Below are 57671 nucleotides of genomic sequence, written 5' to 3' on the forward strand. Positions count from 1 at the left end.
TGCCCAAGGACCGTGTCGAGACTCATCGCTACGGGAGCCTTCCCGATGGTGCGTATTGGACGTCGAAAATACGTGTCTAAACAGGTCGTTTTGGACTGGGTTGAGGCCCAAACAAGATATTATTCAGGGTGCGTGGAGTCGGTGCTATCTCAATCAGGAGACAGCCTATGCGACTCTATAAACGTAACGGCGTCTACCACGTTACCTACCAATCAAGAGGTGGAAAACAGGTTAGACGCTCTCTTAAAACCCGTGAAAAGAGAATAGCCGAGCAAAGGGCAGCCAAGCTCGAACTGACAATCCATGAGGTGCATCTTTTCGGCAAGGAACCTGCCCGGAGTTTCAAAGAGTTGATGCTCAACTATCTACAAGCCAAGCAAACAAGCAAAGGATTTGCGCGTCTACAGTATGCGTGTAGGCCTCTGATTGAATACTTCGCTGACAACGATGTGACTCAGCTCAATGAAACCCATGTGGAGCAGTACATTACTTGGCGTTCCCAGTCGGTTACCGATGGGACCATCAAGCGTGAAGTGGGTGCCTTATCTGCTGCTTTCAATCATGCCATAAGGAAACAGAAATGGCGGATTGAGAACCCCTGTCGTCTAGCGGAAAGACCTAAAGAGCCCAAGGGCAGGGTGCGGTATCTGACCCATGCTGAGGCCCAGAGACTGTTGCAGGCCGCTGAATCACCTGTGAACGCCGAAGGGATGGCCCTTACCAGTCAGTACAAATCCCCTGTCTTAAGTGACTTTATTGAACTGGCTCTGAATACCGGTTGTCGTAAAGGAGAGCTGCTCAACCTTAAGTGGGAAAACATCGATTTCTCGACTCGTCTTCTCCATCTGGAGGTAACCAAGAGTGGGGAATGGCAGACAGTTCCCATCAATGAGGCTGCAAGGCAGGTTCTGGTACGACGAATGCGGTTGAGGGATGAAATCTGCCCTGATACACAGTGGGTCTTCTTTCATGTTGTACCGGCTCTTAATACAAAGGTAGGGGATAGGGTCAAGAATGTGAGAAAAGCCTTCTCTACGGCCTGTAGGCGCGCAGGGATAGGCAACTTCCATATCCATGACCTACGCCACACCTTTGCCAGTTGGCTTGTGATGGAAGGTGTGCCGCTCTTTGAGGTGAGCAAACTGCTCCGTCATGCCAGTATCCAGATGACAGAACGGTATGCCCATTTGGCCCCGGATTACCTGCATGATGCAGTGGCTAGTCTCGGATTTTCAGCACGTTTTCAGCACACTGAAAAACCAAGGAGACAGTGCTCTACCAGAATGACTTAAATACAAGTGCTAAATGGTCGGGGTGAGAGGATTTGAACCTCCGGCCCCTGCCTCCCGAAGGCAGTGCTCTACCAGGCTGAGCTACACCCCGACGATGAGATTGAATGATAGGCCGCCGCTATCCTTGTTTAGCAGGTTCTTCAGTAGGTTCGGGATACCGAGAACTCTGCCAACTTCGATAGGGCATTTCTATAGTCAGATGGAGGCAGGAGTTCCAGAGCCTGTTGCGCCTGTGCAGCATACTCTCCTGCGATACGGGAAGTGTACGCAAGGGAGTCAGTGGATTCAATGATGGCGACAATGGTATCAAACTGAGATCGGTCTCCCGTTGATATGGCAGCCTGGATGAGTCTGTTGTCGCTCGGTGTGCACACACGCAGCGCATGGATCAGGGGCAGAGTCACCTTGCCGTCGGCAAGATCATCGCCAGTGTTCTTGCCGATATCTTCTGTTTCAGAGCGATAGTCCAGTGCATCGTCAATAATTTGGAATGAGATGCCGATGTTGAGTCCAAATTCAGCAAGCGCTGACTCCGTGGCTGGTGCCGCGTTGGCTAGCAGGGCGCCAATCTGGGCCGCTGATTCAAACAGTTTGGCCGTTTTACGGGTGATCGTCTCGAGGTAGTCAGCCTCGCTCACGTTTGGTGAGTTTGCATTCAGCAATTGAAGCACCTCACCTTCAGAGATTCGATTAGTCGTTGCTGCCATGATCCGCATGACTGACATTCGATCTACAGCGACCATCATTTCGAAGGCTCTGGAATAGAGAAAGTCACCGACTAATACGCTTGCGGGGTTGCCCCAGACCGCATTCGTGGTTTTACGCCCACGTCGTAGATCTGACTTGTCGACGACATCATCGTGTAGGAGCGTGGCCGTATGGATGAATTCAATCACTGCACCAAGGTCGATGTGCGCGGTGCCCTGGTAGCCGAGCGACCGAGCCGCCAGCAACAGGGTTATTGGCCGTAACCGCTTGCCGCCAGCATCAACGATGTAGCGACCGATTTCCCGTATAAGCGGAACATCAGACTCAATTTGATTTTCAATGTGTCGATTGATCGCAGAAAGGTCATCTGAGACAAGTGACATGATCTCGTCAAGCAATGTGGTTGGATGCGTTGCTGCTGGGCGCAACTGTCTCTTGTTTGGCTGCAACCTAGATGGTGTTGGCATGGGTCGACTGCTCTTTTTGCTGTAGTTGCCAGTTGAACACCAATTGACGGTGGTCGACTGATGAAATAAAATTCGGCGCCGATTTAAAGCTATTTGCGTCTAGATCACCCCAATACTGCCGGAATATCAGCGGAGACACAATAATGTATGCGGTTGTTAGAACAGGCGGCAAGCAGTACCGGCTTGGAGTTGGAGACAGTGTCAAAGTCGAAAAACTACCCGATGAGGTCGGCAATATTGTTGAATTATCACAGATACTGATGGTCTCGGATGGGAGTGAGGTAAAAGTGGGTACGCCACTTGTGGCAGGCGCATCGGTCAAGGCAGAAATTGTAGGGCACGGTCGCGACAAAAAAATAAGAGTGTTTAAAATGAAACGCCGGAAACAGTATCGCCGTACCCAAGGTCATCGACAAGCGTTTACTCAGTTGAAAATTACCGAGATAAACGCCTAAGGTCAGTCTCAGAGGAATAGATTCATGGCACACAAGAAAGCAGGAGGGAGTTCCAGGAACGGCCGAGACTCTGAATCAAAGAGGCTTGGCGTTAAGCGATATGCCGGTGAGGCCGTGCGCGCAGGTAATATCATAATACGCCAGCGTGGCAGTTCATTTCATCCGGGTGTGAACGTCGGCATGGGTAAAGACTTCACTTTGTTTGCTCTTGCAGAAGGTAAAGTCAAGTTCGAGGTTAAAGGTCCTAAGAGTCGAAAAACCGTGAGCGTGCTTGCAGAAAGCTGAGCGATTGTTACAGAGGTTCCGTGAAACGCCCCGCTAAATGAGCGGGGTTTTTTGTAACGGGTTGACACCTGATGAAATTCGTAGACGAAGCTACTATTGAAGTTCTTGCCGGCAAAGGCGGAGACGGATGCCTGAGTTTCAGGCGTGAAAAATTTGTGCCGCGCGGTGGACCTGATGGTGGTGATGGTGGTCGAGGGGGTGATGTTGTGCTTGTGGCCGATGGCGGGATCAATTCGTTGGCGCAGTTCCGGTATAAACGAAAGTTTTCAGCTGTTGACGGCAAAGGAGGAGCAGGCCGAAATCGGACAGGTGCTGGCGGTGAAGACTGTCGCATCCGCGTTCCGGCAGGAACGTTGGTATATGACGCGGATACCAAAGAAAGAATCACGGATATTAATCGATCGGACACAACATTTGTGGTAGCGCAAGGTGGCCGTGGTGGGGTCGGCAACATCCGCTTTAAGTCCAGCACCAATCGGGCGCCAAGGCGGACTGTGCCGGGGACACCGGGTGATGCACGCACACTTCGTCTCGAACTACAGGTTTTGGCAGATGTAGGCCTGCTGGGGCTTCCTAATGCGGGTAAGTCGACATTTCTGCGTGCTGTGTCGCAAGCAAGACCCAAAGTCGCTGACTATCCATTTACAACATTACACCCTCAACTCGGCGTTGTTGATATTGATGTGGACAGCAGTTTCGTGATTGCAGACATACCTGGGCTTATCGACGGTGCCGCAGCAGGTGCCGGCTTAGGGGTCCGCTTCCTCAATCACCTGAGGCGGACCCGGCTTCTCCTGCATATGGTGGATGTCGGGCCTGAGATATCGAACGACCCGGTGGCGGATATTAAGACGGTTGAAAACGAGCTTGCCGCATTTGACCCCGACCTTGCGAGCCGACCACGCTGGCTCGTGTTGAATAAGGTAGATCTGATGTCGGATGAGGAAGCTGACCAAATTCTCCAGACTCTGGTTGAATCGCTGAGTTGGACATCACCCAGCTTTGTTGTTTCCGGTTTAACGGGCAAAGGGTGTCGCGAGTTAGTGTTTGGGGTTCAAGGCTGGCTTACAAAACAGGATCAATCGACCCGACAATGAAAACAACGGATAGGCGTTGGGTTGTAAAGATTGGCAGTGCCCTGTTGACCGACCTGACGTCAGGTCTGAATCAACAGATGATCACGCGGCTGGTCGGTGAGATAGTCGAGCTGCGGGAGCAGGGCGTGGACGTCGTACTGGTATCTTCGGGGTCTATTGTTGAAGGGATGCAGCGTCTCGGATGGAAGGAACGACCCAGAGAGTTGCACAAGCTGCAGGCCGCTGCCGCGGTTGGTCAAATGGGTCTGGTTGAGACTTACCAGAGAGCATTTAGTGAGTACGGTGTACAAGCAGCCCAGGTTTTACTGACCGATGCTGATCTCACGAATCGAGGCCGATACCTGAATGCCCGAAGTGCATTACGGACACTGCTTCAGCTTGGCACGGTGCCAGTTGTGAATGAAAACGACAGCGTGGTGACACAGGAGATCAGGTTCGGTGACAACGACACACTGGCCGCCCTGGTGACCAACCTGATTGAGGCGGAGTATTTGCTGATCTTGACCGATCAGGAAGGTCTGTATAACCGGGATCCCAGCTCAGCAGAACCTGCCCAGTTGATACGAGAAGGCGTGGCGGGTGATCCGCTGTTGGAACAGTATGCCGGCCCGGGCAGTGAACTGGGTCGCGGCGGCATGTTGACAAAGCTCCAGGCGGCGGGGAAAGCGGCCCGGTCAGGTGCATCGACCATCATTCTGTCAGGCCGCCATGCCGGACGTTTGACTGAAGTACTTGATGGTCGGGTCAATGGTACTTTGCTGAGGGCGGGATCTGGTCGGCTGACGGCTCGAAAACAATGGCTTGCCGGTCGCCTGCGGGCAAGTGGTCGATTGTTGCTGGATTCTGGTGCGGTTAAGGTGCTGACCCAGTCAGGACGCAGCTTATTGCCTGTGGGTGTCCGTGCCGTTGAAGGCGCCTTCGATAGAGGGGAACTGGTCGATTGTGTCGATGAGACCACAGGCGCGGTTGTCGCGCGTGGATTGGTTAATTACAGTTCAGTTGAGGCTGGCCAGATTATCGGACAGCCCAGCGCTAAGATCGAACAGATTTTGGGTTATGTTGACGAACCCGAACTGATACACCGTGACAATATCGTGATTCAGTGACGATGAGTGTCAAGAGATAAGGCTGAGTGTGATTAGCTTGCGTGGGCTTTCAGGCGGGCATTCAGGCGGCTTTTCAATCGGGCAGCCTTGTTTCGGTGTTCAAGGCCTTTGCGGGCAGATTGATCAATTTTTGACGCGGCTTCCCGATAGGCTTTTGTGGCCGCTTCTTTATCCTCGTTTTCGAGCGATTTAAGGAATGTTTTGATGCTCGTGCGCATCGATGAGCGTTGCGAAATGTTTCGAGCCCGATGCACAGTAGCCTGACGTGCCCGTTTTCGTGCCTGGAGAGTATTTGCCAAACCGTGTTCTCTTGTAGATATTACTGAAAAAATGAGGCGCAAGTATCTTCATCCGATGCCTCTTTGTCAATCGCCAATTCGAGTGTTATACCCCGGACTGAGGTTAGTCAGTCGGTCTCCTTGTAGATGCTAATGGACCGATAGAACCATGGTTTTGCACAAGATGTTCAGATCGACCCTGACGGTGAGCCTGATGACGTTGTTGTCACGGATAACCGGACTTATCCGTGACATCGCATTTGCGCAGATCCTGGGCAGTGGACTGGTCGCAGATGCTTTCTTCGTTGCGTTCAGGATCCCTAATTTTTTCAGACGAATTTTTGCCGAAGGTGCTTTTACGGCAGGCTTTGTACCGGTCTATGCAGAATACGAATCTCGGTATCCTGCCCCCCAGGTGAGGCTCTTCTTGGATCTAATGCTGGGTCGACTGGCGCTGATTCTACTGCTATTTACCCTGCTGGGGGTTCTGGGTGCGCCATGGCTGGTGGCGATGATAGCGCCTGGTTTTGTTGAGCAAGCCGATAAGTACGCAGCGACCGTGTCAGCTCTGCGGTTTACCTTTCCGTATCTTTTCTTTGTCTCCTTGGTTGCCATGGCGGGCGGCATACTCAATGCCCGTGATCGATTTGCAGTTCCGGCTGTTACGCCGGTTCTTTTGAATTTGTGTTTGATTGGTGCTGTGATTTGGGCAGTCCCGTTTGCCACCAATAAAGCCCTCACACTGGGCATTGGTGTTTTTGTCGCCGGGATGGTTCAACTCGGGTTCCAATTGCCTTTTTTGGCCTTTGAGAAACGACTGCCAGTTCCAAAAATAAGACCAGGAAAAGACACGCAGGCTATTGCGGCCGATGGTGTACGTCGCGTTTTCTCGTTGATGTTGCCGGCGGCGTTTGGCGTATCAGTTGCGCAGATCAACCTGCTTATCAATACGGTGTTGGCTTCGTTTCTGGTAACGGGAAGCGTTTCCTGGCTGTATTATTCCGATCGACTGATGGAGTTTCCCGTGGGTGTTTTCGGGATCGCCCTGGCAACAGTGATTTTGCCAAAACTTGCCACACAGATTTCCGAACATGCTGTAGAGGAATACTTTCAGACCATCGATTGGGCACTGCGTTTGGTGTTGCTGGTGGTGTTTCCCGCTGCAGTTGCATTGGTCGCTCTGGCCTACCCGCTTATGGTGACGTTGTTTCAGTACGGTGAATTTTCTGTCGAAGATGCGCGCATGGCAGCCAGAAGCCTGGTCGCCTTCTCGCCGGGGCTTATCGGTTTTGTCCTGGTGAAGGTTCTGGCACCTGGGTTTTATGCCAGAAAGGATACTAAAACCCCGGTCCGAGCAGGAGTTATTGCGATGGTTGTCAACGCGCTGTGCGCAGTGATACTGACGAAGGCGCTGTTGTTCGGTCATGTGGGCCTGGCAGCAGCGGTGTCGATATCGGGCATTGTTAATGCCGGGCTGCTTTATCGCTATATGGTTCGGGATTCGGGGTATACGTCGGGGCCGGGCATGGGTGGTTTTGTGGTTAAAACAGCTGCCGCGGCCATCGTGATGGGGGTCGTACTGTGGTTCGGCGTGCCGGACCGGCAGTTCTGGACTGTTGCATCGCTCGGTGGTCGATTGTGGCAGCTGGTGATATGGGTACCGGCAGGAACAGTAGTATATTTCGGTTGCCTATATCTGGTCGGTCTAAAACCACACCGCTTATTTCAACCTCAGGCTTAGATAACAATCTGTGAAGAACATTGAGCAATCAGAACCAGCGGTTATCGTGCAGATTGGCAGTCCTGTCGAGTCGAAACTGTATGTGCTTGCAGAGGCTTCGGAGTTGTTGCCGGTTGTCAGAAAGATCACCGAGAACGCTTACGAGCGGTTGTCCAGGCTCGATGAACGGCTCGATCTGATGCTGCTGTGTGACCCTCGACGAACTGCGATCGCTGATGAATACGAGAAAATTGTCCGCAAGTGGATCGCCAGTATCACCAGACTCGGTGCTATACCAAACGGTCTGTGGCGGGTGGATTTCGATACTGGTGAAGGTTATCTCTGTTGGCGGTTTCCGGAATTGAGAATAGGATTTTTTCGCAAATACGACAGCGAGTTCGATGACCGGAAGCCCGTGAACTTACTGATTGAAGAGACAGCGCCAGTCTGGGCCTGAATGGCACGGGTGCACAATTTCTGCTGACATACCGGAAAGCAAACTGCTATGGAACTGATCAGAGGGCGCCAAAACATCTCCAGCAGTACAAAACCGAGTGTCGTGTCGATTGGTAATTTTGATGGCGTTCATCTGGGACATCTACAGCTGATAGAAATGCTGCACAAAGAGGCCCATCGTGCCGGTGTTCCGGCAACGGTGCTGACGTTTGACCCACATCCTCACGAATTCTTCAGTGCCGCAACGGCACCCCCGAGACTGTCGACTTTTCGGGAAAAGCTCGAACAGTTGAGTAAAGCCGGAGTCGACAAGGTTGTGTGTCTCCGATTTAATGCGTTATTGGCAAGAACGTCGGCCGAAGATTTTGTCAGGGAATACTTGATCAACGGACTGGGCGTACGAGCCCTGATTGTCGGTGATGATTTCAGATTTGGCCGTAATCGGAATGGAGATTTCACCCTGCTGCAAGAAATGGGTCGGCAAGCTGGTTTCGCGGTCAGTTCAGTTGAAACTTTTATTGTTGACGGTCATCGGGTGAGCAGTTCACGAATTCGCCAAATCCTGCAGGATGCTGACTTTCGATTGGCAGAGCGCTTGCTGGGCAGGCCATTTGCTATCAGTGGTCGAGTTGCGCATGGTGATAAGCGCGGCCACACTTGGGGATTTCCAACCGCAAATCTGATGCTTCGACACAGTAACTTGCCGGTCGGGGGTGTCTATGCGGCGACTGTAAGTCGACGCGAAGGTGAAAAGCTTCATGGCGTCGTCAATGTGGGTTTTCGACCGACTGTCGGGGGCAAGCGATTTCTGGTCGAAGTGCATCTTCTGGATCATGATGAGAATATTTATGGTCAGCGGCTGACGGTCGAGTTCAGGCACAAGATGCGACCGGAAAAACATTTTGAGTCTTTCGATCACCTTAAAGTGCAGATCGGTCGGGACATTGAACAGGCGCGCAAATTTTTGAGAGAGATGTACCCTCTATGAGGTCTTGCGATGCGTCTAAAATGTGATATCGGAGGATTGTTATACCTGGCCGGTGCGGGAGCCGTGGTGGCACTCGATCGGCTGACAAAACTATTTGCGGTCGATAGACTAGATCTGGGTGAGGTGTACACTGTGGTGCCTGGGTTTAATCTGGCACTGGTATTGAATCGGGGTGCAGCATTCGGTTTTCTGGCTGATTCAGGTGGTTGGCAGCGGTGGTTTTTTGTTATGGTGGGACTCGCTATTAGTGTTCTGATTATGGTGACTCTTCTTCGACAGGGTCAGGCCAGTAAGCTACTCAGACTGGGACTTACACTTATTCTGGGCGGTGCGCTGGGAAACATCATAGACCGCGTTAGCCAGGGCTATGTCATCGATTTCGTCGATCTGCATTGGCAAGTGTGGCACTGGCCGGCATTCAATGTGGCGGATGTGGGGATAACTATGGGCGCATTGATTGTGCTGCTAGACGTATTCGGGTCAATGCGCGCGACACCAGGGGGGCGCTGATTTGCGCGGGTTGAACATGGTTGTCACCGGCAATGAAACAGTGTTGTTTCACTACCGCGTGCTGCTTGCCGACGGACGTGTCGTCGAATCCTCCGGAGCAAATCCAGAGCGTGTATGTCTGGGGGAGGGCGCTGTGCCTGCGAATTTGGAGGATTCTTTCACTGGCCGTCATCCGGGGGAGGCTTATCATATTGATATCGATGCTGGAGAACAGGTTTTCGGGGTTGCAGACGTCGACAATTCGGTCATTTTCCCGCTCAGTGACTTTCCAGCTGACATCGAACCGGTTGTCGGGGTCTTGGTAGAGTTTGACCTCCCTCATGGCGGTGTGTCAGCAGGTCGTGTGGTTCGGGTTGAAGATCAAGAGGTGTTGGTGGACTTCAATCATCCACTTATGGGAAAGAACGTGTGCTACGAGATCAAGATTGTGAAGGTTCAGCCAGGTTCGGCGGGGTCGTAATGACTGTGGCCAAATCAGATTTAATACAGACCAGAGTTCAGTTGTCACTGGCCAGCCCACGTGGTTTTTGTGCCGGCGTGGACCGTGCGATTGAGATCGTTAGAACAGCTTTAGCGCACTACGGCCCGCCTATCTATGTTCGGCATGAAGTGGTCCACAATCGGAGCGTGGTCGATCAACTCCGCTCTGATGGTGCGGTATTTGTGGATGAGTTGTCCGAGGTGCCGGACGAATCAATCGTCATTTTCAGTGCGCATGGGGTATCTCGAGAAGTTCAGCAGGAAGCATTGGATCGAAATCTGAAGGTGTTTGATGCAACATGCCCCCTGGTCACCAAGGTGCATTCAGAGGTTTCACGCTATGGACGGGAAGGCAAGGCTGTTATTCTGGTCGGGCACGCTGGCCATCCGGAAGTTGAAGGGACGCTCGGTCGGGCGATGGGCGAGATTTATCTGGTCGAATCCATCGAAGACGTTGTTTCCCTAACGGTTTCAACGCCTCAGTCGGTTGCCTATGTCACGCAAACTACGCTGTCGGTCGATGATACAAAGGAGATTGTTGATGGCCTCAAATTGCGGTTCCCGGCAATTGAAGGCCCGCGTCGAGACGATATCTGCTATGCCACACAAAATCGGCAAGATGCTGTAAAAAAGCTGGCCGAAAGGTGTGAGCTGATATTGGTCGTTGGTTCTGAGAACAGTTCGAACTCAAACCGTCTGCGCGAGATTGCCGAACGGCAGGGGCGTACAGCTTATCTGATCGATGGCGCTCAGGACATCCGATCAGAATGGCTAAGCACAGTCTCAACGATTGGCGTAACAGCTGGGGCGTCTGCCCCTGAAGCGTTGGTTGCGAATGTTATCCATGAACTAGAGGCAAGAGGCGGAAAGCTCATAAGCGGGCAGTCTACCGTTGACGAAGGTGTGTCTTTTGCGCTGCCACACGAATTGAAAGGTCTGGAAACGTAACAATGTCATTAGCCAGGTTGGTAGGGTAAAGAATATAATAAACACGCTTGTAGATCGTTCAAGCGCATCTGAACCTAAACCGATTGTGCCGGTGTAGCTCAGTTGGCAGAGCAGGGCATTCGTAATGCTCAGGTCGGAGGTTCAAATCCTCTCGCCGGCACCAGTTTCGCGATCATCAGCATATCTTCAAATGAGGTTTTCCAATTAACACGAAAGAAAAAGACGTGACCCACTCGGGGCATCGACACAAACAGGTCTTGGTAACGGGTGGGGCTGGTTTCCTGGGTTCTCACCTGTGTGAGGTTTTGGTCGAGGAAGGGGCAGATGTATTGTGTCTGGACAATTTCTACACCGGGTCAAGAGTCAACATACAGCACCTGCTGGGGAAGCCGAACTTCGAATTGCTTCGCCACGATGTTACTTTTCCGATATATATCGAGGTTGATGAGATCTACAATCTGGCCTGCCCAGCTTCGCCGATTCATTATCAACACGATCCTGTGCAGACTACAAAAACCAGCGTTCACGGTGCAATCAACATGCTGGGACTGGCCAAAAGGACCGGTGCCCAAATTCTTCAAGCGTCGACCAGCGAAGTGTACGGTGACCCCGAAGTACATCCGCAGCCCGAAGACTACTGGGGGCATGTCAATCCGATTGGTCCGCGCTCTTGTTACGACGAGGGCAAACGATGTGCAGAAACCCTATTTTTTGATTACCACAGACAGCACAATCTTCCGATCAAGGTTGCCCGCATCTTTAATACTTATGGCCCGAGGATGCATCCCGATGATGGTCGGGTGGTGTCTAATTTCATTGTGCAGGCACTGAAAGGAGAATCCTTGACGATTTACGGGGATGGTTCACAGACACGCTCATTTTGTTACGTCGATGATCTTGTGGATGGGTTGGTACGCCTAATGCGGACGGATGACCATTGCACCGGTCCGGTAAATCTCGGCAATCCAGATGAGTTTCAGATTCAGCAGCTGGCAGACAGGGTATTGGCCCTGGTCGGTTCGAAATCGAACATTGTCTACAAGGAGCTGCCGCAAGATGATCCACAGCAGAGACGCCCTGATATCACACTGGCAAAGGCGCAGCTGAACTGGCAGCCGAGTATTGCGCTGGACGAGGGATTGCGCAGAACCGTTGAATATTTCAGGTCACTGCTGGCGCAATGAGGTCCCAAAGCAGGACGACTCTGGCAGCTCTCTGACGACTAGAGTTTCTAGCTCAGGAGGTGACGTAAGCTCATCTGGTGAGCTACCCGCTGACGCAGACTGACGGCTCCTCAATTTCAGGAGCACGTTATGCATAATCTGCAGGAGTATGGTCTCTGGCTGGTGCTGGTGACCATCAATGCTGTTATCGTCAGCCAATGGGTGGATCAGCTGATCGCCATGTCAGGTGAGGCAGCGGGTCTTGCTGCCGGCCTTTTTCTAAGTATCTTTCTCGCCAGTCTGATGTTTTTACTGATTGGTGGGGTGATCTCGCGGTTGGATCGACGGCGGAACGAAGAGAAGCTTCGAGCAATTAGAGCCTTAAAAGCTGTGGCCGTGATCTGAGTCCGTTTGAACGCCCTGCCGGACTGGTTGGTTTGTGTGAGATTTTGGGATCGGATCAAACGAACCGCTAACGCTGACCCTGGCCATCGTTAGAATGACTATACCGTGATGTCCGATCGAGATGCCTCTGCTGCGTTTGTGAATCGTTGTTATCGTCGATACTATGTCGATCACTGTCCATTGAGATCAGGAAGTCTGGAATGCGTACAATCCGGCAATATCATCGTGCGTGATCTGGCGCACAAGGGCTAGGGCACCAAGTGTTATTTGATACTTTCCTCCGCAACGACTCGCTTAACTTGACCCGTTCGATATCCGTCAAGAGGTTCTGAAGTGATGAACAACTATCGAGTTGCACTTATCCCTGGTGATGGCATCGGCCGTGAAGTGCTCGATGAAGGCGTCAAGGTGATGGAGGCAGCAGCGAGGCGTTATGATTTTCAGTTCAACTGGTCCGAATTTGACTGGAGTTGTGAGCGTTTTCACAGTGTCGGTGAAATTATGCCTGCTGATGGGCTGGAACAACTGCGTGATTTTGATGCCATCTATTTTGGTGCTGTGGGTTTTCCCGGTGTGCCCGATCATGTGTCACTCTGGAATCTGCTGATCCCTATGCGCCGTGGTTTGAAGCTGTACGTTAATTTGCGTCCAGTCCGCCTGCTGCCGGGCATGGTCTCACCGTTAAGAGACCGTGACCCCGGTGACATTGATTACCTCATTGTCAGAGAGAACAATGAAGGGGAGTATTCTGACGTGGGCGGCCGGGTATATACCGGGACAGAACAGGAGGCTGCCATTCAGCAGTCTATTTTTACCAGGATCGGCACCGACCGAATTCAACGTTTTGCGTTTGAACTGGCCGCAGCCCGACGTGGCCACCTGACGTCAGCGACCAAGTCAAACGGAATAATTCATTCAATGCCCTACTGGGACGAACGGTTTGAGGTCAATGGCAAAGACTTTCCCGGGATAACGACTGACCAATACCACATAGATATTCTTTCTGCCCGCCTGGTGCTTAGCCCCGACTGGTTCGACGTGATCGTCGCCAGTAATCTTTTTGGCGACATTCTTTCGGATCTGGGCCCCGCCACCACGGGAACGATAGCTATTGCGCCTTCGGCGAACCTTAATCCTGAGCGGGAGTTCCCATCGCTTTTTGAACCTGTGCACGGCTCCGCACCGGATATTGCCGGTAAAGGCATCGCAAATCCAATTGGTCAGATATGGTCTGGTGTGATGATGCTTGATCATCTCGGAGAGCAAGCAGCGGCCAATGCCGTGATGGCGGCGATAGAGGAATTATTAGCATCACCAGGGGGTGTTAGAACCCCTGATATAGGCGGTAACGGATTGTGCCGGGATGTCGGAGACGGCATTGCCCAGATTGTGGCTGGCACCTAGAGGTAATCGCGACGGATCAGTAAATGGCTGGAGCCCCCGGAGGCCTGGTCTTGAATCGTTTGTGGACCCAGAAATACTGGTCCGGTAGCCGACGAACACATTGTTCGATAGCCCGATTCATAATTTCGCTGTCCAATTGTTCGTCGCCAGTTGGAAAATCTTCCAGCGGGGGGTCCAGAATGACCTCAAACCCTCTTCCGCCCTCGAGAATGCGTGTGGAGCACGGCAACACGACTGCACGGGTCATCCGCGCCATTCGGCCCAACACCGGCCATGTGGCGGTGGGCACATTGAAGAACGGCGCGAAAACTGCACGTCGAGGTCCGGGATCCTGATCAGGCAGGTAGTAACAAACCATTCCGTCGCGAATAGATCGAATCAAACCTTTGAGGTCACTTTTCCGTTCAAACATCTGTCCACCAAATCGGCTCCTGGCCTGTAGCATGAGCTTGTCGAGCACTTTGTTCCGGTTGTTCTGATAAATACTGACACTGGGATAGCGGGAAGAAACGAACATGCCAGCGACCTCCATCGCAACAAAATGGGGTGCGAGCAAAATTACCCCACATCCTTCGTTGTTAGCATTGGTTAAATAATGTTCGTTTTTGAGTGTGATTCTTTGGTCGAAAGCCTTCTTTGTCCCCCACCAGACAAATCCGGACAGAAGAAACATTCGGGCCGTATTTCTGAAATTTCGGCGCAAAAGCCGTTTATGTTCAAGCGCCGACTGGTCGGGAAAACACAACTGTAGGTTCCGGGAAGCAATATGCCGCCGGGAGGGTACACACACCCGAAGAACGTCACCAAACAGTCCGCCCACATAATACAGAAACGGCAGGGGCGCCATACTCAGGATACGCAGAAAAAATACCCCTGCCCACGTCGGCCAGTACTGCAATCCATACAATTTTTCGTTGGTGTTGTAGATGGCTGGTGCTCCAGAGGCTATCCTTAGTGCATGACTGGCCTTAACCAAGGCATCGCGGACAAATCACCGACGGCCATCACTTGTGAAAGGGTCTTCCGTGGACAGCGTAAAATGCTTGACTGGGTGATGTGATTTGTGTGGGTTAGACTGAATAGCCATCCATTATAAAACAGGGTTTTCGTATGACTGAAGAGTTGTTTCGCTCTGATGCCTATCTTCGCGAGTGCACAGCTGTGGTTACCGCTGTTAACGAAAATCGAGTACAACTGGATAAGACTGTTTTTTACCCGGAAGGTGGAGGCCAGCCCGGGGATACCGGCTGGATGATTTCTGCTGGCGGATCGGAGATCCAGATCGTTGATACGCAACATCATTCCAGCGAAGGGCTGGTTCACGTTATCGGAGTAGATGGATCTCTGCCTGCCATCGGGCAGGACGTCCGGCTGCGTATTGACTGGGATAGACGGTATCGCCTGATGCGTATGCACAGTTGTATGCATATGTTGTGCAGTGTAGTCCCCGCACCTGTCACTGGTGGCTCGATACGGGACGGGCAGGGGCGGTTGGATTTTGATCTACCAGAAACGATAAATAGGGCGGAACTGTCAGAGCGTCTGAATGAAGTCATTCGATTGAACCGTTCAATGACGCTCCAATGGATTACCGACGAGTCACTTGCAGCACAACCTGAATTGGTCAGAACGATGTCTGTTAAACCGCCTGCAGGGACCGGCACCATCAGGTTGGTTAAGTTTTCGGGAATAGATCTACAACCCTGCGGTGGGACGCACGTGGCAGCAACGGGCGAGATCGGCCGGGTGAGGATAAAAAAAATCGAAAAAAAGGGTCGTCAAAACCGTCGTGTTATTGTCGTATTCGACGATGATAGTGATCTCAGTAGTTGACGTCAGGCATTTCAGACTTGCGTCTTTTAACAAAATCTTTAAGGGCTTCATCAATTCCGGGATCGATGGGTGGCGGCTCATATTCAGCCAGGGTGGTTTTCCATATCTGGTTTGCCCGTTTGGCCGCGTCTAATGCACCTTCCGATTCCCATTGTTCAAAGCTGTTATTGTCAGCGGTGGTGGATCGATAGAAAGCTGTTTCGAAATTAGATTGCGTATGGTCACAGCCCAGAAAGTGATTGCCCGGCCCAACCTCGCGTATTGCATCCATGGCCTGCCCGTTTTCAGAATCATCAACACCGGACAGGAAAACTTCAATCATTGCTGCCTGATCGGCATCTAGAATAAACTTTTCGTAGCCCATGGAGAGTCCCCCCTCCAGCCAGCCGGCGGTGTGAAGCATAAAGTTAACCCCCGCAAACATCGCGGTCTGCAGCGTGTTAGCAGACTCATAGGCTGCCTGGGCATCTGGTAGTTTGGAAGCGCACAAGCCACCGCCACTCCGATAAGGCACACCCAGGCGTCGTGACAGAGCCGCCGTAATTAGAAGAACCATAGACGGTTCTGGCGTGCCGAATGTCGGCGCCCCCGATTGCATGGATATAGCGCTGCTGAATGTGCCGAAAATCACAGGTGCCCCAGGTCTGATTAACTGGGTAAAGGCGAGGCCGGCCAGCGCTTCGGCGAGGATCTGAGTACAGGTACCGACAACTGTGACAGGCGACATGGCGCCGGAAAGTATGAAAGGGGAAATGACGGTGGCCTGATTGTTTTCAGCGTAGACGCGTGCCGCCCCCAGCATGGTCGCATCATAAGTCATCGGAGAGTTTGCATTAATGAGACTTGTGATAACGCAGTTTTTATCGACGAAGTCTTCTCCAAAAACAAGTTTTGCCATGTCCACAGAATCTTGCGCTCTTTCCGGAGCCGTAACCGAGCCCATAAAAGGCTTGTCGGTCCAACGTAGATGGCTGTAGATCATATCCAGATGCCGCTTATTCACCGGTATGTCTACGGGCTCACACAAAGTTCCACCGGAATGGTGCATCGCGGGTGTGCTGTAGGCCAGTTTGGTAAAGTTCTCAAAGTCCTCAAGTGTTGCGTAGCGACGCCCCTTATCCAGATCGTGCACAAAAGGTGGCCCGTAAGCTGGCACCAGGACGCAATGGTCGCCGCCAATCTTGACGCTGCGTTGTGAGTTCCGGGCATGTTGAACATACATCCCCGGGGCAGACGCCTGGATGATCTCTCTGCACATGTTTTTTGGGAAACGAACACGCGTACCATCGATCTTTGCACCGGCTTTTTCGAAAAGAGATAAAGTGGGTTGGTCGTCTTTGAATTCAATGCCGATTTCCTCGAGGAGGATTTCGGCATTGGTTTCGATTGTGATCAGCAATTCTTCGCTGGCCATTTCATAGACCGGCACCTTGCGTGTGATATAGGGCACACTCCGAGCGGATGTAGTGGCCCGTTTTGCCCGTTTGGCCTCTCTTGCGCTTCCGCGTTTTTTCCGGCGCGTGTTCATATTCCGGTAGAATCAAATGGCTCAAGCTTCATTTTCGGTAGAACATTGTGTGATTTCTGCTCGACGAGCGACTAAGGCGTAACGTTCAGCGTCACTTGGGCTTGATGGTGCGACCCAAAATGACGCAAATCAGATAGACGTCGTCGTTCAACAGTTTGGCCGGGTGATCTCTAACGTGGACGCATGCGTGATTGGGCCAATACAATACGCGGTCCAAGTTTCAGCTCGGATTCGTCTGCTGAATAAGGGTCGGTAGAAGGCCTTGCTTAACCAACGCTGCGCGATTCGGATAATTCGATGAGAGACCAAGCCAGGGGTGTCTTGACAGGTGGGAGTGTCGTTACCTTGCAGGAGCTGGAAAGACGTCGTGCTTTTTGAAAGAAAGGAGTTCACTTCCGGGTCGACGTGGCACGTGGCAGGGTTGCTACTGCTTTTCAATCAGTTGCGACGCTAGGGAACAAACATTTGTTGTCGACCATATGGTCTCAAGTGTATAGGGGATAAACAACAATGAAAGTACTGGTACCCGTCAAACGGGTCATCGATGCAAATATCAAGGTTCGTGTGAAATCGGATCAGTCAGGCGTTGAGCTGAACAACGTGAAAATGGCAATGAATCCTTTTTGCGAAATAGCAGTTGAACAGGCGATCCGCCTGAAGGAGTCGGGCTCGGTCGAGGAGATCATCGTTGTTACGGCCGGTGCTGCCCAAGGTCAGGAAACGCTGAAAACAGGGCTTGCCATGGGTGCTGATCGTGCGATATTGATTGAGACTGAAGAAGCTCCTGAGCCATTGGCGGTCGCAAAGTTGCTAAAAGCTGTTGTGGATCGCGAGGGGCCTGGTCTCGTTATATTGGGGAAACAGGCAATCGACGGTGATAACAACCAGACAGGTCAGATGCTGGCGGCGTTGTTAGGCTGGTCCATCGGTACGTTTATTTCCAATCTGGTCGTCGAGGAGGGCGTGGTCAAGGTAACGAGAGAGGTAGACGGTGGCCTGGAGAAGCTCGAGCTTGTGCCCCCCGCAGTGGTAACCGTGGACCTTCGGTTGAATGAGCCACGGTATGCTTCTCTGCCCAATATCATGAAGGCGAAGAAAAAGCCACTGGATACTTTCAGCCCATCCGATCTTGATGTCGATGTCACGCCTCGTACCGAGTTGATCAGCGTAGTCGAACCTCCCGCGAGAGAAGCTGGTGTCAGAGTGGGGAGCGCGGAAGAACTTGTCGAAAAACTAAAGAACGAAGCCAAGGTGATCTGAAGATGGGTATTCTTGTTATAGGTGAGCACGACAACGATGAACTTAAGCCATCGACACTAAATACTGTGACAGCGGCACAGGAACTGGGCGATGAAATTGATTTATTGATTGCTGGTACCAACTGTGGCGTCGCAGCGGAGCATGCTGCACGGGTGACCGGCGTAAAGCGCGTACTCAAGGTGGATGACCCGTCGCTTGCAAATTCGTTGGCGGAAAATCTATCACCCTTGATTGCTGAGTTGGCGGGCGGGTATACGCATGTCCTTGTGCCGGCATCGACCTACGGCAAGAACATCATGCCCCGCGCTGCAGCGTTGCTCGATGTTCAGCAGATCTCAGACATCAGCGGGATTGAGAGTGAAGATACATTTGTACGGCCGATATATGCGGGAAATGCCATGGCGACCGTTCGTTCAAAAGACACCATAAAAATGATTTCTGTACGGACCACGGCATTCGAGTCGGCTACCGAAGAGGGAGAGGCGGCTATTGAAGAGATTTCAGGCGCTCAGGAATCAGGATTGTCAAAGTTTGCTGGTGAGGAACTTACCCGATCTGAAAGACCTGAATTGACGACAGCGGATATCATAATTTCTGGTGGCCGCGGAATGCAGAGTGGAGAAAATTTCGCAATGCTAGAACGCATAGCGGACAGATTGAACGCAGCGGTTGGGGCTTCCAGGGCTGCTGTTGATGCAGGCTATGTTCCCAATGATTACCAGGTCGGACAAACCGGAAAGGTGGTCGCGCCAAATCTATATATTGCGGTGGGTATTTCAGGTGCGATTCAGCATTTAGCAGGCATGAAGGACTCAAAAGTTATTGTTGCAATAAACAAAGACGAAGAGGCCCCGATTTTTCAGGTCGCGGACTACGGCTGGGTCGTAGATCTTTTCGAAGCAATACCGCAACTTGAAGCAGCGCTTGGCGATGGCGGCTAAGGACGGTCTGGTGCCGCTGCACTAAGAGAGTTGACTGAATGAAGTGGTGACCGGCAGAGCCGGCCACCACGCCCAACTTGTTACAATCGTCAGTTGTTAACTGCAGTTCCGGCACCTCCATGTGCTCAAGGATTCTGAGCCTGACTGACAGCGTTTATTTTGAATAATCCGTTTCGAATTTTCTGTGAACTGGTTCACACGGCGGGATTACTCAGAGTGTTCATCGGTGTCATCTGCCAGTTCGAGCGAATCGATGCTTGATGCCCGGCGAATAATCTTGTCGGTTGAAATGCGGATTCTCCTGAAGTCCTCGGCCATTGCGTCGTAGTTTTTTTGCAAAGAAGCGATTCTTGTGTCTAGGCGCTGAACATCCGTCATCATGGCAAGAACTTCAGTTTGAATAATATCAGCCTGTTCCCGCATCTTAACGTCCCGAAATATGGCGGTTATGGTGTTCAGGGTAGCCCACAATGTAGATGGTGAGACAATATAAACGCGCTTGCGGTACGCCATCTGAACGAGATCTTGATGGTCGCAATGGATCTGTGCATAGACGGATTCTGCCGGTATAAACATTAAGGCATTTTCGGATGTCTCGCCGGGAATAATATAGCGCGAGGCGATTGCCTCAATATGGCTGGTGACATGCACTGAAAATGCTTTTGAATGGCGTTTTTTCTCTTCTTCTGTCGTTGCTGCCACAACCAATCTGTAAGACTCCAGGGGAAATTTTGAGTCGATAACTGTGGGCCCCGGTGGATTCGGTAACTGCAGCAGACAGTCTGCCCGGCGGCCATTGCTTAAGGTGGCCTGGAACTTGTAGGCACCCGGAGGGAGCGCATCCTGAATCAGCGCTTCGAGCCTGAGTTCACCAAATGCCCCCCGTGCCTGCTTATTATCGAGCACGTTTCGGAGCCCGCTGACCTCGGTGGACAGTTGAGCGATATTTTTCTGCGCATGGTCGATTACGGCCATACGCTCCTTGAGTTGGCCAAGGTGTCCGACAGTAGACTGATCCTGTTTCAGTAATGCATCCCTCAGCATCCGTTCTTGTTTAAGGAGTTGTTCATTCATCAGCTGTTGATGTGTCTGAAACAGAGTTGCGACATCAGTACTGGTCAGTGGTTGTTGGCGAAGACTGCGGATAAGTGCAAACACGGCGATGGCAATAATGACTACCACACCGAGAATCAACATTTCATTCAGCATCAGGGTAATCCCATCACCCAATTTGGATCAGCAGATGTTCAAGTTCTGCCGGGGAATCGACCATATGGTCAGCACCCCAATTATCCGGCAGATCGTCAGGTGATGCGTATCCCCAGGTAACAGCTACGGTGGTAGTGCCCGCAGCGCGGCCAGCCATGATATCCCGCAGGTCATCGCCTATCAGTGCCGTGGTTGAGGTCTTTCTACCGTTCAGGCGGCATGCATGAAGTACCGGCTCGGGTTCGGGTTTGTTGGTCGGTAGAGTATCTCCACAGACTACGACAGCCGCTCTGTGGGACAGGCCCAACGCATTCAACAGGGGATCAGTAAAACGTGCCGGCTTGTTTGTAACAATTCCCCAACTGTGGCCGGCTGCTTCAAGACGGGTCAGTAATTGGTCTATTCCGGGAAACAGACAGCTGCCTTCACAGACATGCTGATCATAATAATCAAGCAGTTGATCTCTGAGAATCTGAAATCCTTTTGCGGCAGGTGAGACAGAAAAACCCTGTTCAATAAGTCGAGCGCTACCTGCGCCGGCCCAGCAGCGAGCGTCTTTTAGTGAAACCTTGGGTTTGCCGTGCGTGGTCAATACGAAGTTAAGCGCTGCTACAAGATCAGGGGCAGTGTCAACCAGTGTGCCATCAAGGTCGAACAACAGATGATTGATCGCCATTAGCTCGTTATGAACCCCGGGACTCGTTCGTGGCAGTAGAACCCCGGCGGAAATGCAAGATGTAATTCACATCGACATCCCCGCCCAGGGAGTACTCCCGGGAAATCGGGTTGTAATGTAGGCCGATGGATCCGCTCAGGTATAAACCGGCATCACGGGCCCACAGATCCAGTTCTGATGGTTTAATGAACTTCTCATAGTGATGTGTTCCACGAGGCAACAGATTGAGTACATATTCCGCTCCAACGATAGCAAATAGCCAGGATTTGGGGTTGCGGTTTATTGTTGAGAAAAAGACATGACCCCCTGCCCGGGTGAGCTCTGCGCAGGCGAAAACGGTTGCGGCTGGAGATGGGACGTGTTCCAGGAGCTCCATACAGGTAACCACATCGTACTGGCCAGATTCGTCGTGTACCAGTTCTTCGACTGTGCCCTTGCGGTAGTCGATGGACGCAGAACGATCGCGGGCATGCAGTCTGGCGACAGAGATGGGCCCTTGTCCCGCGTCTACTCCGGTGACTGAGGCGCCTTTCTCCCACATGGACTCGGTGAGTATGCCTCCGCCACAGCCAATGTCGATGACTTTTTTATCTCGCAAACAGACCTGTTCTTCGATGTAATTTAGCCGCAGGGGATTTATTTCATGCAGGGGGCGAAATTCACTGTTCGGGTCCCACCAGCGACTGGCCAGTTTTTCAAATTTCGACAGTTCGTTAGGGTCTACGTTTTGCATCGATCTGAGGCGGCATTGTTGCCATATGGAAGTGATCCCGGGTATTTTATGCTCGGCCCTTTGAAAATTGGCAACAGAGTCTCTGATAGAGTTGGTTTACACAGGCACAGGGTGGGCTCTGCACTGGAATATCTTGAATATAAGGGTAAGCCCGCACTATAATCGGACCGTTTGTTGCGGGGTGGAGCAGTCTGGCAGCTCGTCGGGCTCATAACCCGAAGGTCGTAGGTTCAAATCCTACCCCCGCTACCAGTTATGGTATGACTACGACCCCGCTGTTGCGGGGTTTGTTTTTGAAGGCCAGCGGTGGTTGTAGCCGGCCCAGCAGGCGGGTATCGTGTTTGGCAATGTGACAGTACTGCGAGAACTGCTCGAGCCAGTAATCGAAGCCATGGGCTACGAGCTGGTAATGGTTGAGCTGACGGGTTCAGGCTCGAAGACATTGAGAGTCTATATCGATTCACCAGGGGGTATCGTGTTAGATGACTGTGCGACGGTTAGTCAGCAAGTCAGCGTTTTGCTGGATGTGGAAGATCCGATTTCGGGGGAGTATGCACTGGAAATCTCGTCGCCCGGCCTCGATCGGCCCTTGGCCAAGCCGGAACATTTCCGCCGAGCTGAGGGCGCCATGGTAAGAATAAGAATGACCACATCACACCTCGGAAGGCGAAATTTCACTGGCTTGCTGAAATGCGTTTCTGGTGAAGGGGCTGTAGTCGAAGTCGATGGAGAGGAGTACGAACTCGCCTACAACGATATGGACCGGGCAAGGCTGGTTTCGGAATTCGAGAATAAGATTCCGCGATCGCGACGATAATTCTGGAGATTGCGGCATGACCAAAGACGAAGTTTTAATGATGGCGGATGTTCTTTCTCAGGAAAAAGAGCTCGAAAAAGATGTGGTATTTTTAGCTATCGAGGCGGCACTGGCCACAGCAACTCGAAAACGACATCGGGAAGATATCGAAGTTCGTGTTTCGATTGACCGGGAAACTGGTGACTATGAGGCATTTCGCCAGTGGGAAATCGTTGATGAAGATACAGATCTAGAGAGTCCTACCAGGCAGATGACCCTGCCCGCTGCCAACATCAGTTATCCGGATGTGGCGCATGAAGTCGGCGGATTTGTGGAGGAACCACTGGAGGTGGTGTCAAAGTTTGGTCGGATAGAAGCGCAGGCTGCCAAGCAGGTAATCAACCAGAAAGTTCGTGAAGCTGAGCGTTCACGGATATATGAAACTTTCAAAGATAGAGTGGGTGAGATGGTCCAGGGTGTTGTTAAGCGTGTCGGGCATCGGGAGGCTATCGTTGATATCGAAAGTGTGGAAGCGTCATTACCAAGATCTACCTGGATTGACAGGGAGGCACTTCGTAACGGAGACCGAATCAAAAGCATTCTCACGGAAGTTAGGTCTGAGGCGCGCGGGCCACAATTGATCCTGGATAGAAGGAGCTCGGAACTTGTAATTGAACTTTTTAAACTGGAGGTCCCAGAAGTTGGCCAGGGAATTATCGAGATTCTCGGCGCTTCCCGCGATCCCGGATCTCGTGCCAAGATAGCAGTGAGGTCCAATGATCCCAAAATCGATCCGGTTGGCGCTTGTGTCGGAATCCGTGGTGCGCGGGTTCAAAGTGTTTCAAATGAACTCAATCTGGAGCGGATCGATATCATTACCTGGACAGAATCACCGGCTGAATTCGTCATTAAGGCCCTACAGCCGGCGGACGTAGATTCAATCGTAATTGATGAAGAATCAAAGGCTATGGATGTGGTAGTGGATGAGAACCAGCTGTCTCTGGCAATCGGTCGCGGTGGGCAGAATGTACGGCTAGCGTCAGCATTGACGGGCTGGGAATTGAATATCATGACCGATGAGGCTGCTTTGGAAAAGGCCGAGCGCGAAGCACAGATATCTTGCGAGCGTTTGCGAGAGCAGTTGAACATAGACAACGATGTCGCTGAGGTATTGGTCGAAGAGGGGTTTCTGACGCCCGAAGAGGTGGCTTACGTGCCGGTTCAGGAACTGGTCGAGATCGAAGGTTTTGATCAGGAATTGGTAGAGCAATTACGGAGTCGAGCAAAAGAATTCTTGGATATTCGTGAGTTTACTGAGCTGGAGAAAACAAGACCCGAGGACGACTTGCTCTCGATGGAGGGCATGGATGAGGAGACCGCCCAGCTATTTGCACAAAATGGCGTCCGTTCAATGGAAGATCTCGCCGAATGTGCGACCGACGAGCTTGTTGAACTCAGTGGTATTGATGAAGCACGAGCTGCAGAACTCATAATGACGGCCCGTGCACCTTGGTTTGCAGAGGCCCAATAGAATTTCGGGAAGATCCAAATGACAGCAGTAACTGTGAAGAGATTTGCCGAGCAGATCGGTGTGAGTGAAGAAAGGCTGTTACAACAGCTTAAAGACGCCGGTGTTTCAGACAAAACCACTGATGGCGATCTGGATGACGTTGAAAAGACGAAATTACTCTCTTATTTACGCGGTGATTCAGGACCTGAATCGATTGATTTGCAGGGCAGTATTACGCTGAAGCGCCGTACGACCAGCATCGTGAAACAGACCTCCCGTACCGGCGGTGCTAGGACCGTACACGTCGAACTTAAAAAGCGGCGAACGTATATAAAGCGAGGAGATCTACAGCGCCAGCAAGCAGATGCGAGGAAGGCAGCTGAAGCCGAAATAGCGGCCCGAGTCGCTGCGGAGGTGGAGGCGGAAGCCAAACTAAAAGCCAAGGCAAAAGAGGAAGCCGAGCGCAAGGCCGCTGAAGAAGAGGAACTAAAGCGTGCCAGCCTGGAATCAAAGCCAAATGCTGTTGGGCCCGAAGTTCGGGTGCCAGGTGACGTTGCTGCGCCACCAGCGGAGCACAAAACCGCCGGACGTAGGGAAGACAAGACAAGAAAAAAGAAAGGTCGAGATAAAGCCTTTGGAGACCAGGAATTACATTTGGTAGCTGGGAAAAGAAGCCGAAGGAAGGCTCGTCCGGCGATAAAGCCTAGAAAACTTACTTCAGCAACGGCCGGCCAGCATGCGTTTGAAATGCCGACCGAGCCGATTAAGAGGATCATAGACGTTCCTGAAACAATCACTGTCGCAGAGCTTTCTCAGGCGATGTCTATAAAAGCGGCAGAAGTTATCAAGGTGTTGATGGAAATGGGGAGCATGGTCACGATAAATCAGGTTCTTGATCAGGACACTGCGATACTTGTGGTCGAAGAAATGGGACATACGGGTCAACGATCGGCAGAAGTGGACCCCGAGTCGGTTCTATATGCAGAGGAAGTCCAGACCTACGAGTTGCACCACAGATCACCAGTCGTAACCGTCATGGGTCACGTTGACCATGGTAAGACTTCGCTTCTGGACTATCTCCGCCAGACGAAAGTAGCAGCGGGCGAAGCTGGCGGTATTACGCAGCATATCGGCGCATACAGGGTTTCTACAGAACGAGGTACCATCACATTTCTCGATACACCAGGTCACGAAGCTTTCAGTGCTATGCGCTCACGCGGCGCTTCGGTGACTGATCTTGTGATACTAATCGTTGCGGCTGATGATGGTGTAAAACCTCAGACCGTTGAAGCAATCAATCACGCCCGAACAGCCGGTGTTCCTCTGATTGTTGCGATAAACAAGATGGATAAAGATGATGCGAATTCAGAGCGCGTAAAACAAGAGCTTACCGCCCACGAAGTCGTTCCGGAGGAATGGGGCGGAGATATCCTGGTAAATGAAATATCAGCACTCACCGGAAAAGGAATAGATGCGTTGTTGGAGTCGGTGCTGTTGCAAGCCGAGTTGCTGGATCTCCAGGCACCGATTGAAGGACCGGCCAGCGGCACTGTTATAGAGGCTCGACTAGACCGAGGTCGAGGTGTTGTCGCGACAGTATTGGTTCGTAGTGGAACTCTGCGAAAGGGGGATGTCCTCCTCGTGGGCAGGGAATATGGCCGGATCAGAGTAATGACCGACGGTGCCGGAAAAGCCATCCAAAAAGCGGGTCCGTCTACGCCCGTCGAAGTTCAGGGTCTAGGTGGTGTACCTGAGTCCGGTGATGTGGCCAGTGTCGTTATAGATGAACGCAAGGCCAGGGAAATCAGCGATTATCGGCAGAGCAGGTACAAGGAAGTCAAGCTGGCAAAGCAGCAGAAATTAAAACTTGAAAGCATGTTTGAACAGATGGGTGACGACGATAAAACAACGCTGAATCTAATAATAAAAGCAGATGTACAGGGTTCAGTTGGGGCGCTATCTACAACCTTGGAAGAAATATCTGGAGACTCTGTCAGTGTTCATGTTGTCCACGGAATGGTGGGTGGAATTAACGAATCAGACGTTAATCTGGCAGCTGCTTCGTCGGCAATGATAATAGGGTTCAATGTGAGAGCCGATGCTACTGCGCGCAAGATGATTGAATCAGAGGGTGTTGATGTTCGTTACTACAACGTGATTTATAACGCGATAGACGACATCAAAGCCGCCCTGTCCGGAATGATGGCGCCAGTGCTCAGAGAACAGGCTATCGGCCTCGCCGAGGTTCGCGATGTCTTTCGGGTCGCTAAACTCGGTGCTGTGGCTGGTTGCCGGGTTATCGAAGGTGAGGTTAAAAGGAATTTACCAGTGCGGGTTTTACGTGACAATGTCGTCATTTTTGAAGGACAGATAGACTCTCTTCGTCGATTCAAGGAGGATGTTACCGAAGTAAAGAACGGGTTTGAATGTGGAATCGGAGTCAAAAACTATAACGACATAAAAGAAGGGGATCAGATCGAGATCTACCAGACCGTAGAGGAAAAACCCAATCTTTAGGTTTTCAACTCTAGGTATAGATAATGCCGGGGATTGACAGAGTTCGAAGAGTCTCGGAACTGGTACGTCGCCAGGTCTCTCACTTCATACTGCGAGAACTGGCAGATGAAGGCCTCGGAATAGTATCAGTTACCGCTGTCGACATGAGTCGTGACCTGCGGCAAGCGACTGTCTACGTTTCGTCATTGGCTCGGGGCCCTGATATCGAAAATCTACTTTTGGTGCTCGAAGAAAATGTGCCTGCCGTGCGCCGTCATCTGGCGCGGGCGCTGCAGCTAAGACGAGTGCCTCACCTGGCCTTTCGCTACGATGAAAGTGTAGAACGTGGACAGCGGCTGACCAAGATGATCGATGAGTTGGGGCTGGATCAGAATATGAACGATGGCGCGTAGAAATTCGGCAAGTCGTGGTGACAACCTCTCTGGCCTTTTGTTGTTGGATAAACCACAAGGGGTGACTTCAAATGAGGCACTCCAAGAAGCCAAGCGACTCCTAAATGCCCGCAAGGCTGGCCACACTGGAAGTCTGGATCCGATTGCGACGGGCCTATTGCCGCTTTGCTTCGGCAGTGCAACCAAATTGTCCGGTTTCTTTCTCGGTGCTGACAAGACGTACTGGACACGTATTCGACTGGGTGAGCGTACAGCAACGGGCGACAGTGAGGGTGATGTTGTCGAGAAAAAACCAGTCACAGTGAGTCAGGATGACATCGAGAAGGCTCTGTTGAACTTCCAAGGAGAGTTTCTGCAGACGCCGCCGATGTATTCGGCGGTGAAAATGAACGGAACACCTTTGTATAAACTGGCCAGGCAGGGGATAGAGGTTGAACGTAGCCCCCGTACTGTTGTGGTGTACACAATGGAACTCAAATCCTTCGATGGCCTTGATCTGGAATTAGAGCTTAAATGTTCTCGTGGATTTTACGTTCGAGGTCTTGCGCATGATCTTGGTAACTTGTTGAAGTGTGGCGGCCATGTCGTGGCTTTACGTCGGCTGGTTGTTGCGGATCTAAAGATCGAAGACGCAGTAAAACTGGCCGAATTGACAGCGGTGCCAGATTTAGCGGTCAGGCAGAAGATACTGACTCCAATTGATGGTGGTCTTTCTCATCTGCCGGAGGTCAGACTGTCAGCTGATGCTGCGTTTTATCTGTGTCGGGGCCAGGCCGTCCGCGCCCATGGGTTGCCGAACGAGGGGCAGGTCAGGTTATACGCCAAGGAAGCGGGGTTTCTTGGGATTGGAATGGTGACTGACGATGGGCGAGTCACCCCTCGACGGCTGATTCCTCAAAGAGAGAAATAACGCTGATTTTGTTGAGTAAATAGGCCGCGGCGGGTAGACTAGCGCGCTTTCCTCCGCCGACAGACCAGCTAAATTGCAAGTAGTGAGTTAATGGTTCGATGTTGGGCGGACCCTCAGATTGGCGAAATTAACCACAGCAGGCATGAAAGGATATAGGACTTAGAGGACGATAAATGACAATCACTGCGCAAAGCAAGGCAGAGGTTATTGGCGAATATGCCTTGAATCAGGGCGATACAGGTTCACCAGAGGTGCAAGTGGCTCTGTTGACTGACCGAATCAAAGATCTGACCGAACACTTCAAAATTCACATTCATGATCATCATTCCCGGCAGGGATTGCTCCGTATGGTTAACCGTCGGCGCAAGCTGTTGGATTATCTAAAAGGCAAAGACGAACAGCGATACCGATCCTTGATCGGTCGCTTGGGTTTACGCCGTTAATTGGCTCTAGGAAGAGCATCAGGAGTCGAAATGAAGGCAGCAACACGGCGTTTCAAGTATGGCAAACATGAGGTGACCCTAGATACAGGGAGGATAGCCCGACAGTCGTCGGGCGCGGTACTGGCAAGCATGGGAGACACGACTGTACTGGTTACGGTTGTGGCATCCCGCGAGCCCAGTAATCGTGATTTCCTCCCTTTGACCGTAGATTATGAAGAAAGGACCTATTCTGCCGGGCGTATACCGGGAGGATTTTTCAAGCGCGAAGGGCGACCTTCAGAAAAAGCAATTTTGACTTGTCGACTCACTGACCGACCGATCAGGCCTCTGTTTCCGGATGGTTTTAGTAACGAAGTCCAAATTATTGCAACGGTGATGTCGATCGACCCGGAGGTCGATCCGGATATTCTTGCCATGCTCGGGGCATCAGCCGCGTTGACCCTATCAGGGGTTCCCTTCAGGGGACCTATTGGAGCGGCGCGGGTCGGTTACGTGAATGACGAATATGTACTTAATCCCGATACCAGTGAGTTGACTGAGTCTCGGTTGAACCTGGTTGTAGCAGGGACAGAGAGTGCGGTACTGATGGTCGAATCGGAAGCTCAGGAATTATCTGAGGAACAGATGCTGGGTGCGGTAATGTTCGGTCACGATCAGATGAAAGAGGCAATCAGTGAGATTCGATCACTGGCCGAAGAGGCCGGTAACTCCGCCTGGGAATGGGAGCCTCCCCAAACCAATGAAGATCTTACCGCCAGGGTTGATGCCATCGGTCGATCCCACCTGGAAAGTGCCTACCAGATGGTGGACAAAGTAGAGCGCCAGACTGCGATAGGGAAAGCCAAGCAGCAGGTAGTGTCGGAACTGTGTCAAGACGACACTGAAGATGGTGAGGTCGAGACGGTAAAAGGAGCGCTTAAACTTCTGGAAAAAGACATTGTCCGCAGCCGAATATTGGATCGACAGCCCAGAATTGATGGCAGAGACCTTGAGACGGTCAGGCCCATATCGATTGATACAGGATTGTTGCCCCGAACCCACGGGTCGGCGATGTTTACACGAGGGGAAACACAGGCACTCGTGGTCACGACGCTGGGTACTGAGCGCGACTCGCAGATAATTGATGCGATCGAAGGCGAACGACGAGACCGCTTTATGCTGCACTACAATTTTCCACCCTATAGCGTTGGGGAAACAGGACGGGTCGGGTCACCAAAGCGCCGAGAAATAGGGCATGGGAGGTTGGCTAAACGGGCACTACTGGCAGTAATGCCGATGCCTGAAGATTTCCCCTACGTAATAAGAATTGTTTCTGAAATTACAGAGTCCAATGGTTCGAGTTCTATGGCGACTGTATGCGGAGCCAGTCTTTCTATGATGGATGCCGGAATAGAGATTAAAGCGCCGGTCGCCGGGGTCGCGATGGGCTTAATCAAGGAGGGAGATCAGTTCGCAATCCTTACTGACATACTCGGCGATGAGGACCATCTCGGGGATATGGACTTCAAAGTTGCTGGTACCGAAGCCGGTGTGACCGCACTGCAGATGGATATCAAAATCGAAGGTATCAACAAAGAGATCATGGAGCAGGCCCTGACTCAAGCTAAAAAGGGGCGGTTGCATATCCTGGGAGAGATGGCTAAGGCCTTGGCAGAACCAAGATCTGAAATGTCCCGGTACGCACCCAGGATTATGACGATTCGTATACCCACTGAGAAGATAAGAGATGTCATCGGCAAGGGTGGTGTGACGATTCGTGCTATCTCCGAAAGTACCGGCGCTACAATTGATATTGAAGATGACGGTACCATAAAGATCGCCAGCGCAGATCTTTCAGCTGCCGAAGCGGCGCGTAAGCGTATCGAGCAGATCACTGCGGATGTCGAGGTTGGAACAATTTATGAAGGAAAAGTTGTGCGGCTTATGGATTTCGGAGCTTTTGTAAATATCCTACCCGGTAAAGACGGGCTCGTGCACATCTCGCAGATATCCAATGAACGTGTGGCTAGTGTCAGTGACAAACTTTCTGAAGGTGATGTCGTCAAGGTCAAGGTGCTGGAAGTCGATAAACAGGGCCGGGTTCGCCTGAGTATCAAGGCAGTGGAAGAGGCGGCCTAGCTACAGCGGACTTCGCTCGGTGAAGAGTTTCCGACACAGATTCAGAACTGCCGACTGAACGCTACTCTTGAAAGATTCGGGTAATCTCGTCTGGATGGACCTTGAGATGACAGGTCTGGACCCTGACAGGGACAGGATCATCGAGATCGCGACAATTATTACAGACGCCGGTCTTACGATTATTGAAGAAGGTCCTGTTCTAGCCATTAAACAACCTGAATCCGTGCTAAATCTCATGGATGAATGGAATCAGCGTGTTCATACATCCACTGGACTGGTAGCGAGAGTCCAGGATTCAAAAACAGACACCGCCGGGGCTGAACAGGCTACTCTAGAATTTATTGAACGCCACCTCTTTGAGGGGCGTGCACCCTTATGTGGTAACAGTATCTGCCAGGATCGAAGGTTTTTATATCGTTATATGCCTAAGCTCAGCGCCTATCTCCACTATCGGAATGTGGACGTCAGTACCATCAAGGAGCTGGTGGCTCGCTGGAGTCCCAATGTTATCGATGGCTTTGAGAAGAAAGCAGCACACCGGGCGCTCGATGACATCCGCGAATCGATAGAAGAGCTCCAGTATTACCGTAGCGCGGTGTTCAAGATCTGATTAGTCAATCTGCTGAGACAGGGGGATCATTGAGTTGTGCTATTGCCCACTCAATATGCTCGCGCACCATTGGTGTTGCCACCAATTTTTTCTCTTCAAGAACGGCCAGTACAGCATTCGTGGCTTTACTGTTACCCAATGCAACAGCAATGTTACGTAGCCAGCGTTGGTAACCAATTCGTCTTATCGGGCTTCCTTCTAGGCGCGTGTTGAATTCAGATTCGGACCAACTGAAAAGATCAGTAAGTACGGCGTTATCGAGTGAATGGCGAGGCTGAAAGTCCTGAGTGGATACTGGCTTAGAGAACCTGTTCCACGGGCAGACCAACTGGCAATCGTCACAGCCGAATATCCGGTTGCCAATCAGGGGCCTGAGATCCGCAGGAATCGGTCCCTTGAGTTCAATTGTCAGATAGGAGATACAGCGTCGGGCATCCAGTTGATAAGCCCTATCGATCGCACCGGTTGGGCATGCTGTCATGCAAAGATTGCAATCGCCACAGTGATCGGTTTGCTCATCATCTAACGGCAAAGGGAGGTCCGTGTAGAGTTCACCCAAAAAAAAGAACGAGCCCGACTCTTTGTCGATCAGGTTTGTGTGCTTACCTAGCCACCCAAGACCAGCCTTAACAGCAAGAGGTTTTTCCATGACTGGGCCGCTGTCTACAAAAGCCCTGTAGCGAAACGGACCGACTTCTCCACTTATTAAGTCAGCGAGTTTCTGAAGTTTTCGCCGCATCAACCGATGATAATCGCGTCCTAGGGCATAGCGGGAAACATAACCTCTAGTACTATCCTGTAGTATCTCTGTTGGAGGCGTTGCTGAATCAGGAAAATAATCCATGCGTACACTGACCACTCTGATAGTACCAGGATGAATAGCATCCGGTTTTGTCCGCCGGTCACCGTGTTTTGCCATGTAGTGCATGTCGCCGTGGCGACCGTCTGCGAGCCATTCAAAAAGACGCGCTTCTTCCTGCGAGAGATCGGTGCCGGCGATACCGATCATGCAGAATCCGAGTTCGCTGGCCCAAAGCTTCATCTGGGCTTTAACGGAAGTCAGATCCTTTGCTGAGAATATCTTAGGCATCATCAACGCGATATCATAACGCGATGGCAGAACATTTCGAACATCTCTACAGTTCTGAGGGCTCCCGGGTTGTCGATCGTAAAGCGATTAATTCACTTGGACTGGCCGACGGTGAACTGATGCAGCGTGCCGGCGCTGCTGCCTACGGCGTAATTTGTCGTAGATGGCCAGGGATTTCAACGCTGAACGTGGTCTGTGGGCCGGGCAACAATGGAGGTGATGGCTACATCCTGGCCAGGCTGGCGCATCAGGCCGGAATTAAAGTTAGAGTCTCTCAGGTCGTACCGCCCAAAACAGACGATGCGCAACGGGCACTGGAGCAGCTTGATTTACAGTCTATTACTGTCGAACCACTGAATATTGAGAAGGTCAGGGAAGCTGAACTCGTAGTTGATGCAGTCCTGGGGACGGGGCTCAGTCGCCCCCCAAGCGACATTTTTAAGACTGCGATCGATTCGATCAATGCCTCTGGCAGACCCGTGTTGTCACTGGATACCCCGTCGGGACTGGATGTGGACTCTGGATGGTCCGGTGGTGCAGCTGTACAGGCGACCGTTACCGTGACTTTTGTCTGTCTCAAGGCAGGACTATTTACGGGACATGGACCAGATCTTACAGGCGATATCGTGGTTGAGTGTCTGGAGGTGCCGGCGACTGTATTGGCCGGCGTTGAGCCAATGGCTTGCTGTATTTCAGCCCAGATCGTTCAGGAGCGACTCCCCGCTCGACGGCGCACCTTGCATAAAGGTGAAGCAGGCCATCTCGTGGTCATTGGCGGAGATGTGTCGATGAAGGGTGCTCCGTATCTTGCGGGCACAGCCGCTCTGAGAACCGGTGCTGGGCTAGTCACCATAGCAACCCGGCGTTCACACCTGGATACAATCGGCCTGGGTCAGCCTGAATTGATGTGCCATGTTGTAGAAGATCAACAGTCGCTTGAAGCTGTTCTCGCTGGGAAGACTGCGGTGGTTGTAGGGCCGGGAATGGGTCAGAGTGAATGGGGGGCTCAGATGCTTAGCGGTGTATTAGCATCCGGCTTACCCGGTGTGGTTGATGCCGATGCACTCAACCTACTTGCGCAGGAACCTAAGCAAACCGGACAGATGATACTCACACCACATCCAGGTGAAGCCAGCCGCCTCCTCAATATGGATGTCGACGCCATACAGAGCCAGCGGTTTGTTTCAGCAGCCAAGATTCAGTCTCAATATGAGAGCATTTGCGTACTCAAGGGGGCGGGAACAGTGGTAGCCACTGGAGGTGGAAATCTTTGGCTCTGTAAAGAAGGTAACCCGGGGATGGCGACTGCAGGGATGGGCGATGTCTTGGCCGGAGTCATTGGTGCTTTGTTGTGTCAAGGCCTAGATCCCGGAGATGCTGCGACCGCTGGTGTCTGGCTGCACTCCAGGGCCGCAGACCTTGCCGCGGCAGACGGTGGCGAGCGCGGTCTGCTTGCGTCAGACCTGTGGAGTCATCTTAGACGTTTGGTAAATGACCCGTATTCTGAATGAGTTTAAAACAGGTATTTACATGTGAGGCGCAGTTAACGGCTTTTGCAGCCAAGATTGCAATGATCCTTGTGTCAGGCGATGTAGTGTATTTACGCGGTGAACTGGGAACAGGTAAAACCACATTCGCCAGAGCGATTATCCAGCAAATGGGTCGTGTTGATTCAGTCACCAGCCCAACGTTTACCCTGATTGAGACCTATGACCTGAATGAGGTGTTGGTGGCCCATCTGGACCTTTACCGAATTGAATCTGAGGCGGAGATGGAGGGGGTTGGTCTGCGGGATTATCTAGATGGGGACTGGATTTGTTTGATCGAGTGGCCCGATCGAGCGCCAGGCATGTTGCCAGACCCCGATCTCACAATTGACCTGGCCTATGAGGGAAAGGGTCGCTCAGCTGTCTTGGTCGTCACAGAACGGCTGGCCGATCGTGCGGATTGGCTTAAATGAAGCGGTTTATTCTCGGGCTTGTAGTGTTTCAGTTAGCGATTCCCGCATTAGCCAGTGTTGATATTTTGGGTATAAGAATCTGGCATTCACCGCATAGAACCCGGCTGGTATTTGATCTCTCCGGGCCCGTCGAATACAGCGTATTTGATTTGGCCGATCCGCAACGAATCGTGATAGATCTCAAGGGCACGGTATCCAGCGCGATGTCGCCAGGTGATCAGACCTTGGGTCCCTGGCTCCTGGCCCTGCGTTCAGGTAACCCGAACCCTGGCGTACTGCGTTATGTACTTGATCTTAAGGAACAACTCAGCCATGACAGTTTTCTGCTTCTGCCTGGTGCAGTCTATGGCCACCGACTGGTGATTGAGGTCAGGCCAGTCGATAGCTCCGTTCGTGCGGACAAAATCCCTATCGAGACGACAACAGGGAAAGACTATGTTGTCGTGATCGATCCTGGTCATGGGGGTGATGACCCGGGCGCGTTGGGGTATCGCGGCACGCGTGAAAAATCGGTTGTTCTTGCGATTTCAAAACGACTCAAATGGATGCTGGACCTTCAGCCAGGTGTGGTGGCCCAACTAACACGCAAAGGCGACTACTATGTCAGCTTACGCGACAGAATTAAATTTGCCGCAGAACATCAAGCGGATGTATTCATCTCGGTGCACGCGGATTCGGCCCGTCGGAGAAGTGCGCAGGGTGCTTCGGTTTACATCCTTTCTTCTAAGGGTGCTAGCAGTGAAATAGGCCGCGAACTGGCAAAAAGGGAGAATGCATCAGATCTGATAGGTGGTGTCAGGCTGGGAAAGCAGGAACACAGCGTTCGGAAAATGATGCTCGATATGGAGGTCGACTGGAAAATAAAGGAGAGTAGAGCGTTTGCCTGGAAGCTCCTACACGAACTGGGCAAAGTAGGTCCGCTGCATACTAAGCAGGTTCAGCATGCGGGGTTTGTTGTGCTAAAAGCAATAGAGATTCCGGCGATTCTTCTTGAGGTAGGGTTCATTTCTAACAAGAAAGAAGAGCGGGCTCTAAAGACAGCGTTGCATCACGAGAGGATCGCGGGTTCAATATTTCGTGCCATTATCCGCTACTGTACGGAAAAATCTCAGTGTCGTGTAATCCAGAACTCCAAAGGGGCCTATGTTGTCCGCAAGGCAGAATCATTATCATTACTGGCAGCTCGATTTGGTACAACGATTTCGGCGATTAAAAAGGCCAACAAACTGAAGACCGATACATTGTTGATTGGACAGGATCTCGTCATCCCGGGGCTATGAGAGACCATGGACAGTAGTTCAGGACCGCTTACTGCGCGGATACATCGACTAGACAATACGCTGATCAATCAGATTGCAGCCGGTGAAGTTGTGGAACGACCTGCCTCGATCATCAAGGAGCTTATTGAAAACAGCGTTGATGCAGGAGCGACTGAGATTCAAGTCTGGGTGGAACGCGGTGGTGTCAAGCTTATTCGGGTTGCTGATAATGGCCATGGTATAGCGAAGGGCGATCTGATTCTGGCGACCGAGCGTCATGCAACCAGTAAATTGTTCGATTTGAAGGATCTATCGGGGATTCAGACGCTTGGGTTCCGGGGCGAAGCACTGCCTAGTGTCGCGTCTGTGTCGCGCCTGGGAATTAAGAGTCGTGTCGCTGACACAGATGCCGGTTGGGAGGTCAGCGGCGAGGGCGGTGCTTTTTCTGCACCAATCCCGACTTCGTGCGCTAAAGGTACGGTCGTTGTGGTGGAGGATCTGTTTTTCAACACACCGGCTCGCCGCAAATTTCTTAGGTCCGAGAAAACTGAGCGATCGCATATCGAGCGCGTCTTCAAGTGTCTGGCTCTGGCATCTCCTGCTGTATCTTTTAGTCTGTCGATTGATGGAAAGCCATGCTGGCGGTTGCCGGAAGAAGATTTTGCTGTGCGATCTCATCGGATTGAAAAAATACTGGGACATGAGTTCAGCAAAAACTCTAAGCAGATAAACGGCAGAGCCAGCGGTATATCCTTGATCGGGTGGATAGGCTTACCTGCTTATTCCCGGAGTCAGGCGGACCGACAATATCTTTTTGTCAATGGACGCGTGGTAAAGGATGTCTCGCTGTCGCACGCTGTGCGTCGCGCCTATGCGGATGTGCTTTATCGGGGGCGCCATCCGGCCTATGTGTTGGATCTGCGGATTGATCCGATGACGATAGATGTCAACGTGCATCCGACAAAGAACGAGGTGCGATTTGCGGACGTTCGTTTGGTGCACGACTTTCTCTATCGGGAAGTAGCGCAGGCGACTGCTGATACCCGGGCCGGGTCAAGATTTACAAGCAATGAATCAGGGTGGCCTGATACTTCTCAGCACCCACATCGTATAAGGCCGTTTGACTCGTTTCAAAGCGGGCTTGGACTGGAACCCGGTGACGTTACAAAGCCGTTTGTTCGCTCCCCAGACCATGATTATATGGATGCTGAAACTGCTGAGAAAGAACTCACTGAACCCGGCGCTAAGACAGACGATGTGCCGCCGTTGGGGTATGCGCTGGCCCAGCTAAAAGGTGCCTATATCCTTGCGGAAAATAAAGACGGTTTGATATTAATCGATATGCACGCGGCTCATGAGCGTGTTACTTACGAGCGGCTGAAAATTCTGCTGAATGAGCAGGTCAAAAATTCTCAACCCTTGCTGGTACCCGTGGTGACTGGTGTGTCAGTGGAAGAGGCTGACTGCCTGGAAGATAATCAAGCGTTATTTGAACAACTGGGATTTGAAGTGTCGCGCTCGAGTGTTCAGGCCATAGTGATACGCGCCGTGCCAGAGATGCTGCGTTCGAGTGACGTCGCTGGATTGGTCAAAGATTCACTCGCAGATCTGATCGAGCAAGGTTATTCAGACCGGATTGTGGACAGTATCGACGGCATTCTTTCCACTATGGCTTGCCATGGGTCTATCAGGGAGAATCGACAGCTGACATTACCTGAAATGAACGGTTTGCTCCGACAGATGGAAAAAACCGACCGTTCGGGTCTATGTAACCACGGCCGCCCCACCTGGAAGCAAATCGATATGACAGAAATCGACCAATGGTTTCACCGGGGCCGCTGAACACTGGAGTGAGTCCGACGCATACTGGCCCAGATACGTGTAACGCTGCGAGGTGGTCCTCGGGACAATGCGCCGCATTATAGTTATCACCGGGCCTACGGCTGTTGGCAAAACCGCGCTGGCAGTGGATGTCGCAAAAAAGTTTCCCGTTCGATTGATCAGTGTAGATTCCGGACAGGTATATCGCGGTTTGGACTTGGGTACGGCCAAACCCAGCCGCGCTTTACTGCGAGAATTTCCACACGATCTGGTAGACGTGCGTGACGTGGCCGATGTGTTTTCTGTTGTTGATTTTTGTTCAGCAGCTACACAAGCCATTAACGAGTCGTTTGATTGTGGAGTCGTGCCAGTGTTGGTGGGGGGCGCCATGTTCTATATCTCTGCTTTGTTTCAGGGGCTCGGTGAAGTGCCCCCAGCAGACCAGCATTTGAGGCATGAGCTGAGTCAGCAGGGTCAGCTGCTGGGCTGGCCACGGATGCACGAGAAGCTGTCTGTCCTCGATCCAGCAAGCGCTGAAAGGATTGATCGAAACGATCCCCAACGGATTCAAAGAGCTTTGGAGGTCTATGTTCTCACCAAAGGTGATGTATCAGTTTGGGATAAAAGAAAGCGTTTTCTACCGCCGGATATTTCGGTGAGTCGATTTATCCTGGCATACAACGATCGGGCCTTGTTACATCAGCGAATCGTTCACCGATTCGATGAAATGCTCGAAGCCGGGTTGGTTGAAGAGGTTGAGGGGTTGATGGGAATGCCAGGTGTCACTGCGGAGTTGCCAGCGATGAAAAGCGTCGGCTACCGTCAGGTTCTCGAGTATCTCAGAGGTGAGGTGGATTTAGTAACTATGCGGGAAAGAGCACTGTCTGCAAGTCGCCAGTTGGCCAAGCGACAATTGACTTGGAGTCGTAATACTGCGGGCGGTATCTGGCTGGATGCTGCGGACCCACAAGTGAACACCAGTGTGTCACGCTATTTGAAACAGGTAGAACATGAACCTTCGATATGTTTTAACCAGCGTGATTTTGGGTAGTTTGTTCCGTGTGAGTTGAATTATCTCGATTTCATCCCTACATTTGAGTCAGAGGAGGACCATAATGGCACGAACCCCTTTCATAAGAATTTAGGTAACTAGCAGAATTTAAAGAGATTATTTGCCGTTCGTACAGTTTCTGGCGGTGCGCGTCGTGTCTGACCTATAGCGGGAAAGGCAGATGTGGTCATATCTAAACGCTGTACGGAATTTAATGTTTATAGATAACTTGAAACAGGAGACAACTAATGACGCAACAAAAAGGGGCAGCCTTACAAGATCCCTTTCTCAATATACTCAGAAAAGAAAGAATACCTGTATCCATATATCTCGTTAATGGCATAAAGCTTCAAGGTCAGGTCGAATCATTTGATCCGTTTGTTGTGTTGTTGCGGAATACAGTTAGCCAGATGATTTACAAGCATGCAATCTCGACTATCGTACCTTCGCGTGCTGTTCGGATTCCCTATGACGTTCCCGAACATCTCAATGAAGATGATATAGGACATAACGAAGTTTGATTGTTGCAGGTACTCGGTCGCGCAGTATTGTGGGCAGCATCACTGGACTGAAGGTTAGTTTGTCCTGAGTGTGAATCGATCAAAAAGCCACCCGGTTCATCCGACGTCGGGTTCTGATCCTGACCGGCGTCAAGGCGAACGTGTGTTGTTGGTGCGACAGCAGGGTTTCCGTTCAGCTACATCTGAGGATTTTTCCGAAATCAAAGGACTCGCTGTCGCTGCTGGTTCGCAAGTCGTTTCTCACATCAGCGCGGTTCGGAAGATACCCCACCCCGCCACCTTCCTGGGCTCGGGCAAAGTTCTTGAGATCACCGATCTGGTTAATAAGTTGGCAGTAGATGTTGTCATACTCGATCATAACGCGACCCCGGTGCAGGAGCGTAACCTAGAACAAGCGTTCCACTGTCAGGTGATCGATAGAACGCGGCTGATTCTCGATATATTTGCGCAGAGAGCACGTACCAGTGAGGGTAAACTTCAGGTTGAGCTGGCTCAGCTAAACCACCTTGCTACCCGGTTGGTTAGAGGCTGGACCCACCTAGAAAGACAGCGCGGTGGGTTGGGTCTCCGTGGCCCAGGTGAGACCCAGCTAGAGACGGATCGACGACTGATCGGCCGGCGTATCAAAACGTTACGTCGCAAGTTAGAGAAAGTCAGGTCGCAACGGGCCTTGAGGCGAAATCAGAGAGATCGTGTACCTATCCCCACCATCGCGATCGTCGGTTACACCAATACAGGGAAAACAACTCTGTTTAATGCGCTCAGTGGCGCGACGGGCCTTGCCGTAGACCAGTTGTTTGCGACACTCGATCCTATGATGAGGCGGCTCGATATCAGCGGTTATGGACCGGTAATTGTCTCCGATACGGTGGGCTTTATATCCAGACTTCCACATGAGTTGGTGGATGCGTTTCACTCAACTCTAGAGGAGGTCAGCGCATCACAACTGTTGCTGCACGTCATTGATCTGTCAGACCCAGAGATTACGGAGCGAGTCGAGCAGGTTGAACGTGTCCTGGACGACATTGGAGCGGGTGATATTCCCCGCCTACGTGTTTACAACAAGGCGGATCTTATCGAGGACCCCGGTTTCAGATCATTCCCGAATGGTAGTCACAATCGAGGACTGCGAATATCAGCGTCCACGGGCAAGGGGATCGAGGACCTGATCGGAACTGTGGGCGCTCTGCTGGGTTCGGATAGAGAACGCCGGATGCTGAAAATACCTTCTGATAGGCCCCGTCTACGCGCAGCGGTCTATCGAATCGCTGAAGTTGTGGATGAAAAAGTAGACGCCGAAGGCAACTGGTGGTTGGAGTTGCTGGTGGATGCTGTGACCGTAGGCCGTCTGGAATCCCAGGAACAGTTCCAGTCCGGATTGTGGCAAGCCTTTGGACAGGACTCGACGCGGCAGAACGTTATAACCTGACCTTGCGGTTGGTCGGTTGAGACAGGTTGTTCGTGGTAAAATAAATACTTCACGAAAAGACATATTGATGTGAGGGGAAAACAAGATGGCGTGGAATCAACCCGGGAATCAACCCGGTTCTGACAACCGTGACCCATGGGGTCAGGGAAATGGAAAGAACACTCCGCCTGATCTTGATGATCTGATCAAGGATCTACGGAAGAAATTCAGTGGCATTTTTGGTGGTGGTGGTGGACGTAAGTCCGCCGGCGGAGGCAGTCGCGGCGGAATGTCAAACCTTAGTGGCAAAGCGCTGATTGTCATTGTCTTGGTCATCGGATTATTGTGGGCTGCGTCTGGTTTTTACGTGGTCGAACAAGGCGAACAAGGCGTAGAACTTCAGTTTGGACGCTACAAGCAGGTAACCGAAGCGGGGCTGAGGTGGCATATACCCTACCCGGTAGAGTCAGTTGAAATTGTCAACGTCCAACAGATCAGGACGGTTGAGGTGGGTTATCGTACCAATACTCGGTCAAATCAGTTTGCGACAGTTCCTCAAGAAGCGCTGATGCTCACTAAAGATGAAAATATTATCGACATTCAGTTTGCTGTTCAGTACGACGTTAAAGATCCTCGGTATCTTTTGTTTAACGTCAGCGAGAACACAGACCAGGTTGTGAGGCAGGCCACTGAGAGTGCGGTTCGGGAGATCGTGGGACGAAACACTATGGATTTTGCGATCACCGGTGGCCGGGCCGAGATTGTGCAGGAGGCCAAACTGTTGCTACAGGTAATTTTGGATCGATATCAGACCGGTATCAATGTAAAGGCGGTCGAGATGCAGAACGCTCAGCCACCGTCTGAGGTAAAGGGTGCTTTTGATGATGCCGTGAAGGCCCGCGAAGACGAAGTAAAGTTTAAGAATGAAGCGCAGGCCTACGCTAACGACATTATTCCCAGAGCTCGCGGTAGTGCGGCACGGGTATTTCAGGAAGCTGAGGCGTACCGGGCCAGTGTAGTCGCCGCAGCAGTGGGTGAAGCATCACGATTTATCCAAGTCCTGGATGAATATCATAAAGCGCCGGGTGTAACCCGTGACAGGCTTTATATCGATGCGATGGAGCAAGTGTTGAGGAACTCAACAAAGCTCATGATCGACCAGTCTGCAGGCGGTAATAACGTCATGTACCTGCCCTTGGATCAGTTGATTCGGCAACGTAACGATTCAGCGGGGATTACCGATCCCACCCTATTTAATAATGCTGGAGGTATGGAGAACTCTCTGGCTGAAACCGGCACCTCCCGTAGCGGGCGCGGCAGCCGGACAGGGAGGTTATCCGAATGAGAGGAAAGGGATTAGTCATTTTGATATTGATTGTAATTCTCGGAGCGCTCGGTTCTTCAGCAGTCTATATAGTTGACGAGAGAGAAAAAGCGATCGTGTTCCAGTTTGGTGAAATCGTGGCCTCCAGTGAGCGGGCCGGAATATATTTCAAGGTCCCGATCATCAACAACGTTAAGTTCTTCGACGCCCGAATTCAGACGCTGGACGCCGATCCCCAGTTGTACCTGACAAGAGAGAAAAAGAATCTCGTTGTAGATTCATTTGTGAAATGGCGAGTGCGTAACGCTCGCGACTACTACACAAAACTCGGGGGACTCGCGAGCAACGCGAGAAACCGCTTATCCCAGCGAGTTAACGATGCGCTGCGCCGTGAATTCGGAAACCGCACCGTACAGCAGGTGATATCGGGTGATCGGGTTGAGATAATGGCCATTGTCCGAAAGATTATCGATGAAGAGATCAGTTCACTGGGTATCGAGGTCATCGATGTACGACTTAAGCGGGTCGATCTCGACCCAGATATTAGTGAAAGGGTCTATCAGAGGATGGAAGCAGAGCGCTCTAGGGTGGCCAAAGACTTACGTGCCCGTGGTGCTGAGGTGGCTGAACAGATCCGGGCGGATGCGGATCGGCAGCGTACCATAATTATTGCAAATGCAAATAGAGAGGCCGAAGAAGTAAGGGGGCGCGGTGATGCCATCGCAACCTACACTTATGCAGAGGCGTTCGGCCGGGATCGAGAGTTTTATCGAATGTACCGCAGTCTCAATGCCTACAAATCAACTTTCAATTCGCCGAATAATCTCCTCATTATCGAGCCGACCTCAGAATTTTTTAAATATTTCAATACACCGACACCCGACCAAGCCGATTAATCTGCGCGACTGATGAACTGGCAAGAGTTGTTGGTCGGGGTCGCCCTCGTCCTGGTGGTCGAAGGGTTGATTCCATTCGCAAGTCCGGGACGATATAGAAAACTGGTTGAGGTCATCAGCAACATCGAAGATTCGCGGTTACGCATTGCTGGCGCAGCCTGCATGTTTGCCGGTTTGCTTCTACTTTATGTGGTTCGCTGATATTCCCACTCAGTCACTGGATCTTTGATGGTGCTAGAGATCTATAAACCGGTCCAACGATCTTATGGCTAGGAACATTGTCGTTCTGGGTGTTCAGTGGGGTGATGAGGGTAAGGGTAAGATCGTCGATCTGCTGACACGCCACGTCGGTGCCGTCGTGCGCTTTCAAGGTGGTCACAATGCTGGACACACCCTGGTGGTCGATGGCCAGAAGACTATTCTGCATCTGATTCCCTCTGGCATTCTCCACTCCAAGGTCAAATGTTTAATCGGCAGTGGTGTGGTGTTGTCACCCGTGGCACTGATCCAGGAAATAAATGCGTTGCGGGGCACCGTCACAGATATTGAACAACGGCTGCGTATCAGTCATACCTGTCCGGTCATCCTGCCCTATCATATTTTGTTGGATAAATTGCGGGAAAATGCAAAGGGCAAGAAAGCAATTGGTACCACGGGCCGCGGTATAGGCCCAGCCTACGAAGATAAAGCAGCGCGTCGCGGAATCAGAATTGGGGATCTCCTGGATGAGAATACTTGTAGATCGAGGATCGAGGAAGCGCTCGAGTACCATAACTTCGTTCTCAAACATTTTTACCGCAGTGCCTGCATCGATGCAGATGACCTGGTTAGAGAGTCGTTATCTTTCGGTCAGCAACTCGCACCTATGGTCGGTGACATAACTGTGGAGCTGACTGACTGCATTAAACAAGGTGACTCAATTCTGTTTGAAGGTGCCCAAGGGACTATGTTGGATATAGACCACGGCACCTACCCGTACGTGACGTCATCAAACACGACGGCGGGCGCTGCATCGACTGGCAGTGGTGTCGGGCCAATGCTTATTGACGGCATCCTTGGGATCGCCAAGGCTTACACGACTCGGGTCGGTAGTGGTCCTTTCCCAACTGAACTGTTTGACGAGACAGGGGCAACACTTGCTTCAAGAGGACAGGAATTCGGTTCTACCACAGGAAGACCTCGTCGCTGTGGATGGTTTGACGCTGTAATGGTGCAACGGGCGTGTTTGATTAGCGGTGTTTCCTCTTTATGCTTAACTAAACTTGATGTTCTGGACGGACTTGACGAGATCAAGATCTGCACAGGGTATGAAGTGGATGGCACGCATGTCAGCACTTTCTCAGACATGGGCAGGTTATCTTCATGTCGCCCGGTCTATGAAGTGCTGCCGGGTTGGGAGACCGCGACGTCTGGTATCAAGGAATTTGGCGTTTTGCCCCAGGCAGCAAGAGATTACATTGACAGGCTCGAAAATTTAACGGGATGTTCAGTAGATCTTATCTCTACCGGTCCAGATCGAGAAGACACGATCGTACGTCAAAGTCCGTACTGTTGAGTTGTGTTTGCCAGGGCTGCACGAAAATGGTACCGAGGAGAGGACTTGAACCTCCACGGGGTTACCCCCACCAGCACCTGAAGCTGGCGCGTCTACCAATTCCGCCACCTCGGCACAGGATATTTTGGTCAAAAGCTAGATCGGGCACCTTGCACTGTGAACCCAACGGCAGACTGCGGGCGCGAACATTACCAGTCTGCTCACTGGGTTGTCAATCGAACATCGAGCAAGTTGTTTGGGCCCAGAATCTTTTCAGGGTGCGTTGTTTACGGCGAACAGGTGCGAGGTAATTACAACCGTGGTTATCGGCAAATCGTACGATCACGGTCGGTCATGGACGTGGTGGCTTTGAACAATAGAGAACGGGAACGACGCCGACAACCAGGACGAAACGTGGTTACAAACCAGCATAGCTCGTATACCGATGCTGTCATTCAGAAATATGATCTTGAGGCACGGTGGTCGCCGCAGGTTATTGCCGAGGCAAAAAAACTTGCACGGCCCGCGAGTGAACAGTTTCAAAGGCAGTGTCTGGACTTTACTGGTCTACCTTTTGTGACAATAGATGGCTACGATGCACGCGATTACGACGATGCCATCTGCGCTCGTAGCACTGATGATGGCTGGCTGTTGCAGATTGCCATTGCCGATGTGAGTCACTATGTGCGACCCGGAACAGTGCTGGATAAGGTGGCCAGATCACGCGGGAACTCGGCTTATTTTGCCGATCGTGTCATTCCCATGCTGCCAGAGGTACTTTCAAACGATCTTTGCTCTTTGCGCCCTGACGAGGATCGTCTTGCCATCATCTGCAGTATTACTATTAACTCTGCTGGCGAGATTCTGAAGTGGACTTTCGATCAGGCCTGGATCCGATCACGACTTCGGCTGACGTACGATGAAGTACACCAGTATCTCGAAAAAAGGACAGAACGATTTTATCCGGATTGGGGCAAGGCGGTATGCGAAAGTCTCGATGTGGCGTCGGAGATTGTAAGAGCAAGGCAAGGTCGCTGTACCGGTAAAAGCAGGATAGATATTGATTTTCCCGAGACTGAGCTTGCATTAGGAGACAACGGCGCGGTCGAAGCTATTGGTTACCGGGAAAGTAACAGTGCGACCCGGCTCATAGAAGAATGCATGCTCGCTGCCAATCTTTGCGCAGCACAAACTCTTGCGAAGTCCATGGACAGGGCGGTCTATCGGGTTCACCACGCCCCTTCGCCGCAAGACCTTATACACCTGCGTCAGGTTCTGCAGCACTTTGGCCTTGCGCTCGCTGGCGGTCAGGCACCTAAAATCTTGGATTTTAATGAGACCCTCAGTGTGGCCCGGGAGACGCTGGGACATGCGCAGTGGGTGGAAGGACTAGTGCTGCGGACGCTCAAGCAGGCGCGGTATGACTCGGCTGTAGGTCCTCATTTTGCTTTGGGATTTGACTGCTATACCCATTTTACGTCGCCAATCCGTCGCTATCCCGATTTGGTTGTGCACCGCCTGATAAAAAATATACTGGGGTACGATCGTTCAACCCGCGTTGATACTACCGATGAGCAACTTGCTGACCTCGGTGTGCACTGTTCGATGGCTGAGCGTCGTGCGGAGCGCGCAGAACGGGCGGTCAGTGCCTGCTATAAAGCCCAGTTTATGTCGGATAAGATCGGGCAGGTGTTTAGAGGATCCATCAGTGGAGTCACTGAATTTGGAGTGTTTGTCCAGTTGCTCGACCAGCCAATAGACGGGTTGGTCCATGTCTCCCAGTTGGAGCGCGATTATTACGTGTTTAATCCGCAGGCCATGGAACTTTTGGGCAAGCACACAGGGAGGACGTTACGATTGGGAGACACCATTGAAGTCAGACTGACGGGGACGTCTCCAGAAGAGGGAAAAATAAATTTTTCCTGCATAATGAACAACCATTCTACACCCAGGGGAAGGACCTATCGTCGCAATAAAAAGGCGCACCGCGGGAGATAGAGGGTCAGGATCAGTGGGGGTGGCTGCATTGACTGGTTGCGCCCGCAAAATGGTCCTCGGCAGATCGTGGTGTATGGGGTGGGGTCACTCGATTCTTGACGCCATTAAAAAAATTTAATCTCATAATGGGTGTTGTATGACGGGAAAGCAGTCGCCATCACTATGAATACGACAGTCTCTACATCGTGCGGGTTTCACGCGGTCCAGAATGCCCTAAAACACCCCGACAATGTGGAGGTATTGCTATATGACGTTGAGCGCAATGATTTTCGACTGAAGGAAATCGCTGAAGAAGCTCGTCGTTCACGGGTCCTGATCCGGGCAACCAACAAGAAAGAACTCGATAAAGTGTCTGCTGGGATCAGACATCAGGGTGTCATAATTATTCACACAACTGGTTTGGTTAGACCCGCCTTACCGCTTGATGAGCATCTAGCTCAGATTCAACAGGTGCCACTGTTGCTGGTGCTTGATGGTGTTCAAGATCCCCAGAATCTTGGCGCTTGCCTTCGTACTGCAGCCGCTGCCCGAGTTGACGGCGTTATTCTCCCTCGAAAGAAAGGCTGTCACATCACGACCACGGTAATGCGTGTGGCAGCCGGGGGCATCAGTCATCTGTCAATATTTGAAGAAAGCAACTGGAACCGGGTCATGACTACCCTGAAAAATAATGGACTGTGGATTGTGGGTACTGATGAGCGCGCCGAAAGCGAGATCTATAGTACAGATTTAGTCCGACCTGTGGCACTGGTACTGGGTGCAGAAGACAAAGGCCTGCGTAGACTGACGCGCAAACAATGTGATCAAGTCGTGCGTATCCCTGCAGCCGGCCAAATCCGCAGCCTTAATGTATCAGTTGCAACGGGTATCGCACTGTTCGAAGCATTGCGCCAACGGCGTGGGAGATTATAAAACTTCACGATTAAAAAAGAGTTCGGAACCTGCGCTTGCTCAGTCAGTCTGGTTCACGTGTTTTTGGTCGGTAGTCGCAAAATTCTTTGATCACGCAAGCAGGGCATTTTGGCGTACGTGCGGTACACGTATACCGGCCATGCAGAATCAACAAGTGATGGGCATCCTTACGGTAACGTTCAGGCGTAAATTTAAGCAGCTTTTGCTCAACCTGCAGCACGGTTTTACCGGGGCCGAGTCCGGTTCGGTTGGAAACCCGAAAGATGTGTGTGTCCACTGCGATTGTGGGTTCTCCAAATGCGGTATTCAGGACGACATTTGCGGTTTTACGACCGACGCCAGGAAGAGCTTCGAGCGCCTCTCTGTCCGAAGGGACCTGTCCGTCGTGCAGATCGATCAGCATGCGGCAGGCCTTCATGATGTTCTGTGCTTTTGTGTTATACAGCCCAATTGTTCGAATGTGGCGTTTAAGGCTGGTTAGTCCCAGGTTCAGTATTGCCTGTGGTGTATTGGCTCTGCGGTACAGTTTGTCGGTGGCCTTGTTGACTGAAATATCTGTAGCCTGGGCAGAGAGAATCACTGAGACAAGTAACTCGAAGTTGGATCTGAAATTGAGTTCGGTAGAGGGCGACCCGTGGGCGCGAGCCAGAAGGCTAAAGATTTGTTTTCTTTTGGCAGAATTCATGCAAACCGCTGTTTCTTAATCTTTTTTAAAAAACAGACTGCTTCTGCGGGCGCGACTGCGTTTGACACTGCTGAGAATGTTTTGTCGAATGACAGTTTGTGTCCATGTTGTTTTCCGGTCAAAAGACTCCGCCGACAGTTGCGACCTCGAGCGTTTTATCTCAGCCCGCCTGCGGGCTCGCACGACCATGCCACTCGAATACTCAGGCCATGGACTGGCATCTTCATTGTCCGAGGGCATGCCAGTTATTGGCGTCATCTGAATACAGTCCATCGGGCAGGGCGCAATGCACAGTTCACATCCCGTGCATTCACGACCAATCACCGTGTGCATCAGCTTTGAAGCGCCGGCGATTGCATCGACGGGACACGCTTGTATGCAAAGTGTACAGCCGATACACAGTTCCTCGTTGATAACAGCACAGGCTAACGGCCCCGTTGTGCCGCAATTGGGGTCCAGTGGCACCAGTGGTTTGCCCGTAATTTCAGCCAGTGCACGAAGCGTGATATTGCCGCCCGGCGGGCACCGATTTATTGGGGCGGACTGAGCAGCGATAGCCAGCGCATAGTCCCAGCAGCCCGGGTACCCGCAGCGCTGGCACTGCGTTTGAGGCAGCCACTGGTCAATTGTGTGAGGATCGACCGCGCCACTCATTGAAGTTCTGTTTCCTCGGTACGGTAAGTAGTCACCGGATGATCAGCGCACACCCATTCCAGGTTCTGCACCGCCATCGGGCTGTATGACAAAAATGCCAGATGCGTCATCGCTGCCGGAAGCCGCCAGGATCATGCCTTCAGAGGTGCCGAACCGCATCTTTCTAGGAGCGAGGTTGGCGACCACCACCACCTGGCGTCCGATGAGTGTTTGCGGATCGTAGGCACTTTTGATGCCGGCAAATACTGTGCGGGATTCACCATCGAGGTCTAGCTGCAGCTCGATTAGCTTGTCAGCACCTTCGACGGATTGTGCATCGACAACTTTGGCGACGCGCAGGTCTATCTTTGAAAAGTCATCAATGGTGATCTCAGGCCGGATGGGTTCGTCTGAGAGATGAGGTTTAGTCACGGGTGATTCGGGTTCTATAGAGTCGGCAATCATCTGTTTCACATCCTTTGGGTTAATTCGCGTCAACAGGTGCTGATATTCTGAGATACGATGGTTCAGCAACGGCTGAGACAGGTTCGACCATTGTCCAGGTCCGGAGATATCGCAGCACAGGAAACTGCTAGAACGCTGCGCTAGAGAGGGGGTTACTGGACTCAGCCAGGTAATCAGCAGCCGGAAAAGGTTCAGGCCCTGGCAGCAGATGGCCTGAAGCTCGGCATCAGAACCAGCCTGTTTGGCGACGATCCAGGGCTGTCGATCGTTGACGTATTGGTTGGCTTCGTCAGCGACGGCCATAATCTCTCGTATCGCCCGGCTGAATTCACGATTGTCGTAGGCCAGGGCTATTGAGGTCCCGGCATCGACCGCGCGCTTGAACCTATCGGGGTCATCCAGCCGATCACCGATCTCGTTCCTAAATCGCTTGTTTATGAATCCGGCACACCGTGCAGCGATGTTCACAACCTTGCCGACGAGATCAGAATTGACACGCTGTACAAAATCCTCCGGGTTTAGATCCAGATCCTCAACGCGGTTATTCAGTTTGGCTGCGAAGTAGTACCGCAGATAGTCCGGATCCAGGTGGCGGAGATAAGTATCGGCCCTTATGAAGGTACCACGCGACTTGGACATTTTTTGGCCATTGACCGTTAGAAAGCCGTGAACGAACACAGAAGTTGGCGTGCGAAAATTAGCGCCGTGAAGAACGGCTGGCCAGAACAGGGCATGAAAATAAAGGATGTCCTTGCCAACGAAGTGGTACAACTCGGTTTCAGATCCCGGTTTCCAATAGGCATCAAAATCCAGTTTCTCGGTGTCGCACAGCGCTTTGAAGCTCGCCAAGTAGCCAATAGGTGCATCCAACCACACGTAAAAATATTTGCCTGGATATCCCGGAATTTCGAACCCAAAGTAGGGTTCATCTCGGGAAATGTCCCAATCCCGTAGCCCGGAATCAAACCATTCGGCCAGCTTGTTGACGACTTCGCGCTGTAGGCGTCCAGAGCCGATCCATGTCTTTAACATCGGTTCGAACTCTGGTAATCGAAAGAAATGGTGTTCAGATTCCCGTTCCACGGGTGTGGCACCAGAGATCGCAGATACAGGATTCTTCAGGTCACCGGGGGAGTAGGTCGCACCGCAGGACTCACAGCTGTCACCATACTGATCCGGGCTGCTGCAGCGGGGACACTCGCCCCGGATGAACCGGTCAGGCAAGAACATGTCGGCGTCTGGATCATATGCTTGCCGGATGACTCTTTTGGTAATGTAGCCGGCTGCATTGAGGCGATTGTAAATAGTCTCAGTAAAATAGCGGTTTTCTTCCGAATGGGTCGTGTGGTAGAAATCGAACTGAATGTGAAATCCGGCGAAATCACGCTGATGCTCCCTGAGCATCTCTTCAATCAGCTGAACTGGCTCAATACCATCGGATCGTGCTTTGAGCATGATGGGGGTACCGTGCGCATCATCGGCACAAACATAACGGGCATCATGTCCGGCGAGCCTTTGGAAGCGGACCCAGGTATCTGTTTGAATCACCTCCAGCATATGACCGAGGTGAATTGGGCCATTTGCATATAGTAGTGCACTCGTGACCAGGATCTTTCTAGATGACGTTGTCATGGGTGTCGGGTTGCTTGAATACCGGAATTTAGTGGTGTCAGAGAAATAGTTTCGGCTGGCTTCCGAGCATAGTCGAATTGTCTGGTTCTAAGCCGTTAAACGTATTTTAGCCGATACGAAAGGCCTGCCGGTCCTGTGTTAGCATTCGAATACAGAATAGATCGCACAGGTTTTGATGTGATCTGCTCACCTAATCCAGCATAAATCGATCTCAGTGAGGCCGTATATTTCTTATGATCACAGTAACAAAAAGTACCATTGAGGATGCTCTGTCCAAGATTGTTGATCCTCATACAGGTCTCGATCTGGTGACTGGCAAGTCGGTAAAGGACAGTGTGGTAGACGGCGGAAACGTTTCGATTGACCTGGTTTTGGGTTATCCGGCTAAAGGGTGGCACCCGAGTTTGAGGCAGCAGGTGGTAGATGCTGTGTCGATGGTAGAGAGCGTCGAGTCGGTGGAGGTGCGGATCGAAACCCAGGTGGTGTCCCACGAAGTGCAGAAGGGTGTTACCCCGCTTAAGAACGTGCGCAATGTGATCGCTGTCGCATCCGGCAAAGGCGGTGTCGGTAAATCGACCGTCTCAGCTAATTTGGCGGTGGCCTTATCCGCGGAAGGCGCGAACGTCGGTGTACTGGACGCGGACATATACGGACCGAGCCAACCGCGTATGCTGGGGATCGGCGGACGACCTAAGTCTAAAGATGGGAAGAGCCTCGAACCGATGAACAGCTACCACGTACAAGTTATGTCGATTGGTTTTTTAATTGAAGAAGATACGCCAATGATCTGGCGTGGGCCAATGGTCACTCAGGCCCTGGAACAGTTGTTGCAGGATACCCAGTGGCGTGATCTTGATTATTTAATTATCGACCTGCCTCCGGGTACTGGAGATATCCAGCTGACACTGGCGCAGAAGGTACCGGTTTCCGGCGCGGTGATTGTGACTACGCCCCAGGATATCGCGCTCCTCGATGCGCGAAAGGCACTGAAAATGTTTGAGAAGGTGGAGATCCCAGTTCTGGGCATTGTTGAAAATATGAGTACGCATATCTGCAACAACTGCGGTCACGAGGAACACATTTTTGGGGAGGGCGGCGGCAAGAGGATGTCAGCTGAGTACGGTGTTGAACACCTCGGCGATATTCCGCTTGATGGCCGCATCAGGGCTGATGCTGACGGCGGTCGACCGACGGTAGTTGCGGACCCAGATGGCAGTTTGGCACAGGCATATCGGACCATCGCACGAAACGCCTCTGGGATTCTTTCCGCACGAAAACGGAACTACAGCGAGGTATTCCCTTCTATTGTTATTCAAAATACTTGAAACCGACATCAGGGTCGCCTATGTCGATTAAGGCTGATAGCTGGATTCGCCGAATGGCGGATGAAAGCAGAATGATTGAGCCGTTTGAGGCCGGCCAGATCTCAAGTATGGGCGTAGATCGAATTATCTCGTACGGCACTTCCAGTTATGGTTATGATATTCGTTGTTCCGACGAATTTAAGATATTTACGAATATCAATTCGGCAATAGTCGATCCGAAGAATTTTGACAAAAGCAGTTTCGTTGATTATCAGGGCGATGTCTGCATCATCCCCCCAAATTCTTTCGCACTGGCTCGAACCGTTGAATATTTCAGAATTCCGCGCAACGTGCTTACGATTTGTCTGGGGAAATCGACCTACGCGCGCTGTGGAATAATCGTCAATGTGACCCCGTTTGAGCCCGAATGGGAAGGCTATGTTACGCTCGAATTTTCCAACACAACGCCTTTGCCAGCCAAGATCTATGCGAATGAGGGGGTGGCACAGGTAATATTTTTTGAAGCGGATGAACCCTGCGAAGTATCCTACAAGGATCGCCGCGGTAAATACCAAGGGCAGACCGGCGTAACGTTACCCAAGGCCTGATCAAGAGAACAAGGTATGGCAGGCAACAGTTTTGGTCAGCTGTTTCGCGTTACGACATTTGGTGAAAGCCATGGTCCGGCTCTCGGTTGTATCGTTGACGGGTGCCCGCCAGGCCTGCAGCTTAGCCCCGATGATATTCAGCAGGATCTGGATCGGCGTCGACCCGGACAGTCAAAGCACACCACCCAAAGGCGGGAGTCTGATCGTGCTGAGATCCTGTCCGGTGTGTTTGACGGTGTCACCACCGGTGCACCGATTGGTATGGTGATCAGGAACGAGGATCAGAGAACGAGGGATTATGAGCGGATTCGGGAACAGTTCAGACCGGGTCATGCCGATTACACCTATTTAAGAAAGTACGGAATTCGCGATTTCCGGGGCAGTGGGCGGGCGTCGGCCCGCGAAACGGTGTGCCGTGTGGCCGCAGGTGCGATCGCCCGAAAATACCTTCATCTTCACAGCGGTATTCAGATCACCGGTTATCTCCAGCAAATGGGAGACATCGTGGCCGAACAGCGCGACTTCGATGAAATTTCCCGCAACCCGTTTTTCTTTCCCGATGCCGGCAAGACCGAGAAACTTGAGAAACTAATTCAAGCGCTGCGTAGGGCTGGAGACTCTATTGGTGCAAGGGTCAATGTTGAGGCGACAAATGTTCCTGCCGGATTGGGCGAACCAGTATTTGACAAACTGGACGCGGAAATTGCCAAGGCAATGATGTCTATAAATGCGGTCAAAGGGGTAGAACTGGGAGCCGGATTTGACAGTGTTATACAGCATGGCTCTGAACATCGCGACGAGATGCGCCCTGAAGGATTTTTGAGCAATAATGCCGGCGGCATTCTAGGAGGCATTTCTAGCGGTCAGGATGTCGTGGTGTCAATTGCGCTAAAACCAACTTCGAGCATTCAAATTGCCGGGCGTAGTGTCGATATCTACGGTGAACCTGTTGAGGTCGTTACAACCGGACGCCACGACCCTTGTGTGGGCATACGGGCAGTACCGATAGCCGAAGCAATGCTTGCTTTGGTGTTGATGGATCACCTGCTGCGCCATCGTAGTCTCGGGGCGGAGTCGAAAGGCCCGGTTATTCCCGCCACAGCGGACACCTCGGAAGCAGACTGAAAGGCTTTAGACTCGGGTCCGCCTGTTGAAAGCCACATCCTGACTGTTTGTGTCGGGTTTTTCAGTTGCGCCCACTGATTGTATGTCTGGATCTGATAGTGCCTGCGTGACGAGGTATCCCATATCCTCGATGAATCGTATGGCATCGATGTCTGCACGACTGCCCTGTGAAATCTGAGCTTTCAAAGACCCTAATGCATCTAATGTAGGATACAGGGAAATCGGGTCTAGCAGATTACGGCAACGGTTGTGTTTGAAGATCAGCGTGGCGGCATCCCTGGCAAGATCTGGGTAAAGTGCTTGACTGAGGATTAACCCCTGGGGAAGTTGTGCTTCAGGGTTAAGCGGCAGTGCCGCTTCCCCGAGTTCACTTTGCAATCGTTGGAATAGTTTCACGAAGCTGGTCATTTGTTCGTAGTCGATTAGTGTTTAACCGAATTTATTCTTAAGGGTCCATTGTGTCATCAATAGTTGGGAGTTTACGTTAAATTGTCGAATGATAATTCGCCAAGGATAGTCTAGGACGGTTCGGTGATGTGCTACAATTTTATTCTATCGTCATTATTTGAGTTCTACTAAAAATGTCTGGAAAAACTCTGTACGACAAGCTATGGGACAGCCATGTGGTTCGTGAAGAGGATGACGGCACATCACTGATCTATATAGACCGCCACCTGATTCATGAGGTGACATCGCCGCAGGCTTTCGCCGGCCTGAAAGAAGCCGGGCGAGTGCCACACCGCGTCGGTGCAAACCTCGCAGTTGCTGATCACAATGTACCGACGACTGATCGGTCGGAGGGCATCAGTGACCCGGTGTCACGGCTTCAGGTAACAACGCTTGATCAGAACTGCAAGGAGTTCGGTATTACCGAATACGATATGAACGATCCGCGTCAGGGGATTGTGCATGTGATTGGCCCGGAACAAGGTGCAACACTCCCAGGAATGACGATAGTATGCGGGGATTCCCACACAACCACTCATGGCGCATTTGGCGCGTTGTCTTTTGGTATAGGCACCTCCGAAGTTGAGCACGTACTGGCGACGCAGTGCCTTGTGTCCCGAAAAATGCGGAGCATGCGGATTACCATTGAAGGAGAACTCCGGACTGGAGTCGGTGCTAAGGATTTGATCCTCGCCATCATCGGCGAAATTGGAACATCCGGTGGCACAGGCTATGCCATTGAGTTTGCAGGCAGTGTGGTCCGTGAGTTAAGCATGGAAGCGAGAATGACCTTGTGTAACATGACGATTGAAGCAGGGGCTCGCTGTGGCATCGTCGCGGTTGATAGGTCAACGATTGATTATCTTAAGAATCGCACTTATGCCCCCAAGGGCAAGGAATGGATTAAAGCGCAAGAACTCTGGTCTGATTATGTCTCGGACAAAGATGCGGTGTTTGATCAGGAAATAAGGTTGGATGGAAAGACGATCTCCCCTCAGGTCACCTGGGGCACATCGCCGGAAATGGTGATACCGATTGACGGAGAAATTCCTGATCCGCAAAGTCAATCCGACGAAACTCGCCGAGAAGGTTGGGCACGGGCATTGGAGTACATGGGCCTCGAGTCTGGGACACCGATCAGTGAGGTCAAGGTAGACAAGGTTTTTATCGGATCGTGTACCAACGGAAGAATCGAAGACTTAAGAGTCGCGGCGCAAGTCGCCCGAGGTCATAGAGTTGCCTCAAATGTCTCGCTGGCAATGGTCGTTCCGGGATCGGGGCTGGTAAAGCGCCAGGCTGAAGCAGAAGGGTTGGATGCGGTCTTTACGCGGGCAGGATTCGAGTGGAGAGAACCCGGTTGTTCAATGTGTCTTGCGATGAATGCGGATCGGCTGGAGATTGGCGAGCGGTGCGCCTCGACCTCTAACCGGAATTTCGAAGGCAGACAGGGTCACGGCGGCCGTACACACCTCGTCTCTCCCGCACTGGCAGCAGCCGCGGCCGTAGCAGGCCATTTTATTGACCCGGCCGATCTCGAGGATAAGTCTTGATGGAACCATTTAGGACTGTAAAGGGGATTGTCCTGCCCATCGATCGCTCAAATGTTGATACTGATGCGATAATTCCAAAACAGTATCTGAAGTCAGTGGCTCGTTCGGGTTTCGGTGCGAACCTATTCGATGAATGGAGATATCTGGATCAGGGTGAGCCCGGTCAGGAACACAGCAATCGGTCGATTAATCCGAATTTTGTACTGAACGAAAAGCGTTATACGGGCGCTGAGGTTTTGCTGGCCCGAAAAAACTTCGGTTGTGGATCATCGCGAGAACACGCGGTGTGGGCACTACATGACTACGGGGTCAAGGTGATTATCGCATCAAGTTTTGCTGATATCTTTTTCAACAACTGTTTTAAAAATGGTCTGTTGCCCCTTGCATTGCCCGATGATGTCATTGATACCTTATTTGGGGCGATTAAAAATGAACCGGGCTATATGCTGGAGGTAGATCTGGAATCGCAAAGCGTCGTCACCCCAGATGGCACGCAATATTCATTTGATGTAGAAAGTTTTAAGAAGTACTGCCTGGTTAATGGGCTCGATGAAATCGACCTGACCCTGCAGCATAAGAAAGAGATTTCTGAGTTTGAGGCGTTGCATAAGCGGAAGATGCCCTGGCTGTTTACGGACATTTCATAAGATGGTGCTGTGCAGTTCGTCTGGAGTCGGCTTGGGTGGCCTTCCTTTAATCAGCCTACAGGGAAAGGAATTTCTTGACCAATAGCGTAGATGTTGCCGTCGTCGGAGCCACCGGAGCAGTTGGTGAGGTGATGATCGATATTCTCGAACAACGCAGCTTTCCAATTGGCAGGTTGTTTCCGCTTGCGAGTGAGCGGTCGGCAGGTAGTACGATCAACTTTCGGGGGAAATCGATTCGGGTAACGAGGCTGGACGAATTTGATTTTTCCATGGCAAGGATCGGCTTGTTTTCAGCTGGTGGGAGTGTGTCGGCCTCTTACGCACCAAAGGCTGTGTCGTCTGGCTGTGTAGTTATCGACAACACTGCTCATTTTCGTAACGATCCGGATATTCCTCTGGTCGTCCCGGAAGTCAATGCACACGCCATAGACGGGCATCATGGCATTATTGCCAATCCTAACTGTTCGACCATTCAGATGGTCGTCGCCTTAAAGCCAATTTATGATGCTGTCGGCATATCCCGGATCAACATTGCCACCTATCAAGCCGTTTCAGGCGCAGGTAAGCGGGCCATTGCAGAACTGGGGCAGCAGTCACTCGAACTGCTAAATGGCAGGCCGGTCAACCCGGTTGTTCTGCCAAAGCAGATTGCCTTCAACGTTCTACCCCACATCGATGAGTTCCAGGAAAACGGTTATACGCGAGAAGAAATGAAAATGGTCTGGGAAACCCAAAAAATTTTCGGTGATGATACCATCCGCATAAATCCCACCTGCGTGCGCGTGCCGGTGTTTTATGGCCACTCCGAGGCTTTACACGTAGAAACCCGAGAAAAGATCACTGCCAAAGCGGTTCGAGAGTTGCTACAAGCGGCACCGGGTGTTGTTGTCGTCGATGAGTGCGAGTCGGGTGGTTACCCGACGCCTGTGTCGGATGGTGCTAACCAGGACGGTGTGTATGTGGGTAGGATCCGCGAGGACATTTCGTGCGCTCAGGGTATCAACATGTGGGTTGTATCGGACAATGTTAGAAAAGGTGCGGCATTGAATAGTGTGCAGATAGCCGAACATCTGTTTAGAAGTGCTTAAAGTCTATGTTAATTAACGTTAGACAAACGTATCGAATTATTCGCTGGGAAGTAGAATTTTAGTAACTTGATTAGAACCTCATATAAAAGATCAGTTCTTTGGATTGTTCTTTCGGTCGGCCTTTGGTTGGTGACATCTAATGTCCAGGCTATCGGCCTGGGTCGCATAGTGGTGAATTCCGCCCTGAATCAACCGTTTGACGCAGAGATATCGATTGCTTCCATTGAGGACGATGTGCTTGAAAGCCTGGAAATCAAGTTGGCAACGGATTCTGACTTTCGACGTGCCAATATCCCCATTGAACCGGTCGTCAAGTCGCTGCAGTTTAACGTCATCAACGGTGAGGCCGGCCCCTGGATTCGTGTGTCAACAGATAATCCCGTACGCATACCGTTTCTTCATTTTCTGGCTGCCATTGGGTGGTCGGGCGGTAAGATTATTCGCGAATATACGGCCTTGCTCGACCCGCCGGGTT

General features: G+C 51.6%; 56 protein-coding genes, 4 tRNA genes and 1 pseudogene (1 of these 61 running past the window's edge). 47 read left to right on the forward strand and 14 right to left on the reverse strand.

The genetic code is table 11. The annotated features are described in order from the left end of the window. Positions 1-167: 167 nt before the first annotated feature. On the forward strand, positions 168-1292 hold the full coding sequence (locus MK323_05255) for a tyrosine-type recombinase/integrase (GenBank protein ID MCH2481567.1): 1125 nt from the start codon (positions 168-170) through the stop codon (positions 1290-1292). A 14-nt stretch (positions 1293-1306) separates the two neighbouring features. Here the strand turns inward: MK323_05255 and MK323_05260 are convergent. Further along, a tRNA-Pro gene (locus tag MK323_05260) sits at positions 1307-1383 on the reverse strand. 49 nt (positions 1384-1432) lie between these two features. Continuing rightward, the gene (locus MK323_05265; GenBank protein MCH2481568.1) at positions 1433-2383 is read right to left on the reverse strand and encodes a polyprenyl synthetase family protein; all 951 of its coding nucleotides are present in this window, start codon (positions 2381-2383) and stop codon (positions 1433-1435) included. Positions 2384-2610: 227 nt separating this feature from the next. Between MK323_05265 and rplU the strand changes: the two genes are divergently transcribed. The 4 genes from rplU (at position 2611) to proB (ending at position 5410) form a co-directional block, all read left to right on the forward strand. Next, positions 2611-2922 carry a 50S ribosomal protein L21 gene (gene rplU, locus MK323_05270; protein MCH2481569.1) on the forward strand — a complete coding sequence of 104 codons (312 nt, stop codon included), beginning with the start codon at positions 2611-2613 and terminating at the stop codon, positions 2920-2922. Between the two features lie 24 nt (positions 2923-2946). Then, complete coding sequence (gene rpmA, locus MK323_05275) at positions 2947-3207, forward strand: 50S ribosomal protein L27 (GenBank protein ID MCH2481570.1); 261 nt, start codon at positions 2947-2949, stop codon at positions 3205-3207. A gap of 71 nt (positions 3208-3278) precedes the next feature. Continuing rightward, positions 3279-4304, forward strand: coding sequence for a GTPase ObgE (gene obgE / locus MK323_05280; GenBank protein ID MCH2481571.1), 1026 nt, complete (start codon positions 3279-3281; stop codon positions 4302-4304). After that, on the forward strand, positions 4301-5410 hold the full coding sequence (gene proB / locus MK323_05285) for a glutamate 5-kinase (protein ID MCH2481572.1): 1110 nt from the start codon (positions 4301-4303) through the stop codon (positions 5408-5410). The genes obgE and proB overlap by 4 nt, the downstream gene beginning before the upstream one ends. Before the next feature lie 32 nt (positions 5411-5442). Here proB and rpsT read toward each other — a convergent pair whose 3' ends face one another. Continuing rightward, a complete protein-coding gene (gene rpsT / locus MK323_05290) occupies positions 5443-5709 on the reverse strand; it encodes a 30S ribosomal protein S20 (protein ID MCH2481573.1) in 267 nt (88 codons plus the stop codon). A gap of 148 nt (positions 5710-5857) precedes the next feature. Here rpsT and murJ point away from each other — a divergent pair, with 148 nt between their 5' ends. From murJ to MK323_05340, 10 genes are all read left to right on the forward strand, one after another. Further along, positions 5858-7429 carry a murein biosynthesis integral membrane protein MurJ gene (gene murJ, locus MK323_05295; GenBank protein MCH2481574.1) on the forward strand — a complete coding sequence of 524 codons (1572 nt, stop codon included), beginning with the start codon at positions 5858-5860 and terminating at the stop codon, positions 7427-7429. Positions 7430-7439: 10 nt separating this feature from the next. Beyond that, positions 7440-7865: a DUF2203 domain-containing protein gene (locus tag MK323_05300; protein MCH2481575.1), complete on the forward strand. Its 426-nt coding sequence runs from the start codon at positions 7440-7442 to the stop codon at positions 7863-7865. A 48-nt stretch (positions 7866-7913) separates the two neighbouring features. Continuing rightward, on the forward strand, positions 7914-8852 hold the full coding sequence (ribF, locus tag MK323_05305; GenBank protein MCH2481576.1) for a bifunctional riboflavin kinase/FAD synthetase: 939 nt from the start codon (positions 7914-7916) through the stop codon (positions 8850-8852). A gap of 9 nt (positions 8853-8861) precedes the next feature. Continuing rightward, entirely contained in the window at positions 8862-9362 is a 501-nt protein-coding gene (gene lspA, locus MK323_05310) for a signal peptidase II (protein MCH2481577.1), read from the forward strand. Between the two features lie 16 nt (positions 9363-9378). After that, positions 9379-9822, forward strand: a complete 444-nt coding sequence (locus MK323_05315) for an FKBP-type peptidyl-prolyl cis-trans isomerase (GenBank protein MCH2481578.1) — start codon at positions 9379-9381, stop codon at positions 9820-9822. After that, on the forward strand, positions 9822-10790 hold the full coding sequence (ispH, locus tag MK323_05320; GenBank protein MCH2481579.1) for a 4-hydroxy-3-methylbut-2-enyl diphosphate reductase: 969 nt from the start codon (positions 9822-9824) through the stop codon (positions 10788-10790). The genes MK323_05315 and ispH overlap by 1 nt, the downstream gene beginning before the upstream one ends. Positions 10791-10877: 87 nt before the next feature. After that, positions 10878-10953 (forward strand) — tRNA-Thr (locus MK323_05325). 61 nt (positions 10954-11014) lie between these two features. Next, positions 11015-11974 carry an SDR family oxidoreductase gene (locus MK323_05330; GenBank protein MCH2481580.1) on the forward strand — a complete coding sequence of 320 codons (960 nt, stop codon included), beginning with the start codon at positions 11015-11017 and terminating at the stop codon, positions 11972-11974. Positions 11975-12103: 129 nt separating this feature from the next. Continuing rightward, on the forward strand, positions 12104-12358 hold the full coding sequence (locus tag MK323_05335; protein MCH2481581.1) for a hypothetical protein: 255 nt from the start codon (positions 12104-12106) through the stop codon (positions 12356-12358). A gap of 333 nt (positions 12359-12691) precedes the next feature. Continuing rightward, positions 12692-13762 carry a tartrate dehydrogenase gene (locus MK323_05340; GenBank protein ID MCH2481582.1) on the forward strand — a complete coding sequence of 357 codons (1071 nt, stop codon included), beginning with the start codon at positions 12692-12694 and terminating at the stop codon, positions 13760-13762. A 16-nt stretch (positions 13763-13778) separates the two neighbouring features. On the opposite strand, the gene MK323_05345 is transcribed toward MK323_05340, so the two are convergent. Beyond that, positions 13779-14669 carry a lysophospholipid acyltransferase family protein gene (locus MK323_05345; protein MCH2481583.1) on the reverse strand — a complete coding sequence of 297 codons (891 nt, stop codon included), beginning with the start codon at positions 14667-14669 and terminating at the stop codon, positions 13779-13781. Between the two features lie 203 nt (positions 14670-14872). Here MK323_05345 and MK323_05350 point away from each other — a divergent pair, with 203 nt between their 5' ends. Next, complete coding sequence (locus MK323_05350; GenBank protein MCH2481584.1) at positions 14873-15595, forward strand: alanyl-tRNA editing protein; 723 nt, start codon at positions 14873-14875, stop codon at positions 15593-15595. On the opposite strand, the gene MK323_05355 is transcribed toward MK323_05350, so the two are convergent. Beyond that, positions 15585-17123: a trimethylamine methyltransferase family protein gene (locus MK323_05355; GenBank protein ID MCH2481585.1), complete on the reverse strand. Its 1539-nt coding sequence runs from the start codon at positions 17121-17123 to the stop codon at positions 15585-15587. The genes MK323_05350 and MK323_05355 overlap by 11 nt on opposite strands. 510 nt (positions 17124-17633) lie before the next feature. Here MK323_05355 and MK323_05360 point away from each other — a divergent pair. Continuing rightward, positions 17634-18383, forward strand: a complete 750-nt coding sequence (locus tag MK323_05360) for an electron transfer flavoprotein subunit beta/FixA family protein (protein MCH2481586.1) — start codon at positions 17634-17636, stop codon at positions 18381-18383. Positions 18384-18385: 2 nt separating this feature from the next. Continuing rightward, positions 18386-19324: an FAD-binding protein gene (locus MK323_05365; protein MCH2481587.1), complete on the forward strand. Its 939-nt coding sequence runs from the start codon at positions 18386-18388 to the stop codon at positions 19322-19324. 207 nt (positions 19325-19531) lie between these two features. On the opposite strand, the gene rmuC is transcribed toward MK323_05365, so the two are convergent. Genes rmuC through ubiG form a run of 3 tightly spaced genes read right to left on the reverse strand, consistent with a single transcriptional unit; the run spans position 19532 to position 21942 of the window. Next, on the reverse strand, positions 19532-20533 hold the full coding sequence (rmuC, locus tag MK323_05370) for a DNA recombination protein RmuC (protein MCH2481588.1): 1002 nt from the start codon (positions 20531-20533) through the stop codon (positions 19532-19534). A gap of 13 nt (positions 20534-20546) precedes the next feature. Continuing rightward, on the reverse strand, positions 20547-21209 hold the full coding sequence (gph, locus tag MK323_05375) for a phosphoglycolate phosphatase (GenBank protein ID MCH2481589.1): 663 nt from the start codon (positions 21207-21209) through the stop codon (positions 20547-20549). 7 nt (positions 21210-21216) lie between these two features. Further along, a complete protein-coding gene (ubiG, locus tag MK323_05380; protein MCH2481590.1) occupies positions 21217-21942 on the reverse strand; it encodes a bifunctional 2-polyprenyl-6-hydroxyphenol methylase/3-demethylubiquinol 3-O-methyltransferase UbiG in 726 nt (241 codons plus the stop codon). A gap of 175 nt (positions 21943-22117) precedes the next feature. Here ubiG and MK323_05385 point away from each other — a divergent pair. From MK323_05385 to orn, 9 genes are all read left to right on the forward strand, one after another. Next, positions 22118-22194 (forward strand) — tRNA-Met (locus MK323_05385). A gap of 85 nt (positions 22195-22279) precedes the next feature. Then, positions 22280-22759, forward strand: coding sequence for a ribosome maturation factor RimP (gene rimP / locus MK323_05390; GenBank protein ID MCH2481591.1), 480 nt, complete (start codon positions 22280-22282; stop codon positions 22757-22759). 16 nt (positions 22760-22775) lie between these two features. Beyond that, entirely contained in the window at positions 22776-24269 is a 1494-nt protein-coding gene (gene nusA / locus MK323_05395) for a transcription termination factor NusA (GenBank protein MCH2481592.1), read from the forward strand. An 18-nt stretch (positions 24270-24287) separates the two neighbouring features. Further along, positions 24288-26765 (forward strand): translation initiation factor IF-2, encoded by a 2478-nt coding sequence (gene infB, locus MK323_05400; protein ID MCH2481593.1) that lies wholly within the window; start codon positions 24288-24290, stop codon positions 26763-26765. A gap of 23 nt (positions 26766-26788) precedes the next feature. Beyond that, positions 26789-27157: a 30S ribosome-binding factor RbfA gene (rbfA, locus tag MK323_05405; GenBank protein ID MCH2481594.1), complete on the forward strand. Its 369-nt coding sequence runs from the start codon at positions 26789-26791 to the stop codon at positions 27155-27157. Then, positions 27147-28067 carry a tRNA pseudouridine(55) synthase TruB gene (gene truB, locus MK323_05410; protein MCH2481595.1) on the forward strand — a complete coding sequence of 307 codons (921 nt, stop codon included), beginning with the start codon at positions 27147-27149 and terminating at the stop codon, positions 28065-28067. Before rbfA ends, truB begins: the two co-directional genes overlap by 11 nt. Before the next feature lie 173 nt (positions 28068-28240). After that, positions 28241-28510, forward strand: a complete 270-nt coding sequence (rpsO, locus tag MK323_05415) for a 30S ribosomal protein S15 (GenBank protein MCH2481596.1) — start codon at positions 28241-28243, stop codon at positions 28508-28510. Positions 28511-28540: 30 nt separating this feature from the next. After that, positions 28541-30628 (forward strand): polyribonucleotide nucleotidyltransferase, encoded by a 2088-nt coding sequence (gene pnp / locus MK323_05420; GenBank protein MCH2481597.1) that lies wholly within the window; start codon positions 28541-28543, stop codon positions 30626-30628. Positions 30629-30722: 94 nt separating this feature from the next. Then, positions 30723-31238, forward strand: a complete 516-nt coding sequence (orn, locus tag MK323_05425; protein ID MCH2481598.1) for an oligoribonuclease — start codon at positions 30723-30725, stop codon at positions 31236-31238. Positions 31239-31242: 4 nt separating this feature from the next. Here the strand turns inward: orn and queG are convergent, their stop codons facing one another. Continuing rightward, entirely contained in the window at positions 31243-32280 is a 1038-nt protein-coding gene (queG, locus tag MK323_05430) for a tRNA epoxyqueuosine(34) reductase QueG (GenBank protein ID MCH2481599.1), read from the reverse strand. Between the two features lie 71 nt (positions 32281-32351). Between queG and MK323_05435 the strand changes: the two genes are divergently transcribed. The 11 genes from MK323_05435 (at position 32352) to MK323_05485 (ending at position 44123) form a co-directional block, all read left to right on the forward strand. Next, on the forward strand, positions 32352-33839 hold the full coding sequence (locus tag MK323_05435) for an NAD(P)H-hydrate dehydratase (protein ID MCH2481600.1): 1488 nt from the start codon (positions 32352-32354) through the stop codon (positions 33837-33839). Then, on the forward strand, positions 33836-34288 hold the full coding sequence (tsaE, locus tag MK323_05440) for a tRNA (adenosine(37)-N6)-threonylcarbamoyltransferase complex ATPase subunit type 1 TsaE (GenBank protein MCH2481601.1): 453 nt from the start codon (positions 33836-33838) through the stop codon (positions 34286-34288). Before MK323_05435 ends, tsaE begins: the two co-directional genes overlap by 4 nt. Beyond that, positions 34285-35568 (forward strand): N-acetylmuramoyl-L-alanine amidase, encoded by a 1284-nt coding sequence (locus MK323_05445; GenBank protein ID MCH2481602.1) that lies wholly within the window; start codon positions 34285-34287, stop codon positions 35566-35568. The genes tsaE and MK323_05445 overlap by 4 nt, the downstream gene beginning before the upstream one ends. A gap of 6 nt (positions 35569-35574) precedes the next feature. Next, the gene (gene mutL, locus MK323_05450) at positions 35575-37389 is read left to right on the forward strand and encodes a DNA mismatch repair endonuclease MutL (protein MCH2481603.1); all 1815 of its coding nucleotides are present in this window, start codon (positions 35575-35577) and stop codon (positions 37387-37389) included. A gap of 67 nt (positions 37390-37456) precedes the next feature. Then, positions 37457-38419 carry a tRNA (adenosine(37)-N6)-dimethylallyltransferase MiaA gene (gene miaA, locus MK323_05455; GenBank protein ID MCH2481604.1) on the forward strand — a complete coding sequence of 321 codons (963 nt, stop codon included), beginning with the start codon at positions 37457-37459 and terminating at the stop codon, positions 38417-38419. Between the two features lie 248 nt (positions 38420-38667). After that, positions 38668-38940, forward strand: coding sequence for an RNA chaperone Hfq (gene hfq, locus MK323_05460; protein ID MCH2481605.1), 273 nt, complete (start codon positions 38668-38670; stop codon positions 38938-38940). A gap of 70 nt (positions 38941-39010) precedes the next feature. Continuing rightward, positions 39011-40369 (forward strand): GTPase HflX, encoded by a 1359-nt coding sequence (gene hflX, locus MK323_05465; GenBank protein MCH2481606.1) that lies wholly within the window; start codon positions 39011-39013, stop codon positions 40367-40369. 85 nt (positions 40370-40454) lie between these two features. Beyond that, positions 40455-41693 (forward strand): FtsH protease activity modulator HflK, encoded by a 1239-nt coding sequence (gene hflK / locus MK323_05470; GenBank protein MCH2481607.1) that lies wholly within the window; start codon positions 40455-40457, stop codon positions 41691-41693. Then, positions 41690-42568, forward strand: a complete 879-nt coding sequence (gene hflC / locus MK323_05475; GenBank protein MCH2481608.1) for a protease modulator HflC — start codon at positions 41690-41692, stop codon at positions 42566-42568. Before hflK ends, hflC begins: the two co-directional genes overlap by 4 nt. Positions 42569-42580: 12 nt before the next feature. Further along, positions 42581-42769 (forward strand): DUF2065 domain-containing protein, encoded by a 189-nt coding sequence (locus MK323_05480; GenBank protein MCH2481609.1) that lies wholly within the window; start codon positions 42581-42583, stop codon positions 42767-42769. 64 nt (positions 42770-42833) lie between these two features. Next, positions 42834-44123: an adenylosuccinate synthase gene (locus MK323_05485; GenBank protein ID MCH2481610.1), complete on the forward strand. Its 1290-nt coding sequence runs from the start codon at positions 42834-42836 to the stop codon at positions 44121-44123. A 27-nt stretch (positions 44124-44150) separates the two neighbouring features. On the opposite strand, the gene MK323_05490 is transcribed toward MK323_05485, so the two are convergent. Beyond that, a tRNA-Leu gene (locus MK323_05490) sits at positions 44151-44237 on the reverse strand. Positions 44238-44471: 234 nt separating this feature from the next. Here MK323_05490 and MK323_05495 point away from each other — a divergent pair. Further along, the gene (locus MK323_05495) at positions 44472-46100 is read left to right on the forward strand and encodes a VacB/RNase II family 3'-5' exoribonuclease (protein ID MCH2481611.1); all 1629 of its coding nucleotides are present in this window, start codon (positions 44472-44474) and stop codon (positions 46098-46100) included. Positions 46101-46262: 162 nt separating this feature from the next. Then, positions 46263-47012 carry a 23S rRNA (guanosine(2251)-2'-O)-methyltransferase RlmB gene (rlmB, locus tag MK323_05500; protein MCH2481612.1) on the forward strand — a complete coding sequence of 250 codons (750 nt, stop codon included), beginning with the start codon at positions 46263-46265 and terminating at the stop codon, positions 47010-47012. A 43-nt stretch (positions 47013-47055) separates the two neighbouring features. Here rlmB and nth read toward each other — a convergent pair whose 3' ends face one another. Genes nth through metG form a run of 3 tightly spaced genes read right to left on the reverse strand, consistent with a single transcriptional unit; the run spans position 47056 to position 50427 of the window. Next, a complete protein-coding gene (nth, locus tag MK323_05505) occupies positions 47056-47697 on the reverse strand; it encodes an endonuclease III (GenBank protein MCH2481613.1) in 642 nt (213 codons plus the stop codon). 15 nt (positions 47698-47712) lie between these two features. Beyond that, positions 47713-48351 (reverse strand): RnfABCDGE type electron transport complex subunit B, encoded by a 639-nt coding sequence (locus MK323_05510; protein MCH2481614.1) that lies wholly within the window; start codon positions 48349-48351, stop codon positions 47713-47715. Positions 48352-48393: 42 nt separating this feature from the next. Then, positions 48394-50427 (reverse strand): methionine--tRNA ligase, encoded by a 2034-nt coding sequence (gene metG, locus MK323_05515; protein MCH2481615.1) that lies wholly within the window; start codon positions 50425-50427, stop codon positions 48394-48396. A 233-nt stretch (positions 50428-50660) separates the two neighbouring features. On the opposite strand from metG, the gene apbC reads away from it, so the two are divergent. The 3 genes from apbC to aroC are packed head-to-tail and all read left to right on the forward strand — an operon-like array spanning position 50661 to position 53464. Next, positions 50661-51752, forward strand: coding sequence for an iron-sulfur cluster carrier protein ApbC (gene apbC / locus MK323_05520; GenBank protein ID MCH2481616.1), 1092 nt, complete (start codon positions 50661-50663; stop codon positions 51750-51752). A gap of 20 nt (positions 51753-51772) precedes the next feature. Continuing rightward, positions 51773-52339: a dCTP deaminase gene (gene dcd, locus MK323_05525; protein MCH2481617.1), complete on the forward strand. Its 567-nt coding sequence runs from the start codon at positions 51773-51775 to the stop codon at positions 52337-52339. A 15-nt stretch (positions 52340-52354) separates the two neighbouring features. Then, positions 52355-53464 carry a chorismate synthase gene (gene aroC / locus MK323_05530; protein MCH2481618.1) on the forward strand — a complete coding sequence of 370 codons (1110 nt, stop codon included), beginning with the start codon at positions 52355-52357 and terminating at the stop codon, positions 53462-53464. A 6-nt stretch (positions 53465-53470) separates the two neighbouring features. On the opposite strand, the gene MK323_05535 is transcribed toward aroC, so the two are convergent. After that, positions 53471-53860, reverse strand: coding sequence for a hypothetical protein (locus tag MK323_05535; protein MCH2481619.1), 390 nt, complete (start codon positions 53858-53860; stop codon positions 53471-53473). A gap of 185 nt (positions 53861-54045) precedes the next feature. Between MK323_05535 and leuC the strand changes: the two genes are divergently transcribed. From leuC to MK323_05555, 4 genes and pseudogenes are all read left to right on the forward strand, one after another. Beyond that, on the forward strand, positions 54046-55461 hold the full coding sequence (gene leuC, locus MK323_05540) for a 3-isopropylmalate dehydratase large subunit (protein ID MCH2481620.1): 1416 nt from the start codon (positions 54046-54048) through the stop codon (positions 55459-55461). After that, entirely contained in the window at positions 55461-56108 is a 648-nt protein-coding gene (leuD, locus tag MK323_05545) for a 3-isopropylmalate dehydratase small subunit (protein MCH2481621.1), read from the forward strand. Before leuC ends, leuD begins: the two co-directional genes overlap by 1 nt. 74 nt (positions 56109-56182) lie before the next feature. Next, positions 56183-57196 carry an aspartate-semialdehyde dehydrogenase gene (locus MK323_05550; protein MCH2481622.1) on the forward strand — a complete coding sequence of 338 codons (1014 nt, stop codon included), beginning with the start codon at positions 56183-56185 and terminating at the stop codon, positions 57194-57196. Positions 57197-57325: 129 nt separating this feature from the next. Beyond that, positions 57326-57671 (forward strand): annotated as a pseudogene (locus MK323_05555) (hypothetical protein) (it continues 1181 nt past the right edge of the window).

The sequence above is a fragment of the Gammaproteobacteria bacterium genome (assembly GCA_022450155.1).
In the GTDB taxonomy this organism is placed as follows: domain Bacteria; phylum Pseudomonadota; class Gammaproteobacteria; order Arenicellales; family UBA868; genus REDSEA-S09-B13.

Coding starts and splice junctions, on each gene's coding strand:
- MK323_05255 (MCH2481567.1), top strand. CDS start 168: ATGCGACTCTATAAACGTAACGGCGTCTACCACGTTACCTACCAATCA.
- MK323_05265 (MCH2481568.1), bottom strand. CDS start 2,383: ATGTCACTTGTCTCAGATGACCTTTCTGCGATCAATCGACACATTGAA.
- rplU (MCH2481569.1), top strand. CDS start 2,611: ATGTATGCGGTTGTTAGAACAGGCGGCAAGCAGTACCGGCTTGGAGTT.
- rpmA (MCH2481570.1), top strand. CDS start 2,947: ATGGCACACAAGAAAGCAGGAGGGAGTTCCAGGAACGGCCGAGACTCT.
- obgE (MCH2481571.1), top strand. CDS start 3,279: ATGAAATTCGTAGACGAAGCTACTATTGAAGTTCTTGCCGGCAAAGGC.
- proB (MCH2481572.1), top strand. CDS start 4,301: ATGAAAACAACGGATAGGCGTTGGGTTGTAAAGATTGGCAGTGCCCTG.
- murJ (MCH2481574.1), top strand. CDS start 5,858: ATGGTTTTGCACAAGATGTTCAGATCGACCCTGACGGTGAGCCTGATG.
- ribF (MCH2481576.1), top strand. CDS start 7,914: ATGGAACTGATCAGAGGGCGCCAAAACATCTCCAGCAGTACAAAACCG.
- lspA (MCH2481577.1), top strand. CDS start 8,862: ATGCGTCTAAAATGTGATATCGGAGGATTGTTATACCTGGCCGGTGCG.
- MK323_05315 (MCH2481578.1), top strand. CDS start 9,379: ATGGTTGTCACCGGCAATGAAACAGTGTTGTTTCACTACCGCGTGCTG.
- ispH (MCH2481579.1), top strand. CDS start 9,822: ATGACTGTGGCCAAATCAGATTTAATACAGACCAGAGTTCAGTTGTCA.
- MK323_05335 (MCH2481581.1), top strand. CDS start 12,104: ATGCATAATCTGCAGGAGTATGGTCTCTGGCTGGTGCTGGTGACCATC.
- MK323_05350 (MCH2481584.1), top strand. CDS start 14,873: ATGACTGAAGAGTTGTTTCGCTCTGATGCCTATCTTCGCGAGTGCACA.
- MK323_05355 (MCH2481585.1), bottom strand. CDS start 17,123: ATGAACACGCGCCGGAAAAAACGCGGAAGCGCAAGAGAGGCCAAACGG.
- MK323_05360 (MCH2481586.1), top strand. CDS start 17,634: ATGAAAGTACTGGTACCCGTCAAACGGGTCATCGATGCAAATATCAAG.
- MK323_05365 (MCH2481587.1), top strand. CDS start 18,386: ATGGGTATTCTTGTTATAGGTGAGCACGACAACGATGAACTTAAGCCA.
- rmuC (MCH2481588.1), bottom strand. CDS start 20,533: ATGCTGAATGAAATGTTGATTCTCGGTGTGGTAGTCATTATTGCCATC.
- gph (MCH2481589.1), bottom strand. CDS start 21,209: ATGGCGATCAATCATCTGTTGTTCGACCTTGATGGCACACTGGTTGAC.
- ubiG (MCH2481590.1), bottom strand. CDS start 21,942: ATGCAAAACGTAGACCCTAACGAACTGTCGAAATTTGAAAAACTGGCC.
- nusA (MCH2481592.1), top strand. CDS start 22,776: ATGACCAAAGACGAAGTTTTAATGATGGCGGATGTTCTTTCTCAGGAA.
- infB (MCH2481593.1), top strand. CDS start 24,288: ATGACAGCAGTAACTGTGAAGAGATTTGCCGAGCAGATCGGTGTGAGT.
- rbfA (MCH2481594.1), top strand. CDS start 26,789: ATGCCGGGGATTGACAGAGTTCGAAGAGTCTCGGAACTGGTACGTCGC.
- truB (MCH2481595.1), top strand. CDS start 27,147: ATGGCGCGTAGAAATTCGGCAAGTCGTGGTGACAACCTCTCTGGCCTT.
- rpsO (MCH2481596.1), top strand. CDS start 28,241: ATGACAATCACTGCGCAAAGCAAGGCAGAGGTTATTGGCGAATATGCC.
- pnp (MCH2481597.1), top strand. CDS start 28,541: ATGAAGGCAGCAACACGGCGTTTCAAGTATGGCAAACATGAGGTGACC.
- orn (MCH2481598.1), top strand. CDS start 30,723: ATGGACCTTGAGATGACAGGTCTGGACCCTGACAGGGACAGGATCATC.
- queG (MCH2481599.1), bottom strand. CDS start 32,280: ATGAAGCTTTGGGCCAGCGAACTCGGATTCTGCATGATCGGTATCGCC.
- MK323_05435 (MCH2481600.1), top strand. CDS start 32,352: ATGGCAGAACATTTCGAACATCTCTACAGTTCTGAGGGCTCCCGGGTT.
- tsaE (MCH2481601.1), top strand. CDS start 33,836: ATGAGTTTAAAACAGGTATTTACATGTGAGGCGCAGTTAACGGCTTTT.
- MK323_05445 (MCH2481602.1), top strand. CDS start 34,285: ATGAAGCGGTTTATTCTCGGGCTTGTAGTGTTTCAGTTAGCGATTCCC.
- mutL (MCH2481603.1), top strand. CDS start 35,575: ATGGACAGTAGTTCAGGACCGCTTACTGCGCGGATACATCGACTAGAC.
- miaA (MCH2481604.1), top strand. CDS start 37,457: ATGCGCCGCATTATAGTTATCACCGGGCCTACGGCTGTTGGCAAAACC.
- hfq (MCH2481605.1), top strand. CDS start 38,668: ATGACGCAACAAAAAGGGGCAGCCTTACAAGATCCCTTTCTCAATATA.
- hflK (MCH2481607.1), top strand. CDS start 40,455: ATGGCGTGGAATCAACCCGGGAATCAACCCGGTTCTGACAACCGTGAC.
- hflC (MCH2481608.1), top strand. CDS start 41,690: ATGAGAGGAAAGGGATTAGTCATTTTGATATTGATTGTAATTCTCGGA.
- MK323_05480 (MCH2481609.1), top strand. CDS start 42,581: ATGAACTGGCAAGAGTTGTTGGTCGGGGTCGCCCTCGTCCTGGTGGTC.
- MK323_05485 (MCH2481610.1), top strand. CDS start 42,834: ATGGCTAGGAACATTGTCGTTCTGGGTGTTCAGTGGGGTGATGAGGGT.
- rlmB (MCH2481612.1), top strand. CDS start 46,263: ATGAATACGACAGTCTCTACATCGTGCGGGTTTCACGCGGTCCAGAAT.
- nth (MCH2481613.1), bottom strand. CDS start 47,697: ATGAATTCTGCCAAAAGAAAACAAATCTTTAGCCTTCTGGCTCGCGCC.
- MK323_05510 (MCH2481614.1), bottom strand. CDS start 48,351: ATGAGTGGCGCGGTCGATCCTCACACAATTGACCAGTGGCTGCCTCAA.
- metG (MCH2481615.1), bottom strand. CDS start 50,427: ATGACAACGTCATCTAGAAAGATCCTGGTCACGAGTGCACTACTATAT.
- apbC (MCH2481616.1), top strand. CDS start 50,661: ATGATCACAGTAACAAAAAGTACCATTGAGGATGCTCTGTCCAAGATT.
- dcd (MCH2481617.1), top strand. CDS start 51,773: ATGTCGATTAAGGCTGATAGCTGGATTCGCCGAATGGCGGATGAAAGC.
- aroC (MCH2481618.1), top strand. CDS start 52,355: ATGGCAGGCAACAGTTTTGGTCAGCTGTTTCGCGTTACGACATTTGGT.
- leuC (MCH2481620.1), top strand. CDS start 54,046: ATGTCTGGAAAAACTCTGTACGACAAGCTATGGGACAGCCATGTGGTT.
- leuD (MCH2481621.1), top strand. CDS start 55,461: ATGGAACCATTTAGGACTGTAAAGGGGATTGTCCTGCCCATCGATCGC.